Source organism: Aquincola agrisoli, assembly GCF_036621135.1.
GTDB classification, from domain to species: Bacteria; Pseudomonadota; Gammaproteobacteria; order Burkholderiales; family Burkholderiaceae_C; genus Aquincola; species Aquincola agrisoli.
Window position 1 is genome coordinate 112,881 of record NZ_JAZIBG010000019.1, and the last position, 57,671, is coordinate 170,551.

Below are 57,671 nucleotides of genomic sequence, written 5' to 3' on the forward strand. Positions count from 1 at the left end.
CGCGTATGGACCTCAAGGCCGTCGTTCGATGCCGTGGTGGCGGCAGCGAGGGCGGTGGCCGGAACCCCATGAATACAATCCTTCGACCGTGAACGACGACGCTGTTCTTCCAGCCACCATGCCGGTGGCCGCAACCTCCGCACCGTCCTCCGCGCGTTCCCCGTCGCGTTGGTGGGGCATCGTGGCGCTGGGGTCCGCCCTGCTGTGCATCGCGGCGCTGGGGATCGCGTGGGACACCCAGCGCCGCCTGCGTGGGCTGGAGCAGGAACTCGTCCGCCGGCAGCAGGAGAGCCAGAGCCAGTCGTCCGAGGCCCGCCTGCTGGCACGCCAGTCTCAGGACGCCTCCCGCGAAGCCTCCGCCAAGGTGGCGTTGCTCGAAGCGCGGGTGTCCGAGGTGGCGCTGCAGCGCTCGCAGGTCGAGGAGCTGATGCAGGCGCTCTCGCGTTCGCGCGACGAGAACCTCGTGGCCGATCTCGAGGCTGCCGTCCGCGGCGCCCTGCAGCAAAGCGCCATCACGGGGAGTGCCGAGCCGCTGGTGGCGACACTCGGCCAGGTCGAGGAGCGCCTCGGCCGCTACAACCAGCCGCGCATGGAGCGCGTGCGGCGCGCCGTGGCGCGTGACCTCGAGCGTGTCAAGGCGATCGGCGTCGCCGACGTGGCCACGCTGGGCATCCGCCTCGACGAAGCGGTGCGGCTCGTCGACGAACTGCCGCTGCTGGCGGTGGCGGAGCCCCGGCGCAGCAGCGACGGCGCCTGGCGCAGCAAGCCCGCCACGCGCGCGGCCGCGGCCGCGGCGTCGGCGGCATCGGCCGCGGAAGCCGGTTGGCGCGATCGCGCGGTCGACTACTGGGAGCGTGGCGCGGCGATCGTGTGGGACGAGGTGCGGTCGCTGGTGCGCGTGACGCGGGTCGACAACCCCGACGCCGTGCTGGCCGCGCCGGACCAGGTCTTCTTCATCCGCGAGAACCTGAAGCTGCGCCTGCTCAATGCGCGGCTGGCGCTGCTGTCGCGCCAGTTCGACAGCGCACAGGCCGACCTGCGCGATGCGCAGTCCACGCTGGATCGCTACTTCGACCGCAGTTCCCGCCGTGTGCAGTCCGCGAACGAGCTGCTGCGCCAGGTGATGAACCAGGCCAGACAAACCGGGGTGCCGCGTCCGGACGACACCCTTGCCGCGTTGGCTGCCGTCGCGGCCGGCCGCTGAGTGCCCCTGTCCCCCATGCGATCGATCATCTGGCTGGTCCTGCTCTTTGTCGTGGCGGTGGTGGCCGCCTCCACCCTCGGGCGCAATGACGGACTCGTCACCTTCTACTGGAGCGGTTGGCGGTTGGACCTGTCGCTCAACCTCTTCGTCGTGGGCCTGATGCTGCTGTGCTTCGCGCTGGTTTCGGCCATCAGCGGCGTGAACACGCTGATCGGCCTGCCTGCCCGGGCGCGGGAATGGCGCATGGCGCGGCGCGAACGCGCCGCCCAGGCTGCGCTGCGCGAATCGCTGGCCGAGTTCCTGGGTGCGCGCTACGGCCGCGCCCAGAAGGCTGCGCAGCGTGCGCTGTCCATCCAGGACAGTGCGGCCGATCTGGCGCCCGATCCCGAACTGCGTGTGCTGGCGCATCTGCTGGCGGCATCCAGCCTCCATCGCCTGCAGGACCGCGCGCGGCGCGACGAGCACCTGGCGCAGGCGCTGCGCCAGCCAAGGCGCCCGGGCCTGCCGCGTGTCGCGGACGAGGGCGCGCAGCTCCTCGCGGCGGAATGGGCGCTCGACGACCGCGACGGTCCCCGCGCACTGCAGCTGTTGTCAGAGCTGCCGCCGGGTGTCGCACGCCGCACCCAGGCGCTGCGCCTCCGGCTGCAGGCGCAGAGGCAGATGCGCCAGCCCCTCGATGCGCTGCGCAGCGCAAGGCTGCTCGCCAAGCACCAGGGTTTCTCGCCGGTGGCGGCCCAGGGCCTGCTGCGTTCGCTGGCGTTCGAGGCCATCGACGCCACACACGACGCCGACCAGTTGCGTACCGCGTGGCTGCAACTTGAGCCCGGCGACCGGCGCGATCCCTACGTCGCGGCCCGCGCGGCCACGCGCGCCGCGAGCTTCGGGCGCCACGAAGAGGGCCGGCAGTGGCTCAAGCCCTTCTGGGAGCAGATGGCCGAATGGGGCGCCGACGGGCGGGAGCACGTCGCGCGGGCCTTGTGCGCCTGCCTGCAAGGCATCGGATCCGAATGGTTGCCGCGCCTCGAAGCGGCGTTGCTCGGGCATGCGCACGAACCTGCCGTCGTCCTGGCCGTGGGAGCGGCGTTTGCCGAGCGCCAGCTGTGGGGCAAGGCCCGGCGCCCGCTGGAGCAGGCGGCCGGCAGTGCCTCGCTCGACAGCGCCAGCCGCCGCTTGGCCTGGCGCATGCTGGCGCGGGTGGCGCGCGAGGAGGGCGACGAGGCCCGTGCCGTGCGTTCAGAACAGGCCGCAGCGACGTGTGAATGAAAAGAGTACAAAAAAATTGACCAGCTTCTCAAAAGATCGCTATACTGAGAGGCTTCAGCGGCTGTAGCTCAGTTGGATAGAGTACTTGGCTACGAACCAAGGGGTCGTGGGTTCGAATCCTGCCAGCCGCACCAGAACGTAGTTCTAGATCAACGGGTTAGCGCCACAAGCGCTAGCCCGTTTTTCTTTGCGTGGCGAGTTGCTCGCGTGCAGAGTGGGATCTCGACGAAATAGACGATCTGGGCGACGCCACCATGCTGGCGTTTGCCCCGTCGGTGAAGCCGAGCGCAGCCCTCTTCGGTCGTGCTGGCCACTGCCAGGGGTGGTGCTACCAGAAGCTCGGTACGCTGGCCTCAGCCGTTCGGATGCGCGCTGCAGGCGCGGGCCCGGAACTATTGATTGGCCGCCGACACGACGGCGCGAAGCCCCAGCAGGTAGCTGTCGAGCCCCAGGCCGCAGATCTGGCCTTTGACGATGGCGCTGAAAACCGAGTGGTGTCTCCAGGGTTCCCGGGCGTAGATGTTCGACATGTGGATCTCGATCACCGGCGCGGTCAGCATCTCGAGCGCATCGCGAATCGCAATGCTGTAGTGCGTCCAGGCGCCCGGATTGAACAGCACGCCATCGATGCCATCGTTCAGCGCCTTGTGGATCCGCTCGCACACCTCGCCCTCCATGTTCGAGTGGAAGCGCTCGAGCTTCACGCCGAGTTCCTCGGCCAATGCCTGAACCTTGGCGTCGATCTGCTCCAGCGTGAGGGTGCCGTACTGCGCCGGGTCGCGCTTGCCGTACATGTTGTGGTTGGCGCCGTGCAGCATCAAAAAGGTCTTCATGGGGTCTCCTGTCAAAAAGTTGAGCAGGCCCGCTCCGCGGGCCCGCCGATGCCGCCAGCGCGCAGCGGCTGGCGTCACATGCTGTGAACGCGCTCCAGTTCCTGGCGGAAAAGGCGCACCACCCCCTGATCGTATTCAGGCGCGAACTTGTCCAGCACCGGTTGCACGGTTTGGCGCATCCGCGCGAGCTCGGGTGGGCTCACTTCATTGACCTGCATGCCGCGGCTGCGCAACTCGCCGACCGCCTTGCCCGCGATCTCCCGGCTGGCCGCGCGCTGGTAGTCGCGTGCCTCGTAGGCGGCGTCCTGCAGGATCTTCTGCTTCACCGGCGTCAGCTTGTCCCAGGTCTTCTTGCTGAAGAGGATGATGTTGGACGCGTAGACGTGATTGGTGATCGACAGGTACTTCTGCACCTCATAGATCTTGTTCGACAGGATCACCGAACTCGCATTCTCGTGACCGTCGATCGCCTTCGCTTCCATGGCGCCGTAGACCTCGTTGATCGCGGGTTCGCTCGGGCTTTCTTCGCTGGTCTGCCTGCTGAACAACGGCGACAACGGACAGACCGACACGACCGCCAACCTCATGGGGCCGTTCTGGCGCATGGATTCGCCGCCTACCGCCAACGGCGGCTCCATCGTGCGGTCGGCGACGGCGGGCACGCCGATCTTCGTCAATGCATGGGTGCGTGATCCGCAGGGCCGGCCCGTGGCGGGTGCGGAAGTGGACGTGTGGCACACCTCGGGCGAGGGCTGCCACGAGAACCAGGACCCCGAGCAGGCCGACATGAACCTGCGAGGCAAGTTCACCACCGATGCGCAGGGCTGCATCGCGTTCCGCAGGGTCAAGCCCGCCGGCTACCCCCATACCGCTGAGCGGTCGGGTGGGCGCACTCACCCAGGTGTATTCGAGCGACGATCCGAGCGGCGAGCGGCGAGCGGCGAGCGCCCGCGCCAGGCGGTGCTTGAACGCGCACCCTGAACGCCGTGGCGGACCCATCCCACAGCGAGGTGCTGCACGACCTCGCACCCTCCGGCAGGATTCGCTGCGCCATCAACCTCGGCAACAGCGTGCTGGCACAGAGAGACCCGTCGGGCGGCAAGCTCCGCGGCGTATCGGTCGACCTTGCACGGGCGCTTGGCGAGCGGCTCGGCGTGGAGATCGAGCTTGTTCTCTTCGACGCCGCGGGCAAGGTGTTCGAGGCGATGGCCTCGGGCGCCTGGGACGTCGCTTTCCTGGCGGAAGATCCGAAGCGCGCCAGCCACATTCTTTTCACGCTGCCTTACCTCGGGATCGAAGGGGCGTACATGGTGCCGGCGATGGCTTCAACGCCGCAGCCGACCTCGATCGGGATGGCGCTTGCATTGCGGTGGGTGAGGGCAGCGCCTACGACCTGTTCCTGACGCGGACGCTGCGGCACGCCACGCTGGCTCGCCCACGGCCATCGAGAAGCTCGGAGGGGCCGAGCGCGGCAAGGCGATCAGCGTGCTGAACCCTGCCGAGCCGCCGCTGATCATGCGCGACACGGTGTTCCTGGAGGTCGAAGGCGCCGCGCACTACCTGCCCTCGTACGCAGGCAACCTCGACATCATGACCTCGGCGGCGCTGGCCTGCGGCGACATGATGGCCCGGCGGCGCATCGCCAGCGGCGTCGCGCGCGGCTTGAAGGAGGCCGCATGAACGGCAAGAAGCTCTACATCTCCGATGTGATGCTGGGCGACGGCAGCCACGCGATCCGGCACCAGTACAGCCTCGCGCACGTGCGCAGCATCGCTGCAGCGCTCGACGCCGCCGGTGTGGACAGCATCGAGGTCGCGCACGGCGATGGGCTCGAGGGCACCAGCTTCAACTACGGCTTCGGCGCCCATACCGACGTCGAGTGGATCGCTGCCGTGGCCGAAACGGTGACCCGGACCCGCGTCAGCACACTGCTGTGGGTGGGCATCGGCACGACACACGACTTGCGCAACGCCTATGACGCCGGCGCCCGCGTCGTGCACGTGGCGACCCATTGCACCGAAGCCGCCGTGTCGCGGCAGCACCTGGCATACGCCCGGAAGCTGGGCATGGGCCCGGTCGAGCTGCCTTCGCCATGCGGAAGCCGCTGCCTGCAAGTACGGCTTGAACAAGGGGCCGATGCGGGCACCGGCTGTCGAGGTGCCGAGCTTGGCAGTTGCCGACCTGTCCACGAGGGTCCCCTGGCTTTCCGGGAAGCCCTGTTTTTGCGCATCGCCGCCCTGGATTTCTGCACCGGCGCGCCGGGATGGCAATACCTGGGAGTTCCATGCCGACGTCGCGTGAAAATCGCCAGGGGCCCGGCCATGACGCTCGGTGCCCCGAGACCGCAGGCCATCAATTCAGTGGATGATTACTCGATGAGGAGTTCTTCGACACGTTTGCGCAGAGTACCGCTTTAGAATTCAGGCCATCGCGAACACCGAGGATACGAAAATGACGACTGATTTGAAGGCTCTGCTTGCGCAGCGGGAAGAACTGGAACGGCAGATTCGCGACATGCAATCGAGCCAGCGGACGGAGGCGATCGCCAAGATTCGTGAGCTCATGGCGGAAAACGGACTGTCGCTTGCCGACCTGAATGCGAAGTCCGCCACCCCCAAGGCCTCGTCGGTGGCTGGCTCCAAGGTGGCCCCGAAATACCGTGACCCGGAATCTGGTAGCACCTGGACGGGTCGTGGTTTGCAACCAAAGTGGCTCAAGTCGGCCGTCGAAGCTGGCAAGAAACCCGAAGATTTTCTGATCGGGTCTGCCGCTCAGTAACACGAGCGGGTTGGCCCGGACGCGCACCGCTGCGATCGACGGCGGGCGCCGATTGACAAGGTATTTACCTGGCAACTGCTAAAAACCTTCGCTGCGGCCAAAGAGGCCCGGCCAACAAGGCGGCACAGACCGCCTCGGCGAAGCCGGCGACGACGAAGGCGTCGCCGGCTGTAGCCCCGTTGACAAATGCCGCCGCAGTAAAGGCCTTCCTGCAGCGGGCTCGAGGCCACGCAACTGGCGTCGATCAATAAGCTGGGCCTTGGCGAATCCACGCTCCCCGGGCCCGTTGGAGTCGAGCGGGAATTCTCGGCAAGCCGGCCATCACGACGATCAAGGCTTGCGCGTTCCCGGAGCGTCTTGCGAGCGGAGGGGTCGCAGGCAGGCACCTTGGGCTGTATAAATGTACAGTTCAAGATGTCCGCCGTACCTTCGGCCGTCCGCCTCGATCCGCTGGCGTCCCTCAACAACAAGACCCTCACGCTTGCCAGCCGCGGTGCCGATCCGCAGCGCCTCCTTCTGCTGACGTTTTCGCGCCGCGCGGCGCAGGAGATGGTCTACGACAACGTCGCCTTCCCGCTGCGCGAGCACACGGCACTTCCCGATGCCATGGTGCGCGACCTGGTCCTGATGAAGCTCCATGCGGTCGGCCTGCGTGGCGCCGCCGGGCTGCGCATTGCCCAGTTGTCCGGCGGCATGGCGCGTCGCGTGGCCTGGCCCGCGCCATTGCCTTGGACCCCCACTGATCCTGTATGACGAACCGTTCGCCGGCGTGGACTTGATCAGCATCGGCGTGACCGCCCAGCTGATCCGCAGGCTGAACGACGCCATCGGCACCACCTCGTTGGTGGTGAGCCATGACGTTGCCCAATGCATGGCGATCAGCGATTGCGTGGTGTTGCTCGCCCGGCGCGGCCGCGCGGTGGCGCAGGGAGCACCGGCAGAACTGATGGCTAGCGTGGATCCCGAGACACGGCAGTTCCTGCGCGGTGAGCCGGACGGCCCGGTCAGGTTCCATTGCCCCGCGCCAGGCTTGGCATCGGACTTCGGATTGACGGCCTGACGCCCCTGGACCTCGGCACAGGCCGGGCGCGATGTGGCCAAGCCGCTCGCCTGCACGCGGCACTCGATACCATGGCGTCTTCGTCGATCGACCATGCCGCTGATCGAGGCGTCATCCCACCCTGAAGCAAGATGGCCGCAGCCCAAGTCACCTACGACCACGTCATCGTCGGCGGCGGCACCGCCGGCTGCCTGCTGGCCAACCGGCTCAGCGCCGATCCGCAGCGCCGCGTGCTGCTGATCGAGGCTGGCCCGCCCGACAACTACCACTGGATCCACATCCCGGTCGGCTACCTCTACTGCATCGGCAACCCGCGCACCGACTGGCTCTACCAGACCGACCCCGACGCCGGCCTCAACGGGCGGCAGCTGCGCTACCCGCGCGGACGCACGCTGGGCGGCTGCTCCAGCATCAACGGGATGATCTACATGCGCGGCCAGTCGCGCGACTACGACGGCTGGGCCGCGGCCACCGGCAGCGACGACTGGGCCTGGCGCAGCGTGCTGCCGTACTTCCTGCTGCACGAGGATTACCACGGCGGCGCCCAGCCGCTGCATGGCGCGCAAGGAACGATGCCCGCGCTGCTGCAGGCCGATGCGAACGGCGGGGCGGGCGATGCCCACGGCAACGCCTACCTGCAGTCGCTGCGCGCCCGCGGCGCCGGCGGCGAATGGCGCGTCGAGCGGCAGCGGCTGCGCTGGGACATCCTCGACGCCTTCTCGCAGGCTGCGCAGCAGGCCGGCATCGCGGCGTCGTTTGACTTCAACCAAGGCAACAACGAAGGCGTCGGCTACTTCGAGGTCAACCAGCGCAGCGGCTGGCGCTGGAACACCGCCAAGGCCTTCCTGCGGCCGGCGCGCGGGCGGCGCAACCTCGACGTGTGGGTGAATTCCCAGGTGCAGCGCCTGCTGGTCGACACCGATGCCGACGGCATGCCGCGCTGCTCGGGCCTCGTGCTGTGGAACGGCCGCGAGGCGGTGACGGTGCATGCGCATCACGAGGTCATCCTCGCCGCCGGCAGCATCGGCACGCCGCAGCTCCTGCAACTGTCGGGCATCGGCCCCGGCGCGCTGCTGCGGCAGCACGGCATCGAGGTGCGGCACGACCTGCCGGGCGTCGGCGAGAACCTGCAGGACCATCTGCAGATCCGCGCCGTCTTCAAGGTCGAGCAGGTGCCCACGCTCAACGTGCTGGCCAGCAGCCTGGCCGGCAAGGCGCGCATCGGGCTGGAGTACGCGTTGAAGCGCAGCGGCCCGATGAGCATGGCGCCCAGCCAGCTCGGCGCCTTCGCGCGCAGCGATGCGGGCCGCGAATGGCCCAACCTCGAATACCACGTGCAGCCGCTGAGCCTCGATGCCTTCGGCGAGCCGTTGCATGCGTTCCCGGCGTTCACGGCCAGCGTCTGCAACCTCAATCCGACCAGCCGCGGGCGCGTGCGCATCCGCAGCCCGCGCGTCGAAGATGCGCCCTCGATCGCTCCGCAGTACCTCAGCACCGACGAGGACCGGCGTGTCGCGGCCGAATCGCTGCGGCTCACGCGGCGCATCGTCGCGCAGCCGGCCCTGGCGAAGTACAAGCCGGTGGAGTGGAAGCCCGGCACGCAGTACCAGACCGACGACGAACTGGCGCGCCTCGCCGGCGACATCGCCACCACCATCTTTCACCCCGTGGGCACGACGAAGATGGGCCGCGAGAGCGATCCGATGGCCGTGGTCGACGCCAGGCTGCGGGTGCTCGGTGTTCGCGGGCTGCGGGTGGTGGACGCAGGCGTGATGCCGTCCATCACGAGCGGCAACACCAACTCGCCGACCCTGATGATCGCCGAGCGGGCGGCGCAGTGGATCGCCGAGGCCGCGGCCGAAAGGACCTGAAGCCCCCGTGCCCGCGCTGATCACCGATCCCTGGTTCTACGCCGTGGCCATCCCGGCCGTGCTGTTGATGGGCCTGAGCAAGACGGGCTTCGGCGCCGGCTTCGGCGCGCTGGCGGTGCCGCTGATGGCGCTGGCCGTGCCGGTGCCGCAGGCCGCCGCCATCATGCTGCCGCTGCTGGCCATCATGGATGCGCTGGGGCTGATGGCCTTCATCAAGGAAGTCGACCGCAAGCTGATCCGCCTGCTGCTGCCCGCCGGACTGCTGGGCACGGTGGTGGGCACGCTGCTGTTCGGGGTGCTCTCTGCCAAGGTGGTGGCCGCGGTGGTGGGCGGCATCACGCTGCTCTTCCTGGCCATCCGCACGCTGTTCCCGCCGCGTGCCGATGCACCGCCGCCGCCGCGCTGGCTGGGCTTCGTGCTGGGCACGGTGTCGGGCTTCACCAGCTTCGTGGCGCATGCCGGCGGCCCGCCGATCGGCTTCTACGTGCTGCCGCTGAAGCTGGACCCGGTGCGCTTCACCGCCACGATGGCGGTGTTCTTCGCGGCGGTCAACGCTTCGAAGTGGATCCCGTATGCGTGGCTCGGCCTCATCGACGGGCGCAACCTGGCGACCTCGGCGGTGCTCGCGCCGCTGGCGCCGGTGGGCGTGTGGCTGGGCATCAAGCTCGTGCGGCGGGTGCCGCAGCAGCTCTTCTACCGGCTGTTCTCGATCGGCATGCTGCTCACGGGCAGCAAGCTGCTGTGGGACGGGTTGCGCTGAACCGCGCCGCGCCCGCGGGAGGCTTCAACGGCCCTTCGTGCCGTCGAAGCCGTCGTTGGCGGCGTACCAGTCCTGCCGGCCGCCGTCCTGCTGCGCCTGCGCGCGCTCCCGCTCCCACAGCTCGATCAGCTGCTGCCGCCCCTGCTTGGTGATCGCGATCAGCTTGGCCTCGTCGCGGAAGTGAGGGGCCATGCGTTCGAGCAGCCGCAGGTTGTGCCTGCGGAACAGCATCGTGCGCCGGCGCGCCTCGTGGGGCTGCCAGCCCATCGATTCGAGCGCGCTGCGCCCGCTCATCAGCGCCGCGTCCAGCGTCTCGCGCTCCACGAGCTTCACGCCGCGCTCGTGCAGGCCGTAGTAGTGGGTGACGTTGCGCGCGCGGGCCACGATGGTCAGGTGCGGGAAGTGCTGCTGCACCAGGTCGACCAGCTTCAGGCTCTGGTCCACGTCGTCGATCGCGACCACGATGACCCTGGCCTGCGCGGCGCCCGCGATGCGCAGCAGGTCGAGCCGCGTCGCATCGCCGTAGAAGGCCGGCATGCCGAAGCGGCGCACGGTGTCGACCGCATCGGCATCGTGGTCGAGCACGGTGGTCTTCACGCCGTTGGCGAAGAGCAGGCGGCCGACGATCTGCCCGTAGCGGCCGAAGCCCGCGATGATCACCGGCGCCTCCTGCGGCTCGCGCAGCTCGCTGCCGGCGTCCTTCGGCCGGCGGGGCGCCTGCCGGGCCAGGCGAGGCACGAGCCAGCGGTCGCTCAGCACCAGCAGCAGCGGCGAGACGAGCATCGACAACGCCACCACCGCGGCCAGCAACGACGACTGCGCCGCGCTGATCACACCCGCCTGCTGCGCGGTCTGGAACACGACGAAGCCGAACTCCCCGCCCTGCGCCAGCAGCACCACGAACACCGGCCGCTCGACCAGCGGGATCGGCATCAGCCGCGCCATGCCCAGCAGCACGCCGATCTTCAGGAGCAGGAAGCCGACGACGATCGCCGCGATGAGCCCGGGCGCCTCGAGCACCGCCCCGAAGTCGATGCTCATGCCCACCGCGATGAAGAACAGGCCCAGCAGCAGGCCCTTGAACGGCTCGATGTCGGTTTCGAGCTCGCGGCGGTACTCGCTCTCGGCCAGCAGCACGCCGGCGAGGAAGGCGCCCAGCGCCATCGACAGGCCCACCGCCTGCATCAGCGCGGCGATGACCACCACCAGCAGCAGCGCGGCGGCGGTGAAGATCTCGGGCGTGCGGCTGCCGGCGATCCAGCGCAGCGCCGGCCGCAGCAGCAGCCGGCCGCCGAGCACGATGCCGGCGATCACGCCGAGCACCTTGGCGGCCTCGATCCACCCGCTGCCGTGCGGCGCGCGCTCGCCCCCGAAGGCGAGCAGCGGGATCAGCGCGAGGATGGGGATGGCGGCGATGTCCTGCAGCAGCGCGACGCTGAGCACGCTGCGGCCGGCGCCGGTCGCCATCAGGTTGCGCTCCGCCAGCACGCCCAGGCCGATCGCCGTGGACGACAGCGCGAGCCCCAGCGCCGCCACCAGCGCCAGCCGCCATTCCACGCCCGCGGCGGCGGCCACGCCGGCCATCACGGCCGCGGAGCCCAGCGTCTGCACGCTGCCCCAGCCGAAGATCGGCCGGCGCATGGCCCACAGCCGCTTCGGCTCCAGCTCGAGGCCAACGAGGAACAGCATCAGCACCACGCCGAACTCGGCGAAGTGCAGCATGTCCTGCGGATCGTTCACGAAGCCGGCGACCGAGGGGCCGATGACGATGCCCGCCGCCAGGTAGCCGACGATCGACCCGAGCCCGATCGCACGCGCCAGCGGCACCGCGACCACGGCGGCGGTCAGGTAGATGAGGCTGGTGCCGAGCCAGGTGCTGCCGTGGTCCATGTCGGGTGGGCGCGTGGCGTGCTCAGGGCGCCGGCCGGTCGCTCGACGCCACCGCGCGCTGCGTGTCCGCGGTGGGCGAGAGGTGCAGCGTCCAATCCGGATAGGTGGCCAGCCGCTCCAGGTAGCCGGCGGTGAAGGCCTGCAGCTCGGGCTCGCTGGCGCGGTGGGCGGCGTGCAGCACCCGGGGCGGCAGGAAGCGCATGCCGCACAGCGCCGCGGTCTGGCTGTAGGGCGGCAGGAAGGCCTCGAACGGATGGTGGTTGTAGCCGCCGGGGCTGTACGCGTGCGCACTGCCGCCGGTGGAGGTGACGAGCCAGAGGTCCTTGCCGCGCAGGTGCGTGCCCTGCGAGCCGTATGCCCAGCCATAGGACAGCACCTCGTCGACCCACAGCTTCATCAGCGGCGGCATGCCGTACCACTGCAGCGGGTGCTGCCAGACGACGAGCTGGGCGCCGGCGAGCGCCGCCTGCTCGGCCGGCACGTCGATCAGGTAGTCAGGGTACAGCGCATACAGGTCGCGGACCTCGACGCCGACGGGGGCGGCCTGCCGCAGGGTCTTCAGCAGCGTGCGGTGGATGCGGGAGTGCTGGAGGTTCGGGTGCGCGGCGAGGACGAGGATCGAGGCCAAGGCGGGGTCTGCGGGCGTGTCTTCGCTACCATAACCGCAAATCGTCAGGAGGTACCGATGCCGGTGGTCGTTGTCGCAAATCCGAAGGGCGGCGTGGGCAAGAGCACGCTGGCCACCAACGTGGCGGGCTGGATGGCGCGGCAGGGGCGGGCGGTGATGCTGGGCGACGTCGATCGCCAGCAGTCCTCCCGGCAGTGGCTGGCGCTGCGGGCGCCGCAACTGCCCGTCATCCACGGCTGGGAGGTGGCGCGCGACAACATCGTGCGGCCGCCCAAGGGCACGACCGACGTCGTGCTCGACACCCCCGCCGGCCTGCGCGGCAAGCGGCTCGACGAGGTGATGAAGATCGCCGACAAGGTGCTGGTGCCGCTGCAGCCCAGCCTGTTCGACATCCAGGCGACGTACGCCTTCCTCCAGGAGCTGCAGGCGCACAAGCGGGCCGACCGGGTGCGGATCGGCATCGTCGCGATGCGGGTGCGCGAGCACACGCTGGCGGCCGACCAGCTCAGGCACTTCCTCGACGAGCTCGGCGTGCCGGTGGTGGCGCAGCTGCGCGACACGCAGAACTACGTGCAGCTCGCCGCCCACGGCCTGACGCTGTGGGACGTGGCGCCCAGCCGCGTGGAGCGCGACCTGCCGCAGTGGCAGCCGCTGTCGGCCTGGCTCGACGGCTGAGCAACGCCCCATGCGGATCGAGATCGCGCCGGGGGTGCGGCTGTTCGTCGACGTCGAGGGCCCCGCCTTCGTGCCCGACGGCACCGGCCTGCGCGAGAAGCCCACGCTGCTGCTGCTGCACGGCGGGCCGGGCTTCGACCACAGCAGCTTCAAGCCGCTGTTCTCCCGGCTGGCCGACGTGGCGCAGGTCGTCTACTACGACCACCGCGGCCATGGCCGCAGCGACCCGCGCCCGAGCGAGGAGTGGACGCTGGACACCTTCGCCGACGACGTGGTGCGGCTGTGCAGCGCGCTGGGCATCGAGCGGCCCGTCGTGCTCGGCCATTCGTTCGGCGGCTTCGTGGCGCAGCGCTACCTGGCGCGGCACCCGGCGCACCCGGCGGCGGTGGTGCTGTCCAGCACGTCGCCGCACCTGGGCCTGGCGCGCAAGCTCGCGGTGTTCGAGCGGCTGGGCGGGGCCGCGGCGCGCGAGGCGGCGGAGCGGTTCTGGACGCAGCCGGGCGCCGGCACCTGGGCCGAGTACGAGCGGGTCTGCCTGCCGCTCTACAACACGCGGCCGGCCGCGGACCCGCAGACGTCGAAGCGCATCCGCTTCCGGCCGGAGATCCTGTTCGCCTGGGCGGGCGGCGAGCAGCGGTCGATGAACCTGCTGCCCGGCCTGGCGGGCGTGCAGTGCCCGGTGCTGGTGCTGGTGCTGGTGCTGGTGCTGGCCGGCGACCAGGACCCGGTGTGCCCGCTCGAGGACGCGCAGGACATCGCGGCCGCGCTGCCGCTGCGCTGGTCGCGCTTCGCGTGCGTCGAGGGCGCCGGCCATGGCACCTGGCGCGACCGGCCGGACGAGGTGCTGGCGCGGCTGCGCGCATTCATTGGCGACGGCGTTTGAACTGAGCCGGGCGCCGGCGAGAAAGCCGATGAGTCTTGGCTTGTCGAGCTCGCTACAACGATCCACCGCGAGGCATGACCTCGATCCGGTCTCCGAGGACTTCCGAGTGCGCCAGGCGGTAGCTGCTGAGCTTGCGACGCTCGGCCATTCAAAGTTGGAAAAGAACCAAGTTACGTCAACGAATGTTTCAAATTAACACATAATCGAGCTTCGCTTTTCGCAATAAAGATCAATTCACATGCAAAATAAACTACCATTTATCAGTGGTAACAAATTTTACGACCGATGAAACTGGCCAAAGTGCTCGTCTGTCTTTTGGTTTCCGTGACCAAGCCGGCCCTGGCGGAGGGGCCAGGCTGGACCATCAATGTGGCCGTCAAAAAGTTGGTGGTTACCGCTGATGGGGGCGTCAATGTCTCGCTTTCGCCGCCATTGAGTAATTGCACCTCCAATGCCGGCTACGGGCCAGCCTTTGCGTCTGTCTACCCCAGTCATCCGGGAATTGATCGAATAAAAGCGAATCTGTTGGCGGCCTATTTGACGGGTGGCATTGTCGCGCTGTATTTTGATGACAACAGATGCCGTGTGACTGAAATAATCGTCGGCGGCTGGTAGGCCAACGCTGGGTAAAATGTCGCTCAATTAATGCGGTATGAGATATGCGAGGCGACTGCCCCGTCGAGCAACACTGCCCCGCCCGCTGCAAAGCCACCCCCAATGGCTCCTGCCCTGCTGCCGACCCCGGTAGTTCCCCGGGTTGTTGCCCACGTACGCGTACAGGTTCAGACCATCCTCGTGCCCGCCAAGTCCGGCTGTAAAAACCGCCCGATCACCGGTGAGTAGAGCCTCGCTTGTAGCCTTGCAGTAATACAGCTCCAGGTACGGCATGTACAGCTGCCCCGTGTACCTCGGTCTCGCACCCGCCGCCTGGTTCGGCTCCCCGAAAGGGCCGTGGCTGTACGCCCCCGTCGCGTTGCCTGCCGCGTCCGAACTCGCCACTCGCCGAACGTAGACACCTGGGCCATGTAGGACCGCGTGTGCATGTCGCTCTACAGCACCCGGCCGCCGGCCATTCCGCTGGTGCCGCGGCGCAGGCGGTTCACCCCCGACATCCTCTTCGCAGGGGCGGGGAGGGCGAGCAGCAGTCGATGAACCTGCTGCCCGGCTTGGCGAACCTGCAGTGCCCGGTGCTGGTGCTGGCGGGCGACCAGGACCCGGTGTGCCCGCTGGAGGATGCGCAGGACATCGCTGCCGCGCTGCCGCGGGGGGTCGCGCTCCGCTTGCGTGGAGGGTACCGGCCAGGGGACTTAGTGCGGCCGATGAAGCGTCGGCGCTGCTGCGGGATTTCATTGTGGGTGTCCCGCTGACCTAGCATCTGTAAACCGCAAATGTGATCTTTCATGGCAAAAAAACATGGAAATTTCAATCAAGTCAACTGATGCCTTCTGATGAAGTGGTGTATTTGTTTCATATTGAGCATTTCATGCGTACGATGCATCGGGATGCAATGACTCGCTGAAGGCGACGATCGGCGTGTCTTGGCTGGAGAGGTTCTGAGGGCCCTGGCACGGTAGACCGGCAGCAGTCCGGCGGTGCAAGGGAATGGAGAGGCGGCGCGCCGGCCGAAGGGGCAGGGTGCGTGCGGGGAGGGACGAGGGATGAGGGAAACGGGCGGGCTGCTGGGCGCAGCCGTGTTCGGTGCGGCGCTGTGCGTGCACGGCGTGGGCATGGCGCAGGTGAGCGTGACGGGCAGCGGCACGGCGGCATACAGCCATGCCATCGCGGTGCCGCCGGGCGTCTCGGGCATGCAGCCCAACCTCGGGCTGAGGTACGCGAGCGGGGGCCTCAACGGCCCGGTGGGCCACGGCTGGTCCCTGCAAGGGGTGTCGGCGATCACGCGCTGCCCGTCGACGGTCAAGGTCGACGGCGTGTCCAGAGGTGTTGCGTTCGGTCCCGGGGATCAACTGTGCCTGGATGGTCAGCGACTCATTCAAACAGACGCATCAGGGACACCGGCTTCCTTCCCTCAGACCTCCAATGCGATGGGGGTCTTGGGAGGCTACAGAGAGTACCGGCTCGAAAACGACACGTTCTCTCGGGTGAGGGCCTACGGTGTGTCAGGCGGTATGGGCACCTTAATAACAGATTCGTTGCTGTCCTTCAACGGGCCGCAGTACTTCAAGGTGTGGACCAAGGCGGGGCAGGTGTACGAGTACGGCGCGTCGCCGTCGGTGGGCACGCTGGCCAACGCAAGCGTAAAGGCTCAAGGCACGGCCAAGGTAGCGGTGTGGGCGGTGGCGCGCATCAGCGACGTCAAGGGCAACTACATCGATTTCCGCTACGAGCAGCGTGACGTGGCGTGGGGCAGCGTGATGCCCGACGGCCCGGCGGTCGGCCGCGAGTGGAATCTCAAGGAAGTGCACTACACCGGCAACACCGCCACCGGCAGCGTGCCGACGGCCAAGGTGGTGCTGACGTACGTCGACCGCACCGACGGGGCGGAGGCGTACCAAAACGGCTCGAAGAACGTGAGCGTGCGCCGGCTGGACAAGATCGAGACCTACGTCAACTCGGCCAACCCGACCGCGCTGGGCCCGGCGGCCGGGGCGATTCTCGTCAAGCGCATCGCGCTGGGCTACAGCCTCAACCCCTCCACCATCCGCTCGCGGCTGACCACCATCACCGAGTGCAACGGCGCGGGCGTGTGCCAGAACCCGGTGAGCTTCACGTATCAGAACGGCGGCGACGAGACGTTCAAGCAGAACCTCGTCTTCGCGGGCGGAGCCCTGCCCACCACGCCGATGTACACGAGCGAGCGCAAGTTCGGGACGGAGGTCATCGACTACGACGGCGACGGGCGGGCGGACCTGCTGCGCTGGGGCGGGGTGGATCCGACGCAGAACAAGCTATACCGCAGCAATGGCGATGGCAGCTTCACGGAAGTCACGGCCTTCAACATCAAGGGCGCTGACGAGGGGCTGTTCTCCGATGGCGGCTGCCAGGGCAGCATCCTCACCGACTTCAACGGCGACGGCCTCGTCGACATCCTGCGTTATTCCAAGGTAGGCGACACCGGTTGCGGAGCCAAGCCCACTTACCTGTACCTCAACCAAGGCACGGGAGCCTTCACGCGCGTGACGGTCACCGCGCCAGACCTTGCACAGCGCAGGGGCGTCATTGGCTGGTGTACCAAGAACGAATCCGGCAGCAGTGACTGCATGCCGGCCCAGGGTGCGACGTTCTATGTGCTGGACGTCGACGGCGACGGCAAGCCCGACATCGTCCGCAGCACGAGCTTCGGCAATTCGGAAGCGGCCGGCTGTTCCGCGTCCTCGCGTTGCACCTGGGTCTACAAGGGAGCGGGAGACGGCACCTTCACGCTGATGCCGACGTCGCCGACGGTGCAGGCGTTCAGCCTCTACCAATGGTCCTCAGGCGCCGCGCTCAACCAGCAAAGCGACGTCATCGACGTGGACGGCGATGGTCTGCAGGACATCGTGCTGCCCGGCAAGATCTGGCGCTCGCTGGGCAACGGGGACTTCGAGCTCCTCACGCAGTCGACCGAAGTGGCCGACTGCAAGAACAAACTCGACTACAACGGCGACGGCCGCTCGGACTGCCTGTACCCGTCGAGCGCCCGCAAGTCCAAGCTGATGGCCTCGACCGGCATGCTGCTGAAGAAGGCGACAAACTTCGACGACGCCTGGGGCATGCTGGGTGGCAGCTACGGCGTGCGCATGGTCGACCTCAACGCAGACGGCCGTACGGATCTGATCCGTTGGTCGGACGATGGGACCCAGACTTGGGCGTTGATCTCCAAAGGAGACGGCACCTTCGCTAAATCGAGCAGCTTCAACCTCAACACCGACGCACGCAGGCTGGTGACGAGCGGTGGGTCGTTCACCTTTGTCAACGGCGACTTCCTGGGCAACGGCAGCCAGCAGATCCTGCGGCTGAAGGAATCGCCGGCAGCCGGCGAAGGCACATCGAACCAGCTGTACGTGCGCACGGACCCCTCGGTGCCGGACCTGCTTGTCAGCGTCCTCAGCCCCTCGGGCCTCAAGACCACGATCAGCTACGCCTCGATGGTCGGCAGCGGTCGCTACGCCGGCGACCGCGGCACGATCGACAAGGCGATCTACCCGATGGTGGACCTCACGGTCGCCGCGCCCGTCATCACCACGGTCGAAACCGACACCGGGGTCGGCAGCAACAAGACCCGCACCGAATACGCCTACCGCGGGATGAAGGCCGCGCTCGATGGCCGCGGCGTGCTGGGCTTCCGGCAGACGACGCAGCAGACCACCGGCCCGGAAGGCAGCGCGGTGACCGTGCGCACGAACTACCTGATGGACAAGCCGTACGCCGGCGTGGCGCGCTCGACCGAAACCCGCCTGGGCACCTGGGACCAGCCGGGCGCACCGCTGCTCAGCCGCACCACCAACGTCTACTGCGACCGCAGCTCCGGCGCCGACCCCAACACCGCCACCGACGCGGTGCCGTGCCCGACCAGCGCCAAGCTCACGCGGCCGTACCTGCGCAAGAGCGTCGAAGAAGGCTGGGACCTCAACGGCGCGGTGCTGCCGGTGGTCACCACCGTCAACACCTACAACGACTACGGCGACCCGACCGCCATCACGGTGACCACGCAAGCCGCGGTCGCCGGCGCGCCGCGCAGCTACACCAAGACCACCAGCAACACCTTCTGCGCGCCCGACAGCGCGAACTGCCCCAACAAGACCAGCGGCGACAACTGGATCCTCGGGCGGCTGACCGCCAGCACCGTGACCGCGAGCGCGCCCGACCTGCGCAGCGCGCTCACCACCAGCCCCGGCGGTGCCGCGCAAGCCACCGCCACCGCCGGCACCCTGCCGGCCGGCGCCAGCCTGCCGGTCAACCCGGCGGTGCTGTCGGTGATCCTCCAGTTCCTGCTCGAAGACTGACCGTATGGCCCGCCTGAACTTCCTGCGCGCCGTGCGCGCAGCCGGTGTTGTCGTTGCCGCCGCCGCCGCCGTCCTTGCCGGCCCGGGCGCCCACGCCCAGGCCGTCGGCGACCCCTACAACTACAGCCGCAGCAGCAGCTTCGGCTACGCGGCCGATGGCCTGCTCGAGTCGGAAACCGTCGAGCCCGGCAACCCGCAGCTGTGCGTCACCACCAGCTACGCCTACGACAGCTACGGCAACAAAACCAGCAGCACCACCGCCGGCTGCGCCGGCGCCAGCGGGCTCGCGCTCTTCGACAGCCGCTCGTCCAGCGTGGGCTACGCGACGCACACCGTCAGCGTCAACGGCAGCAGCGTCAGCGTGCCCGCCGGCCAGTTCGCCACCAGCAGCAGCAACGCGCTGAGCCAGAGCGAAAGCCGCACGTACGACCCGCGCTTCGGCGCCGTGCTCGCGCTCACCGGCCCCAACGGCCTCGTCACCAGCTGGCAGTACGACGACTTCGGGCGCAAGGTGCAGGAAACGCGGGCCGACGGCACCAAGACCGTCAGCTACTACTGCACGCTCGGCGTCAGCTTCAACGGCGTGGCCATCACCACCGCCACCAACAGCCCCGGCTGCCACAACGGCGGCGCCCCCGCCATCCCGGCGCCCGCCAGCGGCGAAGCCCCGGCCGACGCGCTGCGCTACGAGCACACCGTCTCGCTCGGCAGCAACGGGGTGCAGATGGGCCCCTTCACGCGCGTGTACTTCGACCGCGCCGGCCGCAAGCTGCGCACCGTCACCCAGGCCTTCGACGGCGCCGACCAGCTCGGCGGCACCACCCAGCTCGTCGTCCAGGACATCGACTACAACGCCTACGGCACCGCCGTGCTGCAGACGCAGCCGTACTTCCTCGCCACCGGCTCCAGCATCGCCGGCGGCGGCGGCGCCTACGGCATGACGCTCACCGAGGTCGACGCGCTCGGCCGACCCACCGCCGCCTACACCACCGACGGCCAGGGCAGCGTGGCCAGCAAGGCCTTCGGCAGCCGCGGCAGCCGGCGCGCCGCCGTGCTCTCGACCGCCTACGCCGGCCTCGTCACCACCACCACCGACGACAAGGGCCGCCCCCGCACCGAGGAGAAAAACGCCGAAGGCAAGGTCGTGCGCGTCACCGACGCGCTCGGCGCGCAGCTCGTGCACGTGCACGACGCCTTCGGCAACCTCGTGGCCACCAAAGACGCGCTGCAAAACGTCACCACCATCGCGTACGACGTGCGCGGACGCAAGCTCACGCTCAGCGACCCCGACGCCGGCGTCACCGGCTACTGCTACGACGCGCTCGGCCAGCTCAAGGCCCAACAAACCTCCAACCAGCGCGGCAGCCACGCCGCCGGCGCCTGCCCCGGCGTCAGCGGCGCCGGCAGCACCGCGCCCACCGTCGCCGGCTGGACCACCATCGCCTACGACAAGCTCGGCCGCACGACGCACCGCATCGAGCCCGAGTACGCCACCAGCTGGACCTACGACAAGTACGCCGACGGCAGCACCTGCAACAAAGGCGTCGGCAAGCTCTGCCAGGTCACCACCACCCACGGGCTGAACCGCAGCTACGTCTACGACACGCTCGGCCGGCCCACCGACACCCGGCTCACCGTCAGCGGCGGCCCGGCCTTCGCCAGCACGGTGAGCTACGACGCCACCACCGGCAAGCCCGCGTCGCAGACCTACCCCACCGGCGTCAAGCTCAACTACGTCTACACCGGCAAGGGCTTCCTGCAGTCGGTCACTTTGGGCACTGCCGTCACCGTACAACCCCGGCCGGCGACCCCCGGCGGCGCGGCCGCCGCCGCCCGCACCCTGAACGCCGGCAGCGAACTGTGGCGTGCGATGAGCGTGGACGCCTGGGGCGGCGTGCAAAAGCAGAGCTACCACAACGGCATCCAGGGCTGGCGCGAAGCCGAAGCCGACACCGGGCGCGTGACGAGACTGGCCGCCGGCGTCAACGGGGGAGCCGGCGTCATCGACCAGCGCACCGCGTGGAACAGCGTGGGCCAGCTCACCAGCCGCATCGACGCGCTGGGCGATGGCGCCAGCGGCGTGCAGGTGCTCGACACCTTCCAGTACGACGCGATCGGGCGGCTGACGAGCTACCAGGTCTCGGGCAACAGCACGCCGGTGACGCGCACGGTGAACCTGCAGTACAACGCGCTGGGCATGCTGCTCTACAAGAGCGACGTGGGCCTGTACACCTACGGTGCGCAGGCCACCGCGGGCGTGCGGCCGCACGCGCTGCAGCGCGTGGTGGGGGCGAACAACGTCGACTACGGCTACGACCTCAACGGCAACCTGCAAAGCGCGAGCGGGGGCAAGTACCGCAGCGTGTCGTACACGAGCTTCAACCTGCCAGACGGGCAGAGCGGGATCGGCGGGCCCGGGGGCAGCCCGCGCTACACGTGGCTGTACGACGAGAACCACCAGCGCTTGAAGGAAGTGCGCAGCAACGCGCAGGGCACGCGCACGACGTGGAACCTGCACCCGCACAACCAGGGCGGGCTGGGCTTCGAGCGCGAGGAGGCGCCGGCCGGCGCGCAGAACCGGCACTACCTCACCGCGGGTGGCGGCGTCATCGGGGTGCTGGTGACGACCGGGGCGCTGCCCACGCTGGCGGGCACGGCGCCGCCGGTGGCCGACACCGTGACGGCGGTGAAGCTGGAGTACTGGCACAAGGACCAGCTGGGCAGCCTGGTGGCGACGACGGACCACTGGGGCACGGTGACGGCGCGCTATGCGTACGACCCGTTTGGCAAGCGGCGGTACACGACGTCGGCGTACGACGCGAACGGCAACCTGGTGATCGACTGGACGACGGACACCAACGCGGGGACGGACCGGGGCTTCACGGGGCACGAGCACCTGGACGACGTGGGGCTGATCCACATGAACGGGCGGGTGTTTGACCCGACGCTGGGGCGCTTCATGCAGGCGGATCCCTTCGTGCAGGACCCGCTGGCGCTGCAGAACTACGACCGCTACGCTTATTGCTACAACAACCCGCTCACTTGTACCGACCCCAGTGGGTATTTCAGCCTCAGCAAACTCTGGAAAAAGCTAAGGCCGTTTGTCGGTATTGCCATCAGTTTTTGGTTGGCACCGGGTGCTCCGATTTGGGGTGCAGAGTGGGGCTTCCTTGGCGCGACTGGAATCACGTCGCCACTTGCACAAGCTGCAGTTGCTGGCTTTGTGGGAGGGGCAGTGGGCTCCGGCTCACTACAAGGCGGTTTACAAGGTGCGTTCTCTGCAGCGATGTTTTTCCAGGCAGGCGATCTGATCAGTGGCGCAGGAGTGTTTTCGAGCCTGGGCGGGATTGCGGATCCGATCGGACAGGTCATGGTGCATGGTGTGGCGGGATGCGTCACCAGTGTGGCTGGAGGTGGAAAATGCGGGCCGGGTGCTATTAGTGCGGCCTTCTCGAAGGCGGCTACCTTCGCGCCAGGAATGAAAGAGATTTCTTCTGCCGTCCGCGAGCGTGGTGACTTCATGGATATTGCCAAAGGGACGATCGTAAGCTCTGTTGTTGGTGGCACAGGTTCCGTGTTGGGGGGTGGAAAGTTTTCGAACGGCGCCCAAACTGGCGCATTCAGCTACCTCTTTAATTGGCTCGCTCACGTGGGTGTGAAAATGAAAGTTCCCTTGGTTGGTGGTGCCTCTTTCGGAATTGGTGTCTCGAATAATGCTGGATCATGGGATGCGGGTGTCATCATCGAATCCGACCTGCCAGTGGTGCATGCAGGCAAGCTTCTTGGCAAGACAGCCGTGGAGATTGGGCTTCAAGAAGGCGATTTCCTTAGTAACAAGGGAGAGCAGTCTCTGAATATGGAGGCGGGCTATAAGGCTGCTGGTGTCAGTGTGCAGAGAAGTGCCGATGGAAGAATTACTGGGGGCGCAGTTTCATTCGGTCCACAAATGGGCTTGGAAGTCAGTGGCCAGCAAACTCGAACGCTGTCGATTCGGAATGAGGTGATTCCTGCGATAAAGGGTGCTATTGACAAGGTGAAGAATTGGTTTGGATCTTAGCGCCATGGATGCAGTTCTGGTTTTTCTGTTGCTTTCGCCGGCGATGATTGCAATCGCATTCTGTTGCTACTACATGGTTACCTTTATTCGAAGCAGGAGGGGTGGCTCAACACGCAGTAAAATGATCGTCGGGTTTTTGGGCCCATTGTCAATTTTTTTCCCAAAAGCAATGTCGAATGAGTCAAGGAAACATCTTTCTAGGTTTATGGCGTCGGCTTTTATATTTATTGGTTATCTTGTAATTCTTGTTGTGTTATTTTCGACTGGGGCGTCGAATAAAGGTGCGGGCTAAAATAATATTCCAGCTCAGAAAAAAGAGTTGGGCCAGATGTGTCGTTCTCATAAGATTTGAGGAAACGTTTAGGCAAACAAACCCTGGTGTTAAGAGAGTGACAGAAGAGAAAAAGTAAATGCCTCGGTTTTTGTTGGCGGTAGGGGCTGTCGCGATTGTCGGTTGCGTTGTTTTTGGGCTTATCGGATTTGGAGTGGTTCCGGCGATCAGTCGGCGAAGCAATGCACGATCCTGTTGGGATGTGGCCGATGGTAAGAGCCGGGCGTGATGGATTCGGCTTGCTTGGTGCTGCGTTGGACGAGTTCGTTAAGGACTTTATTGTTGAGATGGTCACTAGTGGAGCCACACCCCTAGTGGGCGATAGAGCCGCCAAATTCGGTTGGAGCCCGCTCCATTAACACGAGGCAGACCCGAGGCTTTTGGCTGACGTTCTTATTCGTGATTGGCATGCCTCCGGTGCTGATCCGGGTGTAGATGGGGTTTGGTTTGCATTCCCAGCGGTTTGGAAATGAGCGGAGCAAGGCGAACGATGTTCACCAATCGCATTCGTCTCGCAGTTGCGCAAGACGTTTTGGGTGCGCTTCTCGCCCATCGGTCCGAAACGGCCATCCAAGTGTTGGACGCCGTAAACCCCTATTCCGCCCGTCTGAACAAGATCGAGGCGATGGCTTTGACTGCTCACTAAAGAATTTCATAACGTCGGCGATGGTGGTAAAGACATATTGAGGCCGGTTCTTGGCGCGCGGCAGCCGGGAACACCACTGCACTCTCTGGGAAAAATACGGATTACTGATTTCTGTTGATTTAAGATTATGGCAGTTTCCATGGGTTAACTATTGAGGTGTCTCCATGAGAAAATTTATTGTTTTTCTGATCTTTCTCGCGAATTTCGTCGTGCCCGTCTCTGCACAAGTGGGCGTCAACTACATTGGCGGCACGATGACGAACGTCACGATGGTCCCGCAAGGTCTGTTGGTGATGTTGAGTGGCGGCCCGCCTTCTAATTGCAGTGGTACGCCAATTAACTGGATGCTGATTACTGAGTCCAATAAAACGATGGTGGCTGCAGCGCTGCTCATGTGGTATGCGCAAGCAGATAAGTCGGTCACGGTTTATACAAGCTCATATACGGGTTCCGGCTTTTGCCAGATCAACCAGTGGGATCCCCTTAATTAAATTTAGTGCCTGGTTGAAATTGATAATTGACGGGGCGAGGAGAATGAGGGTGGAGGTTTTTAAGAATTTCCGTGTCGCACGCCTCTTGGTGTCTGTGCTGGGTTGTTCATTGCTGCCAAATGCTTTCTCTCAGGAATATATTACCGAGCTGAATAAGTCAGTCTCAAGGCTGGGAGCGCAAGGGGCTGCATTCTACGTTTACTTCAAAGAAGGTGTTTCGCGTACTTGCAAATGGGATCTTATATACATAGCTCCCGATCGGCGTGGCATGTATGCCCAGTTACTGGCGGCGAAACTGGCCGGTCGACGGCTCAATCGGATCGATTTCACGCTTACAGCAGGCTCAGGGTCAATTTGTAACCTGGAGCTGGTCGAGATGGTCGAGTGATTCAGTGGGTGAGATGAAGCCGTTCCTACGGTGGGCGCTGATTGGCTCTATCGCGTTGTCAATGGCGGCCCTATGGTGGCCGGAGCCAGTGACCCCAAGCGTTGCAATAGGGTCCCCTGAAAAACAGCCAGCGGTGTCGGATTCCTTGGGCGCTCATCTCCCCGCAAAACTCCCTCGTCAAACCTTCGAACTCGCTGAATTCGATCCCTTTGTCGGTGCGCAGCCTCCGGCACCTTCTGCGGCAGCGTCCGTCAAGACGATCGCAGTCGCCGAGGCGCCGCCACCGCCGCCGTCCCCGCCACCCGCCCGCTACCGCTACCTCGGCCAGATGACCGACCCCAGTGGCGCCCAACGCATGTTCCTCGGCAAAGACGACACGATGGTCCCGATCGAGCCTGGCACCGCGCTCGACGATGGTTATGTCGTCGATGCCGTCGAAACGGATGCCATCCGTCTGCGCCATCCGCCCACTGGCACGCAGATCAGCATCACCGTACCGCCCCCTGAAGAAGAGGCCCGCCGGTGAGCCTGCTGCCCCGCCACCCGCTGCTCTGGGCCGCGGGCCTCGTGCTGCTCGCCGGCTGCGCCCAGCAGCGTATCCACGATGCCTCGCGCACCTCGCTTGCCGGCGGCGACTACGAAGCCGCGATCGGGCAGCTCGAGGGGGGCTTGAAGGAACATCCCGATAGCGCCTTGCTGCGCAGCACGCTGCTGCAGGCCCGTGCCGAGGCCCAGGCCCGGCTCGTCACCGAGGCCGCCACGCTGCGCGCCGCCGGCAAGTCCGATGAGGCGCGCGAGACCTTGCTGCGCGCCCAGGCGCTGGACCCGAAGAACACACGCGTCGCCGCGCTGCTGAACGAGCTCGATGTCGACGTGCGCCAGCAGAAGGCGCTGGCGGACGCCGAAGCCGCACTGGCCAAGCGCCGGCCCGAGGCCGCGCTGCGCACGGTCGAGCGCGCCTTGAAAGACAACCCCCGGCACGCCGGGCTGCTCGCGCTGCAGCGCTGGGTCGAGCTTGATCTGCGCCAGGCCCAGGCCCGTGCATCGCAAGGCGTGCTGGCCGAGTCGCGGCCGATTTCGCTCGACTTCCGTGACGCCAACCTGCGCACCGTGCTCGACGTCGTCTCGCGCAGCAGCGGCGTCAACTTCATCCTCGACCGCGACATCCGCAACGACAGCCGCGTCACCGTGTTTTTGCGCCAGGCCAAGGTGGAGGATGCGCTCGACCTCATCGTCGGCACCAACCAGCTGGCCAAGAAGGTCATCGACGCGCAGACGGTGCTGATCTACCCCAACACGCCCGAGAAGAAACGCGAGTACCAGGAGCAGATCGTCCGCGTGTTCTACCTCGCCAGCGCCGAGGCCAAGGGCGCGGCGACCTTCCTGCGCAGCATGCTCGGCATCAAGGAGCCGTTTGTCGACGAGCGCAGCAACATGCTGTCGATCCGCGACTCGCAGGAGAACGTGCAGCTCGCCGAGCGGCTGCTCGCGCTCTACGACGCCGGCGAGCCCGAGGTGCTGCTCGAGGTCGAGGTGCTCGAGATCAGCTCGACGCGCCTGACCGAGCTGGGCGTCAAGTTCCCGGACACCTTCTCGCTCACCGCGCTGCCGCCTTCGGGCAGCAGCGGCCTGACGCTGGGCAACGTGCGCGACCTCGGCCGCGACCGCGTGGCGCTGTCGATCGGCGGCCTCACCGTCAACCTGCGGCGCGAGGTGGGCGACTTCAACACCCTGGCCAACCCGCGCATCCGCGCGCGCAACAAGGAGAAGGCCAAAGTCATGATCGGGGACAAGATCCCGGTCATCACGACGACGACCAGCACCGGTGGTTTTGTCTCGGACAGCATCAGCTACCTCGACGTCGGCCTCAGGCTCGAGGTGGAGCCGACGGTCTTCGCCGACGACGAAGTGGCCGTGAAGCTCGCGCTCGAGGTCAGCTCGCTCGGCACCGCGGTGCGCACGACCTCCGGTGCGCTGGCCTACCAGATCGGCACCCGCAACGCATCGACGCTGCTGCGCCTGGCCGATGGCGAAACCCAGCTGCTCGCCGGCCTCATCAGCCGCGAAGAACGCAGCAACGCGAGCCGCGTGCCGGGCGTGGGCGACCTGCCGGTGCTCGGGCGGCTGTTCTCGAGCCAGCGCGACAACGGCCAACGCACCGAGCTCGTGCTCGCGATCACGCCGCGGGTGCTGCGCAACATCCGCCGCCCCAGCGCGAACGAAAGCGAGCTATGGGTCGGCACCGACGCCTCGCCGCAACTGCGGCGCGCGACGCGCGGCCTGCCGCCGGACGAGCCCGTCGAGGCCGGTGACAAGCCCGCGCCGGTCGGCCCTTCATCGTTGCTGTCGCCGTCGATGGGCCTGGGCGCCGCGCCGGTGCCGCCCGGTGCCCCCGGCCTCCCGCCGCCGGCGGCAGCCGTGCCGCAACCCAGCCGCCTGAGCTGGGGCGGCCCCACCGAGGCCAAGGTCGGCGACACGATCGAGCTCAAGCTCCAGCTCGCCGCGGCGGGCCCGCTGCGCGGCATGCCGGTCGACATCGGCTACGACAAGCAGAAGCTGCAGTGGCTCGGGGTGGAGGAGGGCGGCTTCTTCCGCCAGCAGGGCGCGCAGACGAGCTTTTCGTACAGCAACGACGCCGAGGCCGGCCGGGTGCGGCTCGGCGCCTTGCGCAAGGAGGCCTCCGGCGCCGCAGGGCAGGGCGAGGTGGCGACGCTGCGCTTCAAGGCCTTGACCGCCGGCGGCGCCACCGTGCGCATCGAGCAGGCCACCCCGGTCACGCTCACGCCCGACACCTCGTCGGCGGTGCAGCACCAGCCGTGGTCCCTCACGGTCAAGTGACGGCGGAGCCAAGGCGATGCATCGCGGACGCGGCTACACGCTGATCGAATTGCTGGTCGTGCTGGCGCTGATCGCGCTGCTCGGCTCGATCGCGATGCCGTTGGCAGAGGTGACCGTGCAGCGCGAGAAGGAGCGTGAGCTCAAGCGTGCGCTGTGGGAATTGCGTGATGCCATCGACGCCTACCACCTCGCGCGCCAACGCATGGGCGCCGAGGGCGCCGCGAGCTATCCGCCAAACCTCGAAGCGCTGACGCAGCCATTGCCCGACGTGCGTCCCGGCGGGGGCGGGGTGTTGCGGGTGTTGCGCCAGGTGCCGCGGGATCCCTTTGCCGATCCGCTGCTGCCGGCCGAGCAGAGCTGGGGCTTGCGCAGCTACCTGTCGGAATCGAAGGAGCCGCGCGCCGGCGCGGAGGTGTACGACGTGTATTCGCTGTCGCCGGCACGCGGCCTCAATGGCGTGCCGTTGAAGGAGTGGTGATGCATCGCGCGGGCCGGGGCTTCACCGTGATCGAGTTGTTGGTCGTGCTGGCGGCGCTGGCCTTGCTGCTGTCGCTCGCCACGCCGCAGTACATGCGCCACCTGGACACGGCGCGCGACGTGGCGTTGAAGGAGAACTTGCGCCAGATGCGCGACGCGATCGACAAGTTCCATGCCGACCAATCGCGCTATCCCGCGGTGTTGCAGGAACTGGTCGATCGGCGCTACCTGCGTCGTGTACCGGAAGACCCGGTGACGAACCGCGTGGATTCTTGGGTGCTCGTCCCGCCCCCGGCGGGCAGCGGTGTGTACGACGTGCGCAGCGGCGCACCGGGTCCGTCGCGCGACGGGAGCGCCTATGCAACGTGGTGAACCCGGGCGGGCGACCGCGCCGCAAGGCGGCTTCACGCTGATCGCGTTGTTGGTCATCGTGGCGGTCGTCGGCTGGGGGCTGGCCTTTGTCGGGCCGGCCTGGTCGTCGCAAGCGCATCGCGAGCGCGAGCAGGAGCTGCTGCGCATCGGGCGCCTGTACGCCGAGGCCTTGCAGCGCTACCGCGAGATGTCGCCCGGCGGCTTGAAGACCGGCCCGGCGCGGCTCGAAGACCTGTTGCTGGACACCCGGTTCCTCGGCACGGTGCGGCACCTGCGCCGGCTGTACCCCGATCCGATGGGCGCTGACCGGCCGTGGGGCCTGGTGCGGGACGCGCAGGGCGGCATCGTGGGTGTGTTCAGCCGCAGCGAAGAAGAGACGGTGGCGCAAGGGCCGGTGTGGGTGGTGGATGGACTTGTTTTGCCACCGGCACGGAAGTACGTCGATTGGAAGTTTGTGATGCTGCCGGTGACGGCTGGACGACTTTAGAGGAGAGAGGGAAATGGTCGTGAAGAAGCTGGTTGTCTACATCGCATTGCTTGCGGCGACTGCTCACGCAGGAGCTGTGAGTTGCATCGGGGTACCCAAAGGCGTCTCGCTCGACGGCGAGACCGGCGACGTCTTGGTCGAAGAAATCAGCCCGATGAGATGGGCGCGCCTGTGCAGCATTCGGAACGACGCAAACGGCATTACAGCGAGCGTCTGCAAAGGCTATCTCAGCGCGCTGCTGGCCGCCCAGGCGTCCGGTCGGAGCGTCATGACCTACACGCGCAGCACGGTGGAGTGCGGAGCCCATCCGCCTTGGCAATTCCTGCAAGGCTTCTACTTCCTCACGCTGCTGAACTGACATGCCCGGGCATTCAAATTCGCGCCGAAGCACACGAGGCATTCAATCGGGCTTCACGCTCCTCGAGCTGCTCGTCGTGATCCTCATCATCGGGCTGCTCACCGGCATCGTCGCGCCCCGCTTCCTGAGCCAGATCTCGAAGTCGGAAACCACCGCCGCACGTGCCCAGATCGATGCCTTGGACAAGGCGCTGCAGGCCTATCGCATCGACATGGGCCGCTATCCGTCCCAGTCGGAAGGCTTGGCGGCGCTGGTGACGGCCGCGTCCGCCGACCCGCGCTGGCGAGGCCCGTACCTGAAGGACCAGGTGCCGCTCGATCCCTGGGGCAGCCCGTACAGCTACCGGTACCCGAGCGCGCGTGGCAAGGACTACGACCTCGTGAGCCTCGGCCGCGACCGCGCCGCCGGCGGCACGGGCGACGACGCCGACATCACCAACTGAGCGGGCCCCTCGCCGTGGTCTATCGTGTCCGCTGGTTCGACCATGCCGCCGGTGCCGTGCAGGAGGAGCTGGCCGAGGCTGCCTCGCCTGCCGAAGTCGCGCAGCGCTATGCGCGGGCCGGCCGCACGGTGCTGCGGACCGAGCGCGTGCGCCGCTGGGCCAGCGGGCCGATGGGTGGCGAAAGGCTCGACATCGCCTGGTGGTGCCGCGAACTGCGTACCCTGCTGGCGGCGGGCATGACCATCGTCGAAGCGATCGAAACGCTGCATGCCCAGGCGCTGGGCCCGGCGCGGGCGTCGCTGCACGCGCGGCTGATCGGCTTGCTGCGCGAAGGCCGGACGCTCTCCTCGGCGATGGCCGAGACCGCCGCGTTCCCCGACGTGCTGATCGCTGGCGTGCGTGCCAGCGAGCGCACGAGCGGTCTCGTGCCTGCACTCGACGACTACCTGCGCTACCACGACGTGCTGGCGAAGCTGCGTCGGCAGCTGGTCAATGCGGCGATCTACCCGAGCGTGGTGTTGTCGCTCGGCATGGTCATCGTCGCGTTCCTGCTGATGTTCGTGATGCCGCGGTTCGCACGCATGTACGGTGAACTGCACGGGCCGGTGAGCACCGTGACACGCATGCTGGTCGGCTTCAGCCAGCTGCTGTCGACCCATGGCAGCGAACTCGCGCTCGCGCTGGGCGCGGTGGTGGCCGTCGTGGTCGTCGCCTGGCGCCAAGGCCTCGTTCACCGCCTGGGCGAGCGCGTGGTCGAGCAGGTGCCCGTGCTGCGCCGGGCCGCCGACCACTTTCGCCTGGCCAAGCTGTACCAGTCCATCGGCCTGCTGTTCAAGGGCGGCTATTCGCTGGACGATGCGCTGGCGCAGTGCGAGCGCCTCGGCCTGGGCCCGAGGTTGGCGGTGGCGGTGGTCGAGGCGCGCGCGGCCATTCTGCGTGGCCAGCGCGTGTCGGTGTCGCTGCAATCGGCGAGCCTCACCGATCCGGTGTCGATGCGCCTGCTGGCGGTCGGCGAGCGGACCGGCGAGTTCCACGTGATCCTCAGCACGATCGCCGAGCGCCACGCCGCCGAGTTCGTCGGCTTCGTCGAGCGCGCGACACGCATCGTCGAGCCGGTGCTGCTGCTGGTCGTGGCGCTGCTCGTGGGCGGCATCGTCGTCGGCATGTACATGCCGGTGTTCGACATCGCGAGTTCGGTGAGGTGAGGCGGTGACACCGGTGCAATTGCGATCGTCGCTGCAGGCGGCACGGCGCGTCTGCCAGTCGGGCGGCGGAGCGGTGTGGGACGTGCTCCGCCGTAGCACGGGTTTACCGCCCGCGGAGTTGGCGCGGCTGCTGATGACCGGTGCCGGGGTCGGCGCGTGGCTCGGCGACATGCAGGCCGAGCCGGACTTTTCGGCCTGGCCCTTGGAGCGCGCGCGTGCCCTGCGGTGCGTGGTGCTTCGTGCCGAACGCGGTGATGCGTGCATCGCCGTGGCTGCGGACCCGTGGAGCGACGACGTCGGCCGTGCGGTCACGGCCGCCATTGGCAAAACGCCCACCTGGCTCGCCGCCGGGAGCGATGATCTGGCGCGTTGGCTCGGGGGCAACGGCGAGGGCAGCGAGCGCACGACGGCCCGACCCGCCTCGCGCGACTCCGGCAGCCCCGTCATCGATTTCGTCGATGCCGCGTTGCGTGCGGCGTACCGCGTCGGCGCGAGCGACGTGCACTTCGAATGTGACCGCGCCGGCGCGACCGTGAAGCTGCGCCAGGACGGCGTGATGTCCACGTTCGCGCGCATGGAAGGCGTCGAGCGGGCCGAAGAGGTCATCTCCCGGATCAAGGTGCTCGCGCAGCTCGACATCACCGAGCGGCGCACGCCGCAGGACGGCCGGTTCCGCATCGAGCTCGGCGAAGCGACGATCGACCTGCGGGTGTCGATCATGCCCAGCGTCTTCGGCGAGGACGCGGTGCTGCGGCTGCTCGACAAGGCCCAGCTGCGCTCGCGCGGCGACGCGGCGTCGCTCGACCTGCTCGGCTTCGAGGCCGAAAGCTCGCAGCGCATCCGCGATCTCGCCGAACTGCCCCACGGCATGCTGCTCGTCACCGGGCCGACCGGCAGCGGCAAGACCACCACCGTCTATGCCGTGCTGTCCGAGATCAACACCGGCATCGAGAAGATCATCACGATCGAGGACCCGGTCGAGTACGAGCTGCACGGCGTGCTGCAGATCCCGGTGAACGAGCGCAAGGGGCTCACCTTCGCGCGCGGCCTGCGGTCCATCCTGCGACACGACCCGGACCGCATCCTGGTCGGCGAGATCCGAGACCCCGAGACCGCGTCAATCGCGGTGCAGTCCGCGCTGACCGGCCACCAGGTGTTCACCACGGTGCACGCCAACAGCATCTTCGACGTCACCGGCCGCTTCCGGCACCTGGGCGTCGACATGTTCGGCTTCATGTCGTCGCTGAACGGCGTGGTCGTGCAGCGGCTGATCCGCACCTGCTGCCCGCACTGCGTCGGCGAGCGCGAGCCCAACGAGCGCGAGCTGCGTTGGCTGAGCCAGCTGGGCCTGGCGTGGACGGCGGTGCCGAAGCCGGTGGGCTGCGACGCGTGCCACGGCACCGGCTATCGGGGGCGTTCCGTCATCGCCGAGGTGCATGCGGTGGACGACCGCTTGCGCGATCTGGTGCTCGGCGGTGCCGAGCTGGCCTTGCTCCGCAGGCACGTGACCGAGCGCGGCGTGCAGTCGCTGTTGCAGTCCGCATTGACGATGGTCGAACAGCGCAAGACAACGATCGAGGAGGTGCGCCGTGTGGTGGGGTGGCACGCGGCGTGAACGCGGATCGAGCTGAAGTTCGTGAAGCGTAGAAATGAAATCGAATGTGAGGGGGATTCAGGTGATAGGAAAGCATTTCAAACTGATTATCGCGGGTTTTCTGGCTTTCGCTGCGTTGGCCAATCAGGCGTGGGCGGGGCAATACGCTACTGTGAGAGGAAAGGTCGAATTCATCCGGACACACGATCCGCAGAATTACTCGATCTGGGCGCCCCCTCTTCATTGGTTCACCCTGGAGGGAGTTCCCTCGATGGGAACTTGCAATACTTGGAACGGACGGCTTCTCCTGGTCTCCCGCGACAAACAGGAATACGCGCTTCTATTGGCCGCGCTGACCTCTGGGTCGGTTGTTGCTGTAGATGTCGACGATTCCATCGTTGTGAATGGATTCTGCTTAGCGCTCCACACGACAATTCGCGCCGCCGGTGCGCCGGATGTCAACTAACTCGGGGGGTGATCGGGTGAGACAACAATGTCCAATCGTCGTTGTGGCTATCGCGCTGGCGACCGCCGCGGCGAGTGCAACTGCTTCATATACGCGCGCTACGAGCACGCCAGTGCAGATTCAGACCATCTATTCGAACGAGTGGGGTAGTCCCTTCGTGCGATTTTCTGCCACCGTCAATTCCGTGTGCAGCAATGGAAATGGTCTGTACCTCGAGAACATCACAGCGTCCCCGGTAACTGATGAGCTGAAGGATCGGCGCAAAGCCAAGCTCGCAATTGTACTTTCAGCCAAATTGACTGGACGGCGGGTGGTGCTGGACTACTACTTGGATCCCAGCGTGACAGGGTGGGAGGCCTGTTACATCCATGGGATTGAGATAGTAGATTAGGGAGGATCCGCCTTGTGGTGGGACGGCACACCGCTCGACCTTTATGTCGGTGCGGCAGAAACTTGGTGGTGCGATGGCCAAACCACGCTTCATCGAGCCGCGCATGAAAACTTGAAGGCCTCGCTCGAGTCCGTCGCGCCAAAGCTGCGTGCCGGCCAGTCGCGACGGCCCGGCGTGCGTGTGTGGCTGAGCGGCCGGCTTTGCAGGCCGTTCCTGCTGCCGGCGGCCAGTGCGTCGCTGTCGGCCTCCGAGGTATCGGCGGTCGCGCGGGAGATCGCGCCCGGCGCCACGGGCTTGGACGGCCCCGTCCGGCTTTGGATGGCTGCGCCGGGACGCGAGATCGCCGTCGCGTTGCTGGAACAGTTGATGACGGACCTGGGGCCACTGCACCGGTCGGGTTGGCGTGTGCGGTCGATCCGGCCGCTGTGGTCGGCCATGCTGAACCATGTGCTCGCGGCGGATCCTGCTTGCGCGCTCGTGCAACTCGTCGATACCGAGACGGCGGTGACGCTGGCCGGTACGGCGGAACGTTACCGGCATGCCGCCGTGAGCCACCTGGGCGACACGGCTGAAGCCCGAGAACCGGTGCTCGTGCGGGCGCAGATCGCTGCCGCGGCAGAGGGCGATGGGTCGACGCGGCAGGTCGTGCTCCAACAGTCGACCGTCGCGAAGCCCTTGCAGCTGCCGTTCGGGCATGCCATGGAGGTGGTTCAGTGACGCCGTTGGCCGTCGAGTTCGTCGAGCCGTCGCGTTGGCGGCGTTGGTTGCCCGTGGTCGTGCTTGCCGGGGGAGCGGCCGCGGCCGCTGTTCTGACGCTGGACGCGCTCTCCAAGCGCGACGAGCGCATGACGCTGCAGGCACAACGATCCACCTGGCGCGATCAACAGCGGGCCATGGCGGCAGCGGCGGCCATGCCGGCCTCTGCGCCGCCGTATGCGACGCAGGCCTGGAAGATCGTCAAGATCCAATCCTTCGACATCGATGCCGTCCTGCGGATGATCGAGCACGCACGACAGCCCGGTGTTCGGGTGACGTCGTTGGAGATCGATCCGGAAGGCGAACGGGCCAGCCTCGAACTGGAAGCCGGCGCGCGCGTGGCCATGGTCGCTTACCTCGACGATCTGAACGCGGGTCTGGAACGACCTCGTTGGATCCTGACAAGGGCGCAATGGGCCACCGGAACGGCAAAACTCGCTGCGCGTGTGGAGTACCGGCCGTGATGCAAAGCAAAGCCGTCGTCCGGCTGCTGCGAGGCAGAGGGTGGCCGGGGCGTTTCGTCGGCGTGCTGAAGGCTGCGCCGCTCCTCGTCGCCGCGGCCGCCGCCGTGCTCGTGATGGGACTCTGTGCGCTATGGCGGAGCGAGGAAGTGCGGGCGCTGGCGAGGGCGGCCCGAGAAGGCGAGGCCGAGCGAGCCGCCGCTCGCACGCAATTGCCCTCGGTTCCCAAGGACGACCGCGACTTCTCGTCGGCGTTCGAAGTGCCGATCTCGTTGAACGACCTGACGGCCGAGGCCGGGAAGGTGGCCGAACGGCACGGCGTTGCGCTGGTCAGCGTGGACGTGAAGCAGCAAGAGACAACGGCCGGCAATGAGCTCGCGGCATCCCGTCTCGCCCTCGTCATGTCGGGCACCTATCCGGCACTCAAGGCAACGCTGTCGGAGTTGTGGCTCGCGCATGGCCATTGGCAGATCAGGAATTTGTCGATGCGACAGACGGCAGGCAGTGATCGCGTCGAGCTCCAACTGCAAATCGCCGTGTTCCGCAAGACAGCCAGTGAAGGGAGGGTTCGATGAAATGATCGAACGATGTGCGTGGCCATCGGGAGCCGTTCGGTGGATTGCTGACGCGGTGCAATGGCTGCGCTCTCTGGTGAGGGCTCTTCTGGACAGAATCTTGATATCGAATTGATAACGGAGGGTGTATGGGGTTGCGCAATTCTTTGGCTCGGTGGGTGTTCATGAAGAGGAAGATTGTTGCGGCATTGACATGGGTCCCGTTGGCCTGCTTCGCGGGTGAGTGGACACCATGGTTCTCGATTTCGTCGACCTATGCGGCCGGCGCAGAGAACTACAACCTGCGCATTTACGGGGTGCCTGCCGGTTCATGTTCTGCGGGTTGGGCGTATATCAACCAGTCCGCCACTGGCTCGAAGGTCATCATGTCGAGTCTGATGCTGGCTTTTGCGACCAACAGGCGTGTTCAACTTTATCTTGACAAGGATGAATCAAATTACTGCAAAATTATTGAAGCGGCGGTTGGGGGCTGACTTGAGGTCGTCGATGGGTGGCGCCTTTGCTTTTAATGCAATTAAATAGGTGTTGCGGTACATTGCATTGCGTTTCGAGGGTGGGTTGTGCTGTTGCAGGCGATGCATCGAAGGTCGTGCCGTCGAGTTTCCATCTTTGAATTGCGTTGAGTTGTCATGAGCGCTCCCGCGACCGATGCCGGCGGCAGTCCGGCGGAGCGGGGGTAGGAAGAGGGCGGCGAGGGTGCCGGGCAAGCGCGAGGGGGGGTCGAGGGATGGGTCAAGCGGGCAGGCTGCTGTGGGCGGCCATGGCCGGAGCTGCGCTGTGGGCGCACGGCGTGGTGGTGGCGCAGGTGAGCGTGACGGGTAGCGGGACGGCGGCGTACAGCCACGCCATCGCGGTGCCGCCGGGGATCTCGGGCATGCAGCCCAACCTCGGGCTGACGTCAATTACTGTAGGAATGTTGAGGTGATAGTCGGGAGCTGATTTTATGAGAAGAACGAACATCAAAAGAATCGCCATGACGGCAGGGTTAATTTCATGCTATTTTCCGGCTCACGCCGTCGGAAATTTGCAGCCTCTCGAGGTTGCGGGCGTATATGTTCGCGAGAGTCGGACTGATTTGTATATCGTTGGGTCACACAACAACCCACTAGGGTGCGTCGACAATACAACAATAATAATAGACGCGAGTAGATTTCCAAACTCCAAGGCCATGCTGGCTGCGGCGTTGGCTGCGCATATTTCCGGCAAGAAGATCTCTGGTTGGGTCATCGGCTGCACGGACGGGCGCGCGGAGCTGAGTGCAATTCACGTCGAGAAGTAGTTTCGAGGCTGCCGCGGTACGGCAAGGCCGGTAGGGCGGCGGCTCAAGCTCACGTGCCATGAGGGCGTTGAGGAGACAATCCCGGCGCCATGACCGCCCGCATCCCGCCCATCAACTGCCTGCTCAGCTTCGAGGCCCTGGCCCGGCTGCGCAGCGTCAGCCAGGCGGCGGACGAGCTGAGCGTGACGCCCAGCGCGGTGAGCCACCGCATCCGGCAGCTCGAGCAGCAGCTCGGCCTCAAGCTCTTCGAGCGCGGCGATTTCAGCCTGACCGGCGACGGCATGGCCTACCTCGGCCAGGTGCGGTCCGCGCTCAAGCTGCTGCAGCCGCCTTCCACCGGCCGGCTGCCGGGCACGACGCAGCTGCGGCTCGCGGTGACGCCCACCTTCTCGCGCCAGATCCTGCTGCCCAAGCTGGCCCTGTTCCGCCATGCCTACCCGGACATCGAGCTGATCCTGCAGGTCTCGATCCCCCTGCTCGACATCACCGCCGAAACGGCCGACCTGGAGCTGCGCTACGGCAACGGCGTGTACGCCGGCTTCGAGTCGAAGCGGGTGCTGTCCGACGAACTGTTCCCGGTCTGCAGCCCCGAGTACCTGCACGAGTTCGGCCCGTTCGACGGCTTCGACACCGCCGAGCGGGTGAGCCGGGCGCGCCTGATCCGCAGCCCGCTCGTGCCCTGGCGCACCTGGTTCGAGGCCTGCGACATCCGCCTGCCCGAGCCGCGCGAAGGCTCCCAGTTCAACGACGTCGGCCTGATGCTCGATGCGGCCGTCGCCGGCTTCGGCGTGGCCCTAGCACGCAGCAAGCTAGGGTTAGCCTGGATAGACAGTGGCCGGCTCGTAAGGCTGTCTCCGCGTGCCGTGCCCTCGCCGTACCACCACTTCATCTGCTGGAAGCCCGGCACGCTGGAGCGCTGGGAATGCGCGGCCTTCGTCGACTGGCTCGATGAGGCCCTTCGCTGACGCGAACCTGAATACCCCGCGTGAAAAAGCTTCACGCGCCGGCACAAGAAATCTCAAAACCTGCCAGGGAACTCGCTCTTAGAGTTCGCGCCGCGCTGCCGACTGGGCGGCGAAGCAGTTCACCAATCACCGGGAGACACCCTTGGTCTGGCAACAGGTATACGACCCCTTCGGGAACATGATCATCTCGACCGCGCTCGCGGCGATTCCGGTGGTCGTGATGCTGGGCGCGCTCGGCTTCTTTCACATCAAGGCCCACATCGCCGCCGGCATGGGCCTCGTCGCCGCGTTCATCGTCGCGGTCTTCGCCTACGGCATGCCGGCCGAGATGGCCGGCCGCGCCGCCGTGCTGGGGGGCTTCACGGGCCTGCTGCCGATCGGCTGGATCGTGCTCAACATCATCTTCCTGCACCAGCTGACCGAGCAGAACGGCAGCTTCAAGGTGCTGCAGGATTCGCTGTCGGGCATCACCGAGGACCGCCGCATCCAGCTGCTGCTGATCGCCTTCTGCTTCGGCGCGTTCTTCGAGGGCGCCGCCGGCTTCGGCACGCCGGTGGCCGTCACCGCCGCGATCCTGATCGGCCTGGGCTTCTCGCCGCTGGCCGCCTCGGGCCTCTCGCTGATCGCCAACACGGCGCCGGTGGCCTTCGGCGCGCTGGGCACGCCGGTGATCACGCTGGCCCAGGTGCACGGCTACGACCTGCAGGAGGTCACGGCCATGATCGGCCGCCAGCTCCCGTTCTTCTCGCTGCTGGTGCCGTTCTGGCTGATCTGGGCCTTTGCCGGCCGCAAGGGCATGTGGGAGATCTGGCCCGCGATCCTGGTCACCGGCCTGTCGTTCGCGATCCCGCAGTTCCTGGTCTCCAACTACATGGGGCCTGAACTGGTGGACATCATCGCGGCGATCGTCTCGATGCTGTCGCTGGTCGCGTTCCTGCGCGTCTGGCAGCCGAAGAAGGTCTGGACCTCCCCGGCGATGCGCGGCAAGGACGTCAGCGCGTCCGAGGCCAAGCCGCCGCAGCCCATCGTGCGCCACTCCAAGGAGGCGTTGATCGCCGCCTGGACGCCCTGGGCGATCCTGTCGGTCTTCGTGTTCGTCTGGGGCCTGCCGCCGGTCAAGGCCTGGCTGAACGGTCTCTTCGCGCCCAAGTTCCCGATCGAGGGCCTGCACAACCTGATCATGAAGGTGCCGCCGGTCGTCCCGACCCCGCACCCCGAGGCCGCGGTCTACACGCTGAACCTGCTGTCCGCCACCGGCACCGGCATCCTGCTCGCCGCCGTGATCAGCGCGCTGGTGATGAAGTACAACCCGGTCGCCATCGTGCGCACGTTCTTCAAGACGCTGTGGCTGGTCAAGTTCTCGCTGCTGACCATCGTGCTGATGCTGGCGCTGGGCACGCTCACCCGCTTCTCGGGCACCGACACCACGCTGGGCCTGGCCTTCGCGAACACCGGCATGCTGTATCCGTTCTTCGGCACGCTGATGGGCTGGATCGGCGTCGCGCTGACGGGCTCCGACACCGCATCGAACGTGCTCTTCGGCGGCATGCAGAAGGTGGCGGCCGAGCAGCTGGGCCTGTCGCCCAACCTGATGGGCGCGGCCAACAGCTCGGGCGGCGTGATGGGCAAGATGATCGACGCGCAGTCGATCGTGGTGGCCTCGACCGCGACGCGCTGGTTCAACAAGGAAGGCGAGATCCTGCGCTACGTGTTCTTCCACTCGATCGCGCTGGCCTGCCTGGTGGGCCTGTACGTGACGATGCAGGCGTACGTCTGGCCGTTCACGCTCATGGTCGTGCACTGACAATGACCCGCGTCATGGCGCCATGACGCAGCCCGCGGTGCCTTGCGCACCGCGGGCCTTCGCATCTCCAACAGCAGCATCAGCAGGAGACATCGCATGCCGGTGATCACCAACATCGAGGACCTGCGGGTCCTCGCCGAGAAGCGCGTGCCGCGCATGTTCTACGACTACGCCGATTCCGGCTCATGGACCGAAGGCACGTACCGCGACAACGAGGCGGATTTCCACCGCCTCAAGCTGCGCCAGCGCGTGGCGGTGAACATGGAGAACCGCAGCACGGCCACCACGATGGTGGGCGTGCCGGTGAAGATGCCGGTGTCGATCGCGCCGGTGGGCCTCACGGGCATGCAGCACGCCGACGGCGAGATCCACGCCGCGCGCGCGGCGGCCAAGTTCGGCATCCCGTTCACGCTGTCGACGATGAGCATCTGCTCGATCGAGGACATCGCCGCGGCCACCGGTCAGCCGTTCTGGTTTCAGCTCTACATGATGCGCGACCGCGACGCGATGGCGCGCATGATCGAGCGCGCCCGCGTCGCCAGGTGCAATGCGCTGGTGCTCACGCTCGACCTGCAGGTCATCGGCCAGCGCCACAAGGACCTGAAGAACGGCCTGACCGCGCCGCCGCGGCCCACGCTGAGGAACATCCTCAACCTCATGACCAAGCCCCGCTGGTGCCTGGGCATGGCCGGCACCAAGCGCCGCACCTTCGGCAACCTGGTGGGCCACGTGAAGGGTGTCAGCGACATGAGCTCGCTCGCCGCGTGGACCAACGAGCAGTTCGACCCGCGGCTGTCGTGGCCCGACGTCGAATGGGTCAAGAAGCAGTGGGGCGGCAAGCTGATCCTGAAGGGCATCATGGAAGTGGAGGACGCGCGCCTCGCCGCCGACCACGGCGCCGACGCCATCGTCGTCAGCAACCATGGCGGCCGCCAGCTCGACGGCGCGCCGTCGTCCATCACCGCGCTGCCGGCCATCGTCGAGGCGGTGGGCTCGCGGATCGAGGTGTGGATGGACGGCGGCATCCGCAGCGGCCAGGATGTGCTGAAGGCCTGGGCCCTGGGCGCGCGCGGCACGATGATCGGCCGCGCGATGGTGTACGGTCTGGGCGCGATGGGCGAGGCCGGCGTCGCCCGGGCGCTGCAGATCCTGCACAAGGAGCTCGACGTGACGATGGCCTTCTGCGGCCACACCGACATCCAGCGCGTCGACAGCAGCATCCTGCTGCCGCCGCACCGGCCCGAAGTCGATCGCTACTTCGCCTGAACGGGCGCGGCAGGAGACAGCCATGATGCAAGCCGATACGAGCCAGCCATCCAGAGTGCAGCGCCAGGCCCAGGTGATCGAGGCGCTGGCGCCGCTGCTGCCGAAGCACGCGCTGCTCTGGCGCGGCGAGGACACGGTGCCCTATGAATGCGACGGCCTCACGGCCTATCGCGAGCAGCCGCTGCTCGTGGCGCTGCCCGAAACCGAGGCGCAGGTGTCGGCGGTGCTGAAGGCCTGCCACGCGCTCGGCGTGCCGGTGGTCGCGCGCGGCGCGGGCACGGGCCTGTCGGGCGGGGCGATGCCGCACAAGCTGGGCGTCACGCTGTCGCTGGCCAAGTTCAACAAGATCGTGAAGGTCGACGCCTACGCGCGCACGGCCGTCGTGCAGTGCGGCGTGCGCAATGCGGCCATCAGCGAAGCGGCCGCGCCGTACGGCCTCTACTACGCGCCCGACCCGAGCAGCCAGATCGCCTGCACCATCGGCGGCAACGTGGCCGAGAACTCCGGCGGCGTGCACTGCCTCAAGTACGGCCTGACGGTGCACAACGTGCTGCGCGTGCGCGGCTTCACCGTCGAGGGCGAGGCGGTCGAGTTCGGCTCCGAGGCGCTGGACGCCGCCGGGCTCGACCTGCTGGCCGTGGTGGTCGGCAGCGAGGGCATGCTGGCCGTGACCACGGAAGTGACCGTCAAGCTCGTGCCCAAGCCGCAGCTCGCGCGCTGCATCATGGCCAGCTTCGACGACGTGCGGAAGGCGGGAGACGCGGTGGCCGCGATCATCGCCGCCGGCATCATCCCGGCCGGGCTGGAGATGATGGACAAGCCGATGACCGCCGCGGTCGAGGACTTCGTGCGTGCCGGCTACGACCTCGACGCCGCCGCCATCCTGCTGTGCGAGAGCGACGGCACACCGGAAGAGGTGGCCGAGGAGATCGAGCACATGCAGGCCGTGCTCGGCGGCTGCGGCGCCACGCGCATGGAGGTGAGCGAGAACGAGGCCCAGCGCCTGCGCTTCTGGAGCGGACGCAAGAACGCCTTCCCCGCGTCGGGCCGCATCAGCCCCGACTACATGTGCATGGACTCGACCATCCCGCGCAAGCGCCTGGCCGACATCCTGCTGGCGATTGCCGAGATGGAGAAGAAGTACGGCCTGCGCTGCTGCAACGTCTTCCACGCGGGCGACGGCAACCTGCACCCGCTGATCCTGTTCGATGCGAACGACCCCGACGAGATGCACCGCTGCGAGCTGTTCGGCGCCGACATCCTCGAGACCAGCGTGCGCATGGGCGGCACGGTGAGCGGCGAGCACGGCGTGGGCGTCGAGAAGCTCGGGTCGATGTGCGTGCAGTTCTCGCCCGCCGAGAACGCGCAGATGCTGGCGCTGAAGGCGGCGTTCGATCCGGCCGGCGTGCTCAACCCGGGCAAGGTGATCCCGACGCTGAGCCGCTGCGCCGAAGGCGGAAAGATGCACGTCAAGAAGGGCTTGCTGCCCTTCCCCGATCTGCCGAGGTTTTGAGCATGAGCATGACGACCAACCTGGCTGCGCCCTTGCCCGGCGGCAGCGACGACCCCGCGCTGCGCCGCATCGCCGACCAGATCCTCGGCGCGAAGGCGCCGCTGGCCATCCGCGGCGGCGGCACGAAGCACTTCTATGGCGAGGCGGTGCAGGGCGAGCCGCTCGATGTCTCGCCGCTCAGCGGCATCAGCAGCTACGAGCCGACCGAACTGGTCGTGACCGTGCGTGCCGGCACGCCGCTGGCCGAGCTGGAAGCCGCGCTGGCCGAGAAGGGCCAGTGCCTGCCGTTCGAGCCGCCGCGCTTTGCCAGCACGGCGCATCCCGAGTTGCGCGGCGGCACGGTCGGCGGCATGGTGGCCTCGGGCCTCGCCGGCCCGTCGCGCGCCGCGGTGGGCGGCGTGCGCGACTACGTGCTCGGCGCCACGATGCTCAACGGCCGCGCCGAGCTGATGAGCTTCGGCGGCCAGGTGATGAAGAACGTGGCGGGCTACGACGTCTCGCGCCTGCTGGCGGGCTCGATGGGCATCCTCGGCGTGATCTGCGAGGTGTCGCTGAAGGTGCTGCCGGTCGCGCCGGCCAGCGCCACGCTGTGCTTCCTGCTCGACGAGGCGACCGCGATCCGCCGCCTCAACGAATGGGGCGGCCTGCCGCTGCCGATCAACGCCAGCGCCTGGCGCGACGGCCACCTGTACGTGCGCCTGCGCGGCGCGCGCGCGGCCGTGGGCGATGCGCAGCGCCGGATGGGTGGCGACCTGGTCGAGCCCGCGGTGGCCGAGCCGCTGTGGCTGGGCCTGCGCGACCACACCGGCACCTACCACACACGCGCGCTCGATGCGGTGGAGGCGGGGCAGTCGCTCTGGCGGCTGTCGGTGCCTTCGACGGTGCCGCCGCTGGGCCTGGCGGGCGAAAGCCTCCTCGAGCACGGCGGGGCGCAGCGCTGGCTCGTCACCGGGGCGCCGGCGGCCGAGGTGCGCGGCGCCGCGGCCCGCGCGGGCGGCCACGCGACGCTGTTCCGCACGCAGGACAAGTCGCCCGGCGTGTTCGCGCCGCTGGCCTCGCCGCTCGACCGGCTGCACCGCCAGCTCAAGCAGGCCTTCGACCCGGCCTCGATCTTCAATCCTGGCCGGCTCTATCCGGGGCTTTGAACCATGCAGACCACGCTGTCTCCCGAATTCAAGGGCACGCCTGAGGGCGACGAAGCCGAAGCCATCCTGCGCAAGTGCGTGCACTGCGGCTTCTGCACCGCCACGTGCCCGACATACCAGCTCCTCGGCGACGAACTCGACGGCCCGCGCGGCCGCATCTACCTGATGAAGCAGGTGTTCGAGGGCGCCGAGCCCACACGCGCCACGCAGCTGCACCTCGACCGCTGCCTCACCTGCCGCAACTGCGAAACCACCTGCCCGTCGGGCGTGCAGTATGGGCACCTGGTCGATGTCGGCCGCAAGGTGGTGGAGGCGAAGGTGCAGCGCCCCGTGGGCGAGCGCGCCGTGCGCTGGCTGCTGAAGGAAGGCCTGACCTCGCCGCTCTTCGCACCGGCGATGAAGCTCGGCCAGATGGTGCGCCCGCTGCTGCCGCCGTTGCTGAAGGACAAGGTGCCCGAGCGGCATGCCCCACGCGCGCATGAATGGCCTCAGCGCGAGCACCCGCGCAAGGTGCTGATGCTGGCCGGCTGCGTGCAGCCGGCGATGATGCCCAATGTCAACGCCGCCACCGCGCGCGTGCTCGATGCCGCCGGCATCCAGGTGCTGGTGGCCGGCGAGGCGGGCTGCTGCGGCGCGATCAAGACCCACCTGAACGACACCGAGGGCGGGCTCGACCACATGCGCCGCAACATCGACGCCTGGTGGCCTCGGCTGTCGTCGGGCCAGGTGGAGGGCATCGTCGTCAACGCCTCGGGTTGCACGGTGACGGTGAAGGAGTACGGCCACGCGCTGCGCAACGACCCGGCCTATGCGGTGAAGGCCGCCCAGGTCTCGGCCGCCGCCAAGGACCTGAGCGAGCTGCTGCCGGCCATCGCGCCGCTGCTGGCCGGCCGCATCCGCACGGGCGGCCCGAAGAAGCTCGTGTTCCATCCGCCCTGCACGCTGCAGCACGGGCAGCAGGTGCGCGGTCCGGTCGAAACCGGGCTCGCGGCCCTGGGCTTCGAGGTCACGCTGGCCAACGAGAGCCACCTGTGCTGCGGCTCGGCCGGCACCTATTCGGTGCTGCAGCCCGAGCTGTCGCACCAGCTGCGCGACCGCAAGCTCGCCAACCTGCAGGCCACGCAGCCCGAGGCCATCGTCTCGGCCAACATCGGCTGCATACAGCAGCTGCAGTCCGGCACGGCCACGCCGGTGCGGCATTGGGTCGAGGTCGTCGACGAGGCGATCGGCTAGCGCGCTACCATCCCTCGCAGCGGCCCCGTCAGAGGGCGTGAGGAGTCCGGTCATGAAGGTACTGCTGGTCGACGACCATCCCTTGATCCTGTCGGCCCTGCAAGGGGTCATCCAGGGGCTCGGCGACGACGTCACGGTGGTCGGGGTCGGCAGCGCGGCCGAGGTGCGTGCGCTGCTGAAGCAGGATGCCGAGTTCGATCTCGTGCTGCTCGACCTGCAGCTCGGCGACGCCAACGGCTTCGAGGTGCTGATGGAGCTGCGCGCGCAGTACCCGGCGCTCCCGGTGGTGGTGGTGTCGGCGTCGGACCGTGCGAGCGACGTGATCCAGGCGATTGACCTCGGCGCGATGGGTTTCGTGCCCAAGCGGGCATCCAACGAGATGCTCTTCGAGGCGCTGCGGCTGGTGATGTCGGGCGGGATCTTCGTGCCGCCGATGGCCTTGGGCGGCGACGCCTCCGCGCAGGCGGCCCTGCTCGAGGGCGACACGGTTCCCGACGTGATGCGCATCGGGCAGCAGGCCGACGCCGCCCCGTTCCAGCAGAACGCGCCGTCGCTGTCGTCGCTCGGCCTCACGCCGCGGCAGACCGACGTGCTGGCGCAGCTGCTGCAGGGCAAGCCCAACAAGCTCATCGCCCGGGAGATGAACCTGTCGGTCGAGACCATCAAGGACCACGTGGCCGCCGTGCTGCGGGCGTTGAACGTCAGCTCGCGCACGCAGGCAGTGCTGGCCGTGAGCCAGATGACGCAGGGCCAGGCGCCCAACTTCCAGGCCTGGAAGCCGACGCGCCGGGGATGAGGCGCGCCGGCCCTTGCCGCGGGACGCGGCGATGAAGCCCGACCACATCCGCGCACTGATCGCGCAGAGCCCCGCTTCCCTCACCGGCAACGCGGTCGGCTTCGGGGTGATGGTGGGGGTGTTCCTCCCGCTGGCCAGCCCGATGGTGCTGGGCAGCTGGCTCGGCGCCGTCATCGTGCTGTGGCTGCTGAGGCTGGGGCACTGGTGGCGCTACCGCCAGCGCGAGCGCGCCGGCACGCTGGACGACGCCACGCTGTCGAGCTGGTACCCGAGCTACCTGGTGCTGGTGCTGATGCAGGGGGCGCAATGGGGCGCCGCGGTGTGGCTGTTCTGGGACCTGGGCACGCCCTACCACCGGCTGGCGCTGATCCTCGTTTCCTACGCCTACACGCTGGGAGCGGTGCAGCTGCTGGTGACGCAGGGGGCGGTGTTCAACGCCTTCATCAGCCTGGTGCTGCTGCCGACCATCTTGCGCATCGCCACCGATGCGTCGCAGCCCTTCCACTGGCAGCTGGCGGTGGTGCTGGGGGTGATCTTCGTCGCCACGCTGGTGATTGGCCGCACGCACCGCAGCGCACTGGAACAGGCCATCACGCTGAAGGCGCGCACCGACCAGCTCGCCGCGCAGCTGCGCATCGAGAAGGCCGCGGCCGACGCCGCTCGCAGCGCCGCGGAAGCGGCGAGCCGCGCGAAGACGCAGTTCTTCGCCGCGGCCAGCCACGACCTGCGGCAGCCGCTGCATGCCATGGGCCTCTTCGCGGAAGCCCTGCGCCAGCGCATCCACGATCCGGAGGTCGCGTCGCTGGTCAACAGCATCAACGAGAGCGTCGATGCGCTGGAGGGACTCTTCGGCGAGCTGCTCGACATCACGCGCATCGACAGCGGCGGGGTGGAGGTGAACCCGCACCCCGTGCGCATGAAGGAGCTGTTCACCCGGCTGCGGCTGCACTTCGAGCCGCTGGCGTTCGAGAAGGGCCTGGCGCTCAGCTTCCACGGCGAGCGGCACGTGGCGCACACCGACCCGCTGCTGCTGGAGCGCATCCTGCGCAACCTGGTCAGCAACGCGATCCGCTACACCGAGGACGGTGGCGTGCTGGTGAGCTGCCGCCGGCGCGGCGGACGGCTGCTGGTGCAGGTGTGGGACAGCGGCATCGGCGTGTCGGAGGCGGCCCTGCCGCGCATCTTCGACGAGTTCTACCAGGTGCACACCAGCCGCCCGCTGGAGGCGCACCACCGCAAGGGGCTGGGGCTGGGGCTGGCGATCGTCAAGCGCCTGGCCGATCTGCTGCAGGCGCCGCTGCGGGTGCAGTCGCGCGTCGACCGCGGCACGGTGTTCACGATGGAGCTGCCGGCCGGCATCGAGCAGAGGCGCAGCGAACGCGACATCGCCCCGACCAAGGCCGCGCTGGGGCTCACGCTCAATGGCCGGCGCATGGTCGTCGTCGAGGACGAGGCGGCGGTGCGCGAAGGCCTGGTCGTGCTGCTGCAGGCCTGGGGCGCGCAGGTGGAGGCCTTCGAGACGGTCGACGCCGTGCGCGCCTGGGTGGTGCATGCCGGCACGCAGCCGCCGGACCTGCTCATCGTCGACTACCGGCTGCCGGCGGGCACCACCGGGCTCGATGCACTGGCGGTGCTGCGCGCCCGCTGGCCGCAGGCGTCGATCCCCGCGATCGTGGTCACCGGCAGCAGCCTGGGCGGGCACGAGGACGAATCATCGTTGCACGATTTCCACCTGCTGATCAAGCCGGTGCTGCCCAACAAGCTGCGCGCGATGATCGCCTTCAAGCTGGGTATGCGCTGAGCCCTCGCGGCCCGCGGGTTTGGCCGGGTGGCTCCGGCCACGCGCGTGGATAGAGTCCCCCGAGGAGGATCCACCATGACCCATCGCATCGTTCCGTGCCTGCTGGGCTGCGCGGCCGTGCTGGTCGCGCCTGCGAGCCATGCCGCGTTCAGCTCGTTGTTCGTCTTCGGCGACAGCCTCTCCGACAGCGGCAATGCCACGCTCGCCGTGGGCGCGAATCCCGGCCAGGTGATCACCTCCAACGGCTACGTGCCCTCGCAGCCCTATGGGTCCGGGGTGTTCTCGAACGGGCCGGTGTGGGCCACGTCCTTTGCGGCCGGCCTGGGCCTGGCGGCGCAGGCCTCGCTGGCCGGCGGAACGAACTACGCCTTCGGCGGCGCCCGCACCAGCGGCGGCGCCGCGCCCAGCCTGCTGTCGCAGGCGGCTTCGTACCTGCAGGCCAGCGGCGGCGTGGCGCCGCAGGATGCGCTGTACGTCGTGGCCGGCGGCGGCAACAACGCGCGGGATGCATTGCAGGCCATCCAGGGTGGTGCGGACGTCGGCGCCACACTAGCGTCCGCGGCGGCTACCTACGCCGCCGACCTGGGCACGGTCGTCGACCAGTTGCAGGCCGCGGGGGCCCGCCACATCGTGGTGTGGAATGCGCCGGACCTCGGGCTCGTGCCGGCTGTCTCTTTGGGCGGCCCGGCGGCCGTGGCGCTGGGTTCGCTGCTGCCGTCGACCATGAACGCGGCGCTGGCGCAGCGCCTGGCAGCGGAAAGCGGCGTGCTCACCTTCGACCTGTTCGGCTTGCTGGGCAGCATTGCCGACGAGCCCCAGGCGTTCTCCCTCGAGAATGCCGCCGACGCGTGCGGCGCGCCGGTGGCCGGCTGCAACCCGCAGACGGCGCTCTTCTGGGACGGCATCCATCCCACCGCGGCAGGGCACCAGATCCTCAGCGGCGCGATGCTGACGGCCGTGGCCGCGATCCCCGAGCCCGGCACCTACGCGTTGATGCTGGCCGGCCTGGCGCTGGTGCTGTGCGGCGCCCGCCGCCGCGCAAGTTTGTCCAACTGATACATTTGTAAGTCAGCAGGCACTCGCTTTCGGCGTGATGAATGTGGCATAAACGAATCACCGATGCCAAATAAGTAACGGTATCCTTCTGCATTCAACGTTACAGGGGGATTCCGTGAAAAGTCACGCCTATCGCTGGATGGCGGCGGTGTCGCTGCTGTGGGCTGCCGGGGCGGCGCACGCCGGCTACTCGGCCTTGTATGTCTTTGGCGACAGCCTGTCCGATACGGGCAACGACGGCGCCGTGCTCCAGGGGCTGGTAAACCAGGGCTACCTGGGCAGCGCCACCACGCTGCCGTCGGACGTCACGGGCAACGGCTACGTGGCGCAGAAGCCGTTTGCCAGCGGTGCCTTCACCAACGGTCCGGCCTGGGTCACGCCGTTCGCGGCCGGGCTCGGCGTCGGCGGCCAGGCCTCTCTGCTGGGCGGCACGAACTACGCCTACGGCGGCGCGGAGACGAGCCATGACAGCACGGAGCTGTGCCCGCTGCTGTGCGGGTATCCGTACAGCCTGGCCACGCAGAAGGACATGTACCTCGACGCGGTGAACCACACGGCCGACGCTTCCGCGTTGTACGTCGTGGCGGGCGGCGGCAACAACGCGCGCAACGCGTTCGCGGGCATCGCGACGGCCGATCCGCTCGCGCAGCTCGACATGATCTCCTCGCTGGCCGCGGCCTATGCGCAGGACGTCGGCGCCATCGTCGACGACCTGCAGGCCGCCGGAGCCAAGGACATCGTCGTCTGGGACACGCCCAACATCGGCCTGACGCCGTCGATCGGCATCTATGGCACCGATGCCCAGGCGCTCGGCCTGGCGATGGCCAGCGCGATGAATTCGGCGCTCTCGGCCCGCCTGAGCGGTGAGGCGGGCGTGAGCATCTTTTCCGTCTTCGGCCTGCTGAGCACCGTGGCGGAGAACGCCGGCGCCAACGGCTTCACCAACGTCACCGATGCGTGCGCTGCCGTCGGCGATGCCTGCGATCCGGCGCAGTACCTGTTCTGGGACGGCGTGCACCCGACGGCCCGCGGCCACGAGATGCTGGCGCAGGCGATGCTGGACCACGTTCAGGCGGTGCCCGAGCCCGGCACCTACGCACTGATGCTCGGTGGCCTGGCGGCGCTCGCGGCCTTCAGCCGGCGCCGCGCGCGTCAGCTCGGCGCGTAGGCCAGCCGGACGTAGATCGGGGCGAAGGCTTCGGCCTGCGTGACCTCGAGCAGGCGCTCCCGCGCCAGCTCGAGCATCGCGATGAAGGTGACGACCAGCACCGGCACGCCGCGCGACACGTCGAACAGCTCCTCGAACTCGACGAAGCGCTTGCCCTGCAGGCGCCGCAGCACGATGCTCATGTGCTCGCGCACCGACAGCTGCTCGCGCGAGATCTTGTGGTGCTGGTTCAGCTTGGCCCGCTTGAGGATGTCGGCCCACGCGTCGCGCAGTTCGTCGATCGACACGTCGGGGAAGCGCGGCTTCAGGCTCTGCTCGATCGTCACCTGCGCCCGCAGGAAGTCGCGGCCCAGCACCGGCAGGGCATCGAGCTTGAAGGCCGCGAGCTTCATCTGCTCGTACTCGATCAACCGGCGGACCAGCTCCGCGCGTGGATCCTCGGCCTCCGCGCCGTCGGCCGACTTCTTCGGCGGCAGCAGCATGCGGCTCTTGATCTCGATCAGCATCGCCGCCATCAGCAGGTATTCGCTGGCCAGCTCGAGGTTGCTCTTGCGGATCTGCTCGACGTAGGCCAAGTACTGGCGCGTCACGTCGGCGAGCGGGATGTCGAGGATGTTGAAGTTCTGCTTGCGGATCAGGTACAGCAGCAGGTCCAGCGGCCCCTCGAACGCCTCCAGGAACACCTCCAGCGCGTCGGGCGGGATGTAGAGATCCTGCGGCATAGTGAACAGCGGCTCGCCGTACAGGCGCGCCACCGCCACCGTGTCGACCACGTCGGGCGGCGAGGCCGGGGCATCCGGCAGCGACAGGCCGGAGAGCGGTTCGTCGGACATCGCGACGGAGCTGCTGGAACGGCCTGCTGCCGTCTTACTTGGACTTGGTCTGGTAGACGTAGGGCTGCTGCGGCACGCGCGCCTCTTGGTACTCCGCCTGGGCCTCGCGGTCGATCGGCCGGTCCCACAAGAGGGCGCGGCCCGCCCGCTGCTCGGCTTCCAGCGTCGGCTTCTTGTCCTTCAGCGTCTGGATGAACTGCGTGACGTCGGAGGTGTAGGGCTTCCAGAAGAGCGGCATGGCGCGTCGGCAAGAATGGCGGAAGTGTGCGAGTTTACCCGGGGGACACATGTCAGGATGGATCTGGTGGGCGGCGGCCGCGGCCGCCGTGGGCGTGTTGGTGGCCTGCGATGCCAAGCGCATCGAGAAGCTGGAGGAGGGGGTGGCGACCGAGGCCGACGTGCGCCGGCAGTTCGGCGAGCCGGCCGCGGTGTTCGACGAGTCGGACGGCGGCCGTACCTTCGACTACCCGCGCCAGCCGGAGGGGCAGGTTAACTACCTCATCACCATCGGCCCCGACGGCAAGATGAGTGCGCTGCGCCAGGTGCTCACGCCCCGCAACTTCGAGAAGGTGCAGCCCGGCATGACACCCGACCAGGTGCGCCGCCTGCTGGGCCGGCCGGCCCAGCAGCAGACCTACGCGCTGAAGCGGGAGACGGTGTGGGATTGGCGCTGGCTCGACGGCCAGCAGGCCAAGGAATTCAGCGTCACCTTCGATGCCGACATGAAGGTGCTGAGGAGCGACAGCCGCGACGACCCGCGCGAGGTCTACCGCGGCGGCTGACCGGGCTCGGACGGGCCTTTCAGCCAGCGTGCCAGCGTCGTGAACATCGCCTCGACGTCGATCGGCTTCACGATGTGGTCGTCCATGCCGGCGGCCAGCACGCGCTCGCGGTCGCCCGCCATGGCGCTGGCCGTCATCGCGATCATCGGCAGTCCGTGCCAGCGCGGGTCGGCGCGGATGCGGCGTGCGGCCTCGTAGCCGTCCATCTCGGGCATCTGGCAGTCCATCAGCACGGCGTCGAAGCGGCGCAGTTCCAGCGCTTCCAGCGCCTCGCGGCCGTTCTGCGCCACCGTCACTTCGGCGCCCGCGCCGCGCAGCAGCTCGGTGGCGAGTTCCTGGTTGATCGGGTTGTCTTCGGTCAGCAGCAGGTGCAGGCCATCGAGCCGCGCGGTGGCGGCCTGCACGGGCGTGGCCGCATCGCCGGCAGGCTGCAAGGCGTCGCGCAGCGCCTTGGCCAGAGCGGCACGCGTGACGGGCTGCGGCAGCCATTCGAGCCACGGCGGCAGTCCTGCATCGGCCGCGGGCTCGTTGCCGGGCGACGCCATCAGCAGGATCGGCCGGCCGCCATGCGCGCCCGCGGCCAGCTCGTGCGCGCTGGCTAGGCCGTCGAGCCCGGGCAGGCGTGCGGCGACCAGCACCACGTCGAATGGCCGGCCGGCGGCCATGGCCAGCGTGGTGGCGCGCAGGCCGTCCCACGCATCGCCAGCGGTCTCGGCGCGCACGCCCAGCGCTGCGGCCATCGCCCGCAGCGTGGCGGCCGCCAACGGATGCGCTTCGACGATCAGCAGCCGCCGGTCCGCCAGCGGGGGCGGGCGTTGTTCGCCGCGTGTGCCATCGTCGTCCCCGGCCACCGGGAAGGCGAGTTCGAATTCGAAGCGGCTGCCCTGGCCCCGCACGCTGTGCAGCGCCAGCGTGCCGCCCATCAGGGCGACCAGGTGCCGGCTGATGGCGAGCCCCAGCCCCGTGCCGCCGTGCTGCCGTGACGTCGAGGCGTCGGCCTGCTCGAAAGGCTGGAACAGCCGGCGCTGCGTGGCCTCGTCGATGCCGACGCCGGTGTCTTCCACGGCGAAGCGCACCCGCACCGCGCCGGCGGCCTGCCCGGCGGCCTCGACGGCGATGCGGGCATGTCCGCGCTCGGTGAACTTGATTGCGTTGGCGGCGAGGTTGGTCAGCACCTGCCTCAGCCGCAGCGGGTCGCCGACCAGCCTCGGCGGCAGGGGGTCGGGCTGGTCGAACAGGACCCGCAGGCCCTTCGTGTGGGCCTGCAGGCCGATCATGCTTGCCAGGTCCGACAGCACCTCGTCGAGCGCAAACGCGGTCGCCTCCAGCTCGAGCTTGCCGGCTTCGATCTTGGAGAAGTCGAGGATGTCGTTGACCACGCCAAGCAGCGCCTGGGCCGAGCGCTGCGCCTGCGCGACGTAGTGCTGCTGGCGCGGCGGCAGCCCGGCCTGCAGCGCCAGCCGCGTCATGCCGAGGATCGCGTTCATCGGCGTGCGGATCTCGTGGCTCATGTTGGCCAGGAACTCGCTCTTCGCACGCGTCGCGTGTTCGGCCGTGCGCCGGGCCTCGTACAGCTCGGAGATGTCGAGCGCGATGCTGCCGATCGCATAGGGCCGGCCGTCCTCGCCAAAGACCGGGAACCGGTGGACGTGGAACACGCGCGTGCTGCCGCCGGTCGACAGCTGTTCCTCGGATCGCCTCGATTGGCCGGCCAGCACCAGCCGATCCTCATCGAGGGCGCGTTCGACCAGCTGCGGCGGCAGCACCTCCTGCGTCGAGCGGCCGATGGCCGCGTCGGGCCGCAGCCCGAAGGTCTCGGCCCAGCGGGCGTTGACGAGCAGGTAGCGGCCATCGGCGTCCTTCAGCGACACCAGCGCCTGCGTGCCGTCGATGAGGGTCTGCAGCAGCGCCCGCTGGCGGCGGATGTCCGCGGTGCGCGCGGCGACGATGGTTTCCAGGTCGCGGTGGGCGCGCGCGTTTTCGTAGGCCACCGCGAACTGCAGCGCCAGCAGGCGCAGCGCGTCGAACTGGCGTGCCCCGAGCGCGTTGCGCGAGCGGTGGTTGTCGAGGTACAGCAGGCCGACCATCTCGCCGCGCAAGCGGATCGGCAGGCCGGCGATGGATTGGATCCGCCGGGCCTGGACCTGCGGATCGCGGCCGAAGCGCGGATCGTGCTGCACGTCCTGCAGCAGCACCGGCTGCTGCGCGTGCACGAGGAAGTGCCGCACCGACGGCGGGATCAACGCGGCACGGCGTGCGGCGGCGGCCTCGTTCAGAGCGAAGTCGACCCACGCTTCGTCGTCGTCGAACCCGGCCGCGGGCTGCCAGGGCCCCGTCTCGTTGTGCCAGAGCAGCAAGCCGCGTTCGGCGGCCGAGTGCCGGCGGACCAGGTCGAACAGCAGGCCGGGCAGGGCGTCGGGGTCGCGTTCGAGGGCGAGGCGTTGCGCGGCGATGCCGACGACGTCGATGCCGCTCGCGTCGCCCTCGCCGGCAAAGCCGCGCGTGCCGCCGAACGACGAGCTGCCGCTCGCCAGCAGCAGGCGCAGCTGACGGGCCTTGCCTGCTGCGCCCCAGTCTTCGTAGGCGGTGAGCGCCGCCTCCCGGTGCCGCCGCGGGTCCGCGCCGTGGGCGATGTCGTGCTCGGCGGCCAGCTCGCAGGCCAGCGCCAGCGGCCAGGCGCGGCGGTGGTGGCGTGCGGCGGCGATGGCCGATTCGAACGCCGGCGTCGCGGCAAGGAAATCGTTGTCGAGCCAGGCCTGCATCGCCCGCAGCAGCTGGTGCAGGTGCATGTAGTTCTGCACCTGCTCGCCGGCGCGCAGTGCGAACCAGGCGGTCTGCACGTCCAGCTCGTGCCGCAGCGCCGCGCGCTCCTCAGGCGGCAGCGTGCCGCCATCGGCCAGCAGCACGCGCGCACCGGCCAGCGCATGCAGCCAGCGTGCCAGCAGCTCGACGTACATGAAGCCGTGGATGCCGCCGGTGGCGAACGCCGCCCGCGTGGCCGCCAGCGCCTGCGGCCACTGGCCCCACAGCACGCAGGCCTGCGCCCTGCGCGTGTGGTGGCGGGCATGGCCGCGGATGTTGTTGCGCCGCGTCTCGGCCATCAGCGCGGCTTCGTCGAAATCCTCGCCGTCGAAGCGCCCCGGGCCGGCCGTGTCGCCCTGCAGGCAGGCGACGAAGCGGCGGAACGGCAGCAGCATCGTGACAGTCAGCCGGTCTCCCGCCGCTTCGTGGCGGGCGATCAAGGCGTGCACGCAGGCGTCGAGTTCGTCCAGGTGTGGCGCGGTGTCGAGCAGCAGCTCGCAGTGCGCCAGTGCGTGGTACGACAGGAACTCGCGTTCGCCTGCCTCGATCAGCGGGCGCTCGCAGGTCGCCATCAGGGTGAGCACCGCCGTCAGCGGCTGGCCCCAGAACAACCCGACGGAGGCCGCGGTCTGCCGTGCGCGAGCGCGCTGGGCTGGAGAGACGTCGCGGGCCGCCTCGAGCAGGCGAAGCCCGGTGGTGGCCAGCAGGTAGGCGCGGCGCGGGTAGCGGTCGTCCCGCGTATCGACCGCGCCGGCACTGCCGGCGACCGCCGCGGCCAGTTCGGGAAAGCGGCCATGGTCCAGCCCGAGGCGCACCGTCCGCTGGCAGGCCCAGGAGGCCAGGGGCAGGCTCCAGCGGATCGCGTTGTCCTGCGTCTGCACCAGCAGCGTCGCGGTGCGCAGGATCTGCGGGTCGGTGGCGGGCGGCAGCCGGTCGAAGACGTTCTCGTCGTCGTTCATGCGCTGCTCGACCGCGGCCCGCTCGGCCGCCGCGGCCGCACCCCAATCCGCCTCGGCGGGCACCGCCACGCCGAGGCCGCGCAGCTCGTCCAGCACGAGCAGGGTCGCCTCGCGCTGCTTCATCCGGCTCGACAGCAGCATTGCCTGGTGGCGCAGCGCCTCGATCCAGGTGGCCGGGCAGAGCGAACGCCGGGCGCGCAGTGCGTCGAAGGCCGCATCGGCCCGGGCATGGTGGCCCTGGGCGCACAGGATGCGGTGCGCCAACGCATCCAGCCGCAGGTGGTCGATGGCGGCCAGGCCCGCCCGCGGCAGGAGCGCACGCACGGCGTCGACGTAGGCCTGCGCGGTCTCATGCGCACCGGTGGCCAGTGCGGCCTGGGCGATGTCCGCCAGCAGCTCGGCGACCAGGGTGCATTCGTCGTCGCTGATCAGCGGCAGCGCGACCAGGTAGTGGTGGCCGAGCGTGAAGCGCTGCGCCGCGGGCGTCGGCGCGGTGCCCGGGGCTGCCGGCATGCGGCGGTGCATCGCCCGCGCGAGCGCGTGGTGGATGCGGATGCGCTCGTCGGGCGCCAGGCAGGCGCGGGCGGCTTCCTGCAGGCGGTCGTGGCAAAAGCGCAGCCGGCGTGCGCCTTCCGGCGTGCGTGCCGGCAGCAGCACGTCGCTGCGCAGCAGCGGCAGCAGCGCATCGTCGAGCGCGGTCGGCGCCTGCTGCAGCACGTCGGCGATCAGCTCGGTGTCGATCAGCCCGCCGTGGCAGGCGCAGGCGCCGGCCGCGCGCCTGGTGGCCTGCGGCAACCGCCCGAGCCGCGCGATCAGCCCGGGCACCAGGCTGTCGGCGCCGGGCAGCGCCTCGAGCGCGGCGTCGTCCCATCGCCAGCCGCCCGGCCCGCGGCGCAGCTGCCCGTCATCGAAGAGCTGCTGCAGCGCGCGCAGCACGAAGAACGGGTTGCCGCCGGTGCGGCGATGCAGCACCGCGGCCAGCGGCTGCAGGCAGGGGTCGGCGTCCGGCTGGCCGGTCAGCACGTCGGCCACGAGTTCTTCGACCGCGGTCTGCGGCAGGTGGTCCACCGCGATGTCCAGCGTGTGCACGCCGGCCTCGCGCCAGCGGCGCATCACGGCGGCGAGGGGGTGCGTCTCGTCGACCTCGTTGTCGCGATAGACGCCGACGACCAGCAGCGGCGAGCGCCCGTGCATGCGCACCAGGTGCTCGATCAGCTCCAGCGCCCCCAGGTCGGCCCACTGAAGGTTGTCGATGAACAGCACCACCGGCTGGCCTCGGCCGCGGACCACCTCCAGCACCGCGCCCACGGCCTGCTGCAGCCGGTGCAGCGGGTGGGCGGCATCGGCCTTCGGCGGCAGCGCATCGCCCCAGAGCAACCGCGCGAACGCTGGCACGCACTGCGCGAGCAGCGCGGCGTGGTCGCCCAGGGCTTCGCGCAGTGCCGCGCGCAGGCGCTCCAGCGTGGCGGGCGGCTCGGCCAGCCAGTGGCCGGCCAGCTCCCCCAGCGCGTCGAACAGGCCGCCATAGGGCTGCAGCCGCTCGAACTCGTCGAACCGGCCGCCCGCGAACAGGCCGTCGAGGCGGTTCAGCACCGGAAAGAGGCCGCGCACCAGCGAGGTCTTTCCGGCGCCGGAGAAGCCGCGCACGAGGGCCACCCGCGGGCGGGCATCACGCTCGAGGGCCGCGGTGAGCTGCTCGAGCGCCCCTTCGCGCCCGAACAGGCGTGAGGGTGGGGCGGGCGCCATGCGGTGGTCGGCGAGGCCGGGCACGAAGCCCGGTGCGTCGCCGTGCTGCCCGATGCGTTCCCGCAGTTGCCGCAGGTCCGCGGCGACGCCGGCCGCTGCCTGGTAGCGCGCTTCGGGCTGCTTCGACAGCAGGCGTTCGACGACGGCCGAGACGGCCGGCGGCAGCCCGGCGCGCCAGCGCGACAGCGGCTCGGGCGCCTGGACCAGCAGCGCGTGCAACTGGTCGAGCGGTTCGTCGTGCGTGAAAGGAGGCCGGCCGGCGAGCAGCCAGTACAGCACCGCGCCCAGTGCGTACAGGTCGGCGCGGCAGTCCACGGGCCGGCCGGCACGGCCGGTCTGCTCCGGGGCGACGAAGGCCAGCGACCGCGCCACGCCCGTGGCGGCCATGAACTCCAGCTCGACGTGGCTCTGCGCGATCGCGTCGCCAAAGTCGATCAACGAGACGCGGCCGGTCGCGGCGTCGAACAGCACGTTGCCCGGGTTCAGGTCGCCGTGCACGACGTGGTTGGCATGCACCGCTTGCAGGATTTCGGCCAGGCCGAGGGCGATGCCCAGGGCTGCGTCGAGCGCCAGGGCGTCGCCGTGGTGCTGCGTAAGGTCGACGCCGGGCATGGGCGTGAGGACGATCTCGGTCCCGTCGGGCTCGGCATGCAGCAGGCGCGGCACGTTCGGCACATCGGCCAGCAGGCGCAGCATCTGCGCTTCGTGGCGCAGCGCGGCGGTGGCGGCCGGACGCTGGCTGCGCACGGCCTTCACGACGCAGGCGCGGTCGCCGGTCCCGTCGGTGCAGTGGGCGGTCTGGAGCAGGTAGCGGGGCGTTTCGCACAACCACTGCCGCCGCCACACCGGGCCCCGCCTCGGGATGTCGGTGTCGCCGGGCGAGGGCGGCGATGGTCCGAATCGAGGTACTGCCATGCGGCACAGTGTACGGTTACAACCTCGGCGCAGGCACCGGGGCGGCAGGCGGCACGTCCACCGTGGCGGATGTGCCGGCAGCTGCTTCGGCCGCGCTGCGCAGGGCGGCGTCCAGCGTATCGGCCATGCCGCCGGGGCCCAGCCGGGCCGCCAGGCCGCCGCGCTGCACGAGCGAGCGCGGTTGCTCGTTCATGTCGGCCAGGACGAGCCGGACGCCCCGCCGCTGCAGTGCGCCATGCAGTTGCACCAGCGCGTCCAGGCCCGAGGCGTCCATCGACACCAGGCGGTGCATTTCCAGGATCATCAGCCGCGTGCCGGGCGGCACGTGCTCGGCCAGGTCCTCGACCTTGCCCACCGCGCCGAAGAAGAGCGCGCCGTAGAGATGGACCACCTGGACGCCCGGGGGGCTCGGCGGCACCGAGGTCTCCGCGCGGAACAACGTGCCCATGCGCCAGATGAAGAAGACGCACGCGAGCACCAGGCCG

51 protein-coding genes, 1 tRNA gene and 4 pseudogenes (2 of these 56 cut by a window edge) are annotated in these 57,671 nt (G+C 68.3%); 47 read left to right on the forward strand and 9 right to left on the reverse strand.

What is annotated here, in order from left to right; genetic code table 11:
• The 4 genes from V4F39_RS06775 to V4F39_RS06790 all read left to right on the forward strand — a co-directional run.
• On the forward strand, window positions 1-72 hold the end of the coding sequence (locus V4F39_RS06775; protein ID WP_332288556.1) for a uroporphyrinogen-III synthase. The gene continues 690 nt to the left of window position 1, outside the view; the window shows 72 of its 762 coding nt (coding positions 691-762); its start codon lies beyond the left edge, outside the window; its stop codon occupies window positions 70-72.
• A 16-nt stretch (window positions 73-88) separates the two neighbouring features.
• On the forward strand, window positions 89-1,204 hold the full coding sequence (locus V4F39_RS06780) for a uroporphyrinogen-III C-methyltransferase (protein WP_332288557.1): 1,116 nt from the start codon (window positions 89-91) through the stop codon (window positions 1,202-1,204).
• Window positions 1,205-1,219: 15 nt separating this feature from the next.
• Window positions 1,220-2,467, forward strand: coding sequence for a heme biosynthesis HemY N-terminal domain-containing protein (locus V4F39_RS06785; protein WP_332288558.1), 1,248 nt, complete (start codon window positions 1,220-1,222; stop codon window positions 2,465-2,467).
• A gap of 57 nt (window positions 2,468-2,524) precedes the next feature.
• Window positions 2,525-2,601 (forward strand) — tRNA-Arg (locus V4F39_RS06790).
• Between the two features lie 258 nt (window positions 2,602-2,859).
• On the opposite strand, the gene aroQ is transcribed toward V4F39_RS06790, so the two are convergent.
• Window positions 2,860-3,300, reverse strand: a complete 441-nt coding sequence (gene aroQ / locus V4F39_RS06795; protein WP_332288559.1) for a type II 3-dehydroquinate dehydratase — start codon at window positions 3,298-3,300, stop codon at window positions 2,860-2,862.
• Window positions 3,301-3,374: 74 nt separating this feature from the next.
• Window positions 3,375-3,782 (reverse strand): TRAP transporter substrate-binding protein DctP, encoded by a 408-nt coding sequence (gene dctP / locus V4F39_RS06800; protein WP_332288560.1) that lies wholly within the window; start codon window positions 3,780-3,782, stop codon window positions 3,375-3,377.
• Window positions 3,783-3,798: 16 nt separating this feature from the next.
• Between dctP and V4F39_RS06805 the strand changes: the two genes are divergently transcribed.
• The 9 genes and pseudogenes from V4F39_RS06805 (at window position 3,799) to V4F39_RS06840 (ending at window position 9,769) form a co-directional block, all read left to right on the forward strand.
• Complete coding sequence (locus tag V4F39_RS06805) at window positions 3,799-4,281, forward strand: dioxygenase family protein (protein WP_332288561.1); 483 nt, start codon at window positions 3,799-3,801, stop codon at window positions 4,279-4,281.
• A 5-nt stretch (window positions 4,282-4,286) separates the two neighbouring features.
• Window positions 4,287-4,703: a transporter substrate-binding domain-containing protein gene (locus tag V4F39_RS06810; protein WP_332288562.1), complete on the forward strand. Its 417-nt coding sequence runs from the start codon at window positions 4,287-4,289 to the stop codon at window positions 4,701-4,703.
• Between the two features lie 34 nt (window positions 4,704-4,737).
• Window positions 4,738-4,980, forward strand: a pseudogene (locus tag V4F39_RS06815) (acetaldehyde dehydrogenase (acetylating)); the annotation flags it as partial.
• Window positions 4,977-5,378, forward strand: a pseudogene (locus V4F39_RS06820) (4-hydroxy-2-oxovalerate aldolase); the annotation flags it as partial. The pseudogenes V4F39_RS06815 and V4F39_RS06820, both read left to right, overlap by 4 nt.
• Window positions 5,379-5,751: 373 nt before the next feature.
• Window positions 5,752-6,078, forward strand: coding sequence for an H-NS histone family protein (locus V4F39_RS06825; protein WP_332288563.1), 327 nt, complete (start codon window positions 5,752-5,754; stop codon window positions 6,076-6,078).
• A gap of 414 nt (window positions 6,079-6,492) precedes the next feature.
• Window positions 6,493-6,831: an ATP-binding cassette domain-containing protein gene (locus V4F39_RS27180; RefSeq protein ID WP_378235063.1), complete on the forward strand. Its 339-nt coding sequence runs from the start codon at window positions 6,493-6,495 to the stop codon at window positions 6,829-6,831.
• Between the two features lie 16 nt (window positions 6,832-6,847).
• Window positions 6,848-7,138 carry an ATP-binding cassette domain-containing protein gene (locus tag V4F39_RS27185; protein ID WP_378235064.1) on the forward strand — a complete coding sequence of 97 codons (291 nt, stop codon included), beginning with the start codon at window positions 6,848-6,850 and terminating at the stop codon, window positions 7,136-7,138.
• A gap of 131 nt (window positions 7,139-7,269) precedes the next feature.
• Entirely contained in the window at window positions 7,270-9,009 is a 1,740-nt protein-coding gene (locus V4F39_RS06835) for a GMC family oxidoreductase (protein ID WP_332288564.1), read from the forward strand.
• Window positions 9,010-9,016: 7 nt separating this feature from the next.
• On the forward strand, window positions 9,017-9,769 hold the full coding sequence (locus V4F39_RS06840) for a sulfite exporter TauE/SafE family protein (protein ID WP_332288565.1): 753 nt from the start codon (window positions 9,017-9,019) through the stop codon (window positions 9,767-9,769).
• A 24-nt stretch (window positions 9,770-9,793) separates the two neighbouring features.
• Here V4F39_RS06840 and kefC read toward each other — a convergent pair whose 3' ends face one another.
• Both kefC and kefF read right to left on the reverse strand, forming a co-directional pair.
• On the reverse strand, window positions 9,794-11,659 hold the full coding sequence (gene kefC, locus V4F39_RS06845; RefSeq protein WP_332288566.1) for a glutathione-regulated potassium-efflux system protein KefC: 1,866 nt from the start codon (window positions 11,657-11,659) through the stop codon (window positions 9,794-9,796).
• 22 nt (window positions 11,660-11,681) lie between these two features.
• Window positions 11,682-12,287, reverse strand: a complete 606-nt coding sequence (gene kefF / locus V4F39_RS06850; RefSeq protein WP_332288567.1) for a glutathione-regulated potassium-efflux system oxidoreductase KefF — start codon at window positions 12,285-12,287, stop codon at window positions 11,682-11,684.
• Between the two features lie 57 nt (window positions 12,288-12,344).
• On the opposite strand from kefF, the gene V4F39_RS06855 reads away from it, so the two are divergent.
• The 22 genes from V4F39_RS06855 (at window position 12,345) to V4F39_RS06960 (ending at window position 35,596) form a co-directional block, all read left to right on the forward strand.
• Window positions 12,345-12,962, forward strand: coding sequence for a nucleotide-binding protein (locus V4F39_RS06855; RefSeq protein WP_332288568.1), 618 nt, complete (start codon window positions 12,345-12,347; stop codon window positions 12,960-12,962).
• A 10-nt stretch (window positions 12,963-12,972) separates the two neighbouring features.
• Window positions 12,973-13,845, forward strand: a complete 873-nt coding sequence (locus V4F39_RS06860; RefSeq protein ID WP_332288569.1) for an alpha/beta fold hydrolase — start codon at window positions 12,973-12,975, stop codon at window positions 13,843-13,845.
• A 285-nt stretch (window positions 13,846-14,130) separates the two neighbouring features.
• A complete protein-coding gene (locus tag V4F39_RS06865) occupies window positions 14,131-14,460 on the forward strand; it encodes a hypothetical protein (RefSeq protein WP_332288570.1) in 330 nt (109 codons plus the stop codon).
• A gap of 533 nt (window positions 14,461-14,993) precedes the next feature.
• A complete protein-coding gene (locus tag V4F39_RS06870) occupies window positions 14,994-15,212 on the forward strand; it encodes an alpha/beta fold hydrolase (RefSeq protein ID WP_332288571.1) in 219 nt (72 codons plus the stop codon).
• A gap of 360 nt (window positions 15,213-15,572) precedes the next feature.
• Window positions 15,573-18,788, forward strand: a complete 3,216-nt coding sequence (locus V4F39_RS06875) for an FG-GAP-like repeat-containing protein (RefSeq protein ID WP_332288764.1) — start codon at window positions 15,573-15,575, stop codon at window positions 18,786-18,788.
• A 4-nt stretch (window positions 18,789-18,792) separates the two neighbouring features.
• The gene (locus V4F39_RS06880) at window positions 18,793-22,845 is read left to right on the forward strand and encodes an RHS repeat-associated core domain-containing protein (protein WP_332288572.1); all 4,053 of its coding nucleotides are present in this window, start codon (window positions 18,793-18,795) and stop codon (window positions 22,843-22,845) included.
• 1,141 nt (window positions 22,846-23,986) lie between these two features.
• Window positions 23,987-24,313: a hypothetical protein gene (locus V4F39_RS06885; protein WP_332288573.1), complete on the forward strand. Its 327-nt coding sequence runs from the start codon at window positions 23,987-23,989 to the stop codon at window positions 24,311-24,313.
• 49 nt (window positions 24,314-24,362) lie between these two features.
• Window positions 24,363-24,701 carry a hypothetical protein gene (locus V4F39_RS06890; RefSeq protein ID WP_332288574.1) on the forward strand — a complete coding sequence of 113 codons (339 nt, stop codon included), beginning with the start codon at window positions 24,363-24,365 and terminating at the stop codon, window positions 24,699-24,701.
• Between the two features lie 328 nt (window positions 24,702-25,029).
• Complete coding sequence (locus V4F39_RS06895) at window positions 25,030-25,227, forward strand: hypothetical protein (RefSeq protein ID WP_332288575.1); 198 nt, start codon at window positions 25,030-25,032, stop codon at window positions 25,225-25,227.
• A complete protein-coding gene (locus tag V4F39_RS06900; RefSeq protein ID WP_332288576.1) occupies window positions 25,224-27,539 on the forward strand; it encodes a cohesin domain-containing protein in 2,316 nt (771 codons plus the stop codon). Before V4F39_RS06895 ends, V4F39_RS06900 begins: the two co-directional genes overlap by 4 nt.
• 16 nt (window positions 27,540-27,555) lie before the next feature.
• Window positions 27,556-28,017, forward strand: coding sequence for a type II secretion system protein (locus V4F39_RS06905; protein WP_332288577.1), 462 nt, complete (start codon window positions 27,556-27,558; stop codon window positions 28,015-28,017).
• A complete protein-coding gene (locus V4F39_RS06910; protein ID WP_332288578.1) occupies window positions 28,017-28,388 on the forward strand; it encodes a type II secretion system protein in 372 nt (123 codons plus the stop codon). Before V4F39_RS06905 ends, V4F39_RS06910 begins: the two co-directional genes overlap by 1 nt.
• On the forward strand, window positions 28,375-28,875 hold the full coding sequence (locus V4F39_RS06915; RefSeq protein ID WP_332288579.1) for a type II secretion system protein: 501 nt from the start codon (window positions 28,375-28,377) through the stop codon (window positions 28,873-28,875). The genes V4F39_RS06910 and V4F39_RS06915 overlap by 14 nt, the downstream gene beginning before the upstream one ends.
• A 13-nt stretch (window positions 28,876-28,888) precedes the next feature.
• Entirely contained in the window at window positions 28,889-29,233 is a 345-nt protein-coding gene (locus V4F39_RS06920) for a hypothetical protein (protein WP_332288580.1), read from the forward strand.
• Between the two features lies 1 nt (window position 29,234).
• Window positions 29,235-29,675 (forward strand): type II secretion system major pseudopilin GspG, encoded by a 441-nt coding sequence (gene gspG / locus V4F39_RS06925; RefSeq protein ID WP_332288581.1) that lies wholly within the window; start codon window positions 29,235-29,237, stop codon window positions 29,673-29,675.
• A 14-nt stretch (window positions 29,676-29,689) separates the two neighbouring features.
• Window positions 29,690-30,880 (forward strand): type II secretion system F family protein, encoded by a 1,191-nt coding sequence (locus tag V4F39_RS06930; RefSeq protein WP_332288582.1) that lies wholly within the window; start codon window positions 29,690-29,692, stop codon window positions 30,878-30,880.
• Window positions 30,881-30,893: 13 nt separating this feature from the next.
• Window positions 30,894-32,495, forward strand: coding sequence for a GspE/PulE family protein (locus V4F39_RS06935; protein ID WP_332288583.1), 1,602 nt, complete (start codon window positions 30,894-30,896; stop codon window positions 32,493-32,495).
• A 34-nt stretch (window positions 32,496-32,529) separates the two neighbouring features.
• Entirely contained in the window at window positions 32,530-32,940 is a 411-nt protein-coding gene (locus tag V4F39_RS06940; RefSeq protein WP_332288584.1) for a hypothetical protein, read from the forward strand.
• A gap of 403 nt (window positions 32,941-33,343) precedes the next feature.
• A complete protein-coding gene (locus tag V4F39_RS06945; protein ID WP_332288585.1) occupies window positions 33,344-34,048 on the forward strand; it encodes a hypothetical protein in 705 nt (234 codons plus the stop codon).
• The gene (locus tag V4F39_RS06950; RefSeq protein WP_332288586.1) at window positions 34,045-34,551 is read left to right on the forward strand and encodes a hypothetical protein; all 507 of its coding nucleotides are present in this window, start codon (window positions 34,045-34,047) and stop codon (window positions 34,549-34,551) included. Before V4F39_RS06945 ends, V4F39_RS06950 begins: the two co-directional genes overlap by 4 nt.
• Complete coding sequence (locus V4F39_RS06955; RefSeq protein ID WP_332288587.1) at window positions 34,551-35,123, forward strand: hypothetical protein; 573 nt, start codon at window positions 34,551-34,553, stop codon at window positions 35,121-35,123. Before V4F39_RS06950 ends, V4F39_RS06955 begins: the two co-directional genes overlap by 1 nt.
• Window positions 35,124-35,287: 164 nt before the next feature.
• Window positions 35,288-35,596, forward strand: a complete 309-nt coding sequence (locus tag V4F39_RS06960; protein WP_332288588.1) for a hypothetical protein — start codon at window positions 35,288-35,290, stop codon at window positions 35,594-35,596.
• 259 nt (window positions 35,597-35,855) lie between these two features.
• On the opposite strand, the gene V4F39_RS06965 is transcribed toward V4F39_RS06960, so the two are convergent.
• Window positions 35,856-36,098: a hypothetical protein gene (locus tag V4F39_RS06965; RefSeq protein ID WP_332288589.1), complete on the reverse strand. Its 243-nt coding sequence runs from the start codon at window positions 36,096-36,098 to the stop codon at window positions 35,856-35,858.
• Window positions 36,099-36,491: 393 nt separating this feature from the next.
• Here V4F39_RS06965 and V4F39_RS06970 point away from each other — a divergent pair, with 393 nt between their 5' ends.
• From V4F39_RS06970 to V4F39_RS27190, 11 genes and pseudogenes are all read left to right on the forward strand, one after another.
• The gene (locus V4F39_RS06970; RefSeq protein ID WP_332288590.1) at window positions 36,492-37,367 is read left to right on the forward strand and encodes a LysR substrate-binding domain-containing protein; all 876 of its coding nucleotides are present in this window, start codon (window positions 36,492-36,494) and stop codon (window positions 37,365-37,367) included.
• Window positions 37,368-37,509: 142 nt separating this feature from the next.
• Entirely contained in the window at window positions 37,510-39,171 is a 1,662-nt protein-coding gene (locus V4F39_RS06975; protein WP_332288591.1) for an L-lactate permease, read from the forward strand.
• Between the two features lie 96 nt (window positions 39,172-39,267).
• Window positions 39,268-40,437, forward strand: coding sequence for an alpha-hydroxy acid oxidase (locus V4F39_RS06980; RefSeq protein ID WP_332288592.1), 1,170 nt, complete (start codon window positions 39,268-39,270; stop codon window positions 40,435-40,437).
• Window positions 40,438-40,459: 22 nt separating this feature from the next.
• Complete coding sequence (locus V4F39_RS06985) at window positions 40,460-41,950, forward strand: FAD-linked oxidase C-terminal domain-containing protein (protein ID WP_332288593.1); 1,491 nt, start codon at window positions 40,460-40,462, stop codon at window positions 41,948-41,950.
• An 8-nt stretch (window positions 41,951-41,958) separates the two neighbouring features.
• Window positions 41,959-43,095 (forward strand): glycolate oxidase subunit GlcE, encoded by a 1,137-nt coding sequence (glcE, locus tag V4F39_RS06990; RefSeq protein WP_378235075.1) that lies wholly within the window; start codon window positions 41,959-41,961, stop codon window positions 43,093-43,095.
• Window positions 43,096-43,098: 3 nt separating this feature from the next.
• Window positions 43,099-44,328, forward strand: a complete 1,230-nt coding sequence (gene glcF, locus V4F39_RS06995; RefSeq protein ID WP_332288595.1) for a glycolate oxidase subunit GlcF — start codon at window positions 43,099-43,101, stop codon at window positions 44,326-44,328.
• A 52-nt stretch (window positions 44,329-44,380) separates the two neighbouring features.
• Entirely contained in the window at window positions 44,381-45,124 is a 744-nt protein-coding gene (locus V4F39_RS07000) for a response regulator transcription factor (RefSeq protein ID WP_332288596.1), read from the forward strand.
• 31 nt (window positions 45,125-45,155) lie between these two features.
• A complete protein-coding gene (locus tag V4F39_RS07005; RefSeq protein WP_332288597.1) occupies window positions 45,156-46,925 on the forward strand; it encodes an ATP-binding protein in 1,770 nt (589 codons plus the stop codon).
• A 75-nt stretch (window positions 46,926-47,000) separates the two neighbouring features.
• Entirely contained in the window at window positions 47,001-47,981 is a 981-nt protein-coding gene (locus tag V4F39_RS07010; RefSeq protein WP_332288598.1) for an SGNH/GDSL hydrolase family protein, read from the forward strand.
• A 139-nt stretch (window positions 47,982-48,120) separates the two neighbouring features.
• Window positions 48,121-49,023, forward strand: a pseudogene (locus V4F39_RS07015) (SGNH/GDSL hydrolase family protein); the annotation flags it as partial.
• A gap of 9 nt (window positions 49,024-49,032) precedes the next feature.
• Window positions 49,033-49,149, forward strand: a pseudogene (locus tag V4F39_RS27190) (PEP-CTERM sorting domain-containing protein); the annotation flags it as partial.
• Here the strand turns inward: V4F39_RS27190 and V4F39_RS07020 are convergent.
• Window positions 49,134-49,982, reverse strand: coding sequence for a segregation and condensation protein A (locus V4F39_RS07020; protein ID WP_332288600.1), 849 nt, complete (start codon window positions 49,980-49,982; stop codon window positions 49,134-49,136). The pseudogene V4F39_RS27190 and the gene V4F39_RS07020 overlap by 16 nt on opposite strands.
• A 34-nt stretch (window positions 49,983-50,016) precedes the next feature.
• Complete coding sequence (locus tag V4F39_RS07025) at window positions 50,017-50,220, reverse strand: DUF3460 family protein (protein WP_332288601.1); 204 nt, start codon at window positions 50,218-50,220, stop codon at window positions 50,017-50,019.
• 49 nt (window positions 50,221-50,269) lie between these two features.
• Between V4F39_RS07025 and bamE the strand changes: the two genes are divergently transcribed.
• A complete protein-coding gene (gene bamE, locus V4F39_RS07030; protein ID WP_332288602.1) occupies window positions 50,270-50,764 on the forward strand; it encodes an outer membrane protein assembly factor BamE domain-containing protein in 495 nt (164 codons plus the stop codon).
• Here the strand turns inward: bamE and V4F39_RS07035 are convergent.
• Together V4F39_RS07035 and V4F39_RS07040 are read right to left on the reverse strand one after the other, a co-directional pair.
• On the reverse strand, window positions 50,749-57,186 hold the full coding sequence (locus V4F39_RS07035; RefSeq protein WP_332288603.1) for a response regulator: 6,438 nt from the start codon (window positions 57,184-57,186) through the stop codon (window positions 50,749-50,751). The genes bamE and V4F39_RS07035 overlap by 16 nt on opposite strands.
• 16 nt (window positions 57,187-57,202) lie before the next feature.
• Window positions 57,203-57,671, reverse strand: partial view of a SulP family inorganic anion transporter gene (locus V4F39_RS07040; protein WP_332288604.1) — the end only. Its footprint extends 1,289 nt past the window's final position; the window shows 469 of its 1,758 coding nt (coding positions 1,290-1,758); its start codon lies beyond the right edge, outside the window — the gene reads right to left on this strand; it ends in the stop codon at window positions 57,203-57,205.

Coding starts and splice junctions, on each gene's coding strand:
- V4F39_RS06785 (WP_332288558.1), top strand. CDS start 1,220: ATGCGATCGATCATCTGGCTGGTCCTGCTCTTTGTCGTGGCGGTGGTG.
- aroQ (WP_332288559.1), bottom strand. CDS start 3,300: ATGAAGACCTTTTTGATGCTGCACGGCGCCAACCACAACATGTACGGC.
- dctP (WP_332288560.1), bottom strand. CDS start 3,782: ATGGAAGCGAAGGCGATCGACGGTCACGAGAATGCGAGTTCGGTGATC.
- V4F39_RS06825 (WP_332288563.1), top strand. CDS start 5,752: ATGACGACTGATTTGAAGGCTCTGCTTGCGCAGCGGGAAGAACTGGAA.
- V4F39_RS27180 (WP_378235063.1), top strand. CDS start 6,493: ATGTCCGCCGTACCTTCGGCCGTCCGCCTCGATCCGCTGGCGTCCCTC.
- V4F39_RS06835 (WP_332288564.1), top strand. CDS start 7,270: ATGGCCGCAGCCCAAGTCACCTACGACCACGTCATCGTCGGCGGCGGC.
- kefC (WP_332288566.1), bottom strand. CDS start 11,659: ATGGACCACGGCAGCACCTGGCTCGGCACCAGCCTCATCTACCTGACC.
- V4F39_RS06855 (WP_332288568.1), top strand. CDS start 12,345: ATGCCGGTGGTCGTTGTCGCAAATCCGAAGGGCGGCGTGGGCAAGAGC.
- V4F39_RS06860 (WP_332288569.1), top strand. CDS start 12,973: ATGCGGATCGAGATCGCGCCGGGGGTGCGGCTGTTCGTCGACGTCGAG.
- V4F39_RS06865 (WP_332288570.1), top strand. CDS start 14,131: ATGAAACTGGCCAAAGTGCTCGTCTGTCTTTTGGTTTCCGTGACCAAG.
- V4F39_RS06870 (WP_332288571.1), top strand. CDS start 14,994: ATGAACCTGCTGCCCGGCTTGGCGAACCTGCAGTGCCCGGTGCTGGTG.
- V4F39_RS06875 (WP_332288764.1), top strand. CDS start 15,573: ATGGCGCAGGTGAGCGTGACGGGCAGCGGCACGGCGGCATACAGCCAT.
- V4F39_RS06880 (WP_332288572.1), top strand. CDS start 18,793: ATGGCCCGCCTGAACTTCCTGCGCGCCGTGCGCGCAGCCGGTGTTGTC.
- V4F39_RS06885 (WP_332288573.1), top strand. CDS start 23,987: ATGAGAAAATTTATTGTTTTTCTGATCTTTCTCGCGAATTTCGTCGTG.
- V4F39_RS06895 (WP_332288575.1), top strand. CDS start 25,030: ATGACCGACCCCAGTGGCGCCCAACGCATGTTCCTCGGCAAAGACGAC.
- V4F39_RS06905 (WP_332288577.1), top strand. CDS start 27,556: ATGCATCGCGGACGCGGCTACACGCTGATCGAATTGCTGGTCGTGCTG.
- V4F39_RS06910 (WP_332288578.1), top strand. CDS start 28,017: ATGCATCGCGCGGGCCGGGGCTTCACCGTGATCGAGTTGTTGGTCGTG.
- V4F39_RS06915 (WP_332288579.1), top strand. CDS start 28,375: ATGCAACGTGGTGAACCCGGGCGGGCGACCGCGCCGCAAGGCGGCTTC.
- V4F39_RS06920 (WP_332288580.1), top strand. CDS start 28,889: ATGGTCGTGAAGAAGCTGGTTGTCTACATCGCATTGCTTGCGGCGACT.
- gspG (WP_332288581.1), top strand. CDS start 29,235: ATGCCCGGGCATTCAAATTCGCGCCGAAGCACACGAGGCATTCAATCG.
- V4F39_RS06940 (WP_332288584.1), top strand. CDS start 32,530: ATGAAATCGAATGTGAGGGGGATTCAGGTGATAGGAAAGCATTTCAAA.
- V4F39_RS06955 (WP_332288587.1), top strand. CDS start 34,551: ATGCAAAGCAAAGCCGTCGTCCGGCTGCTGCGAGGCAGAGGGTGGCCG.
- V4F39_RS06960 (WP_332288588.1), top strand. CDS start 35,288: ATGAAGAGGAAGATTGTTGCGGCATTGACATGGGTCCCGTTGGCCTGC.
- V4F39_RS06965 (WP_332288589.1), bottom strand. CDS start 36,098: ATGGCGATTCTTTTGATGTTCGTTCTTCTCATAAAATCAGCTCCCGAC.
- V4F39_RS06970 (WP_332288590.1), top strand. CDS start 36,492: ATGACCGCCCGCATCCCGCCCATCAACTGCCTGCTCAGCTTCGAGGCC.
- V4F39_RS06980 (WP_332288592.1), top strand. CDS start 39,268: ATGCCGGTGATCACCAACATCGAGGACCTGCGGGTCCTCGCCGAGAAG.
- V4F39_RS06985 (WP_332288593.1), top strand. CDS start 40,460: ATGATGCAAGCCGATACGAGCCAGCCATCCAGAGTGCAGCGCCAGGCC.
- glcE (WP_378235075.1), top strand. CDS start 41,959: ATGACGACCAACCTGGCTGCGCCCTTGCCCGGCGGCAGCGACGACCCC.
- glcF (WP_332288595.1), top strand. CDS start 43,099: ATGCAGACCACGCTGTCTCCCGAATTCAAGGGCACGCCTGAGGGCGAC.
- V4F39_RS07000 (WP_332288596.1), top strand. CDS start 44,381: ATGAAGGTACTGCTGGTCGACGACCATCCCTTGATCCTGTCGGCCCTG.
- V4F39_RS07005 (WP_332288597.1), top strand. CDS start 45,156: ATGAAGCCCGACCACATCCGCGCACTGATCGCGCAGAGCCCCGCTTCC.
- V4F39_RS07010 (WP_332288598.1), top strand. CDS start 47,001: ATGACCCATCGCATCGTTCCGTGCCTGCTGGGCTGCGCGGCCGTGCTG.
- V4F39_RS07020 (WP_332288600.1), bottom strand. CDS start 49,982: ATGTCCGACGAACCGCTCTCCGGCCTGTCGCTGCCGGATGCCCCGGCC.
- V4F39_RS07025 (WP_332288601.1), bottom strand. CDS start 50,220: ATGCCGCTCTTCTGGAAGCCCTACACCTCCGACGTCACGCAGTTCATC.
- bamE (WP_332288602.1), top strand. CDS start 50,270: ATGTCAGGATGGATCTGGTGGGCGGCGGCCGCGGCCGCCGTGGGCGTG.
- V4F39_RS07035 (WP_332288603.1), bottom strand. CDS start 57,186: ATGGCAGTACCTCGATTCGGACCATCGCCGCCCTCGCCCGGCGACACC.